This window comes from Variovorax sp. HJSM1_2 (assembly GCF_049316285.1).
Lineage (GTDB): Bacteria > Pseudomonadota > Gammaproteobacteria > Burkholderiales > Burkholderiaceae_C > Rhodoferax_B.
Genome location: NZ_JBMOXA010000027.1, coordinates 1 through 57,671, shown reverse-complemented (window position 1 = coordinate 57,671; position 57,671 = coordinate 1). Strand labels below are relative to the sequence as shown.

Sequence of the window (57,671 nt, the reverse complement as noted above, 5' to 3'; positions counted from 1 at the left end):
GAGGTCGTGCGCATAGGCGAAAACGAAGACGGCATCGCCGCCATCAGCGCAGCGCTGCAAGGGCGCAGCGAGGTTTCGGCCGTGCATCTGATTGCCCACGGCGGCGAAGGCAGTGTGCAACTCGGCAACACAACATTGGATCAGGATGCGCTGCTGCAGCGCGCCGAGGAAATCTCAGGCTGGGGCCGCCAGCTCGAAGCCGATGCCGATCTGCTGATCTACGGTTGCGACGTGGCGGCCGGGGCGGACGGCCGTGCGCTGGTGCAAAACCTGGCGCAACTGACCGGCGCCGATGTGGCCGCATCCGAAGACCTCACCGGCTTCAGCGGCCTGGGCGGCAACTGGACGCTGGAAATGCAGACCGGCCACATCGAGGCCCAGCTGGCCTTGGGCCTGCAGACCCAGGCGCAGTGGCAGGGCCTGCTGGCCACCTACACCGTGACCAGCACCGCCGACAGCGGCGCCGGCACGCTGCGCCAGGCCATCAGCGACGCCAATGCCAATGCCGGCGCCGACACCATCGTCTTCAACATCGCGGGCGCGGGCCTGCAGACCATCAACCTGAGCACGGCGCTGCCGACCATCACGGGCGCCCTGACCATCAACGGCTACACCCAGTCCGATGCCACGGCCAACAGCGCTGGCAGCGGCAGCAACGCCATCATCCGCATCGCCTTGAACGGCTCTGGTGCCGGCGCCGGTGCCAACGGCCTGAACTTCGGCAGCGGCAGCAGCGGCAGTGTGGTCAGTGGCCTGGCCATAGGTGGCTTCACCGGCGCCGGCATCCTGACCAGTGTGGGTGGGCTCACGGTCACCGGCAACTTCATCGGCACCGATGCGGCCGGCAGCACGGCGGCGGCCAACGCCATCGGCGTCTCGGTGGCCGGCACGGGCGCTACCACCATTGGCGGCAGCACGGCGGCGGCGCGCAACCTGATCGCTGGCAACACCAACAACGTGGTCTCCAGCGCCACCGGCACGCTGCTGGTGCAGGGCAACCTGATCGGCACCACGGCCGCCGGCACTGCTGCGCTGACCGCCAGCACCAGCAACGGCATCAGCGTCTCGGCCGGCACCGCCAACCAGATCGGTGGCGTCAACGCTGGCGAGGGCAACGTCATCATGGGCGGTGCCAAGGGTGTGGTCGTCACCACCGCCGGCACGGTGGCCAGCATCCTGGGCAATACGATTGCCGGCGTGTCCTCCATTGGCATCGACCTGGGCGACAACGGCAGCACGGCCAACGATGCCGGCGATCCCGACACCGGCGCCAACGCGCTGCAGAACTTCCCTGTGCTGACGGCGGCGCAGAGCAGCTCCAGCGGCACCGGCTACGTGGCCGTCCAGGGCACGCTGAACAGCACGGCCAACACCAGCTTCCGCATCGAGTTCTACGCCACGCCCTCTGGCACCGGCACGGCCGAGGGCCGCATCTACCTGGGCTATGTCCTGGTCACCACCAACGCCTCGGGCAACGCCACCATCGCGGCCACGCTGTCGGGCAACGCGGTGGCCACGGGTGCGCTGATCAGCGCCACGGCCACGCGCACCGGCACGGCCGCCACCGTCTTCTATGAAACCTCGGAGTTCTCGGCCTACCGCGCCACCACGGCGATGAACGAGCAGGTCGTGACCACCACGGCCGATTCCGGCGCCGGCTCGCTGCGCGCGGCCATCACCGCGGCCAACGCGGCCTCGGGCCCCACGCTGATCACGTTCAACATCAGCGGCAACGTGGTGCACACCATCACGCTGTCGACGCTGTTGCCCACCATCACCAAGCAGGTGGTCATAGACGGCACGACCGACACCGGCAGCGTGACGGCCAACGGCGGCCGGCCGGCCATCGTCATCAACGTGGGCGGCATCGCCGGCGACGGCTTGCGGCTGGACACGGGTTCGGGCGGATCCACCATACGCGGGCTGGTGATCCAGAACTACGCCTCGAACAACAGCGCCTCGGCCATCCGCATCATGGCGGGCTCCAGCGGCAACACCATCGTGGGCAACTACCTGGGCGCCATCGGCGCCGACGGCGAACAGGCGGCCGTGGCCTCGGGCGACGATGTGATCTGGATCCAGAGCAGCAACAACATCGTCGGCGGCAGCACGGCGGCCGACCGCAACGTGCTTGGCCTGGACGGCACGGCGGCGGGCTTCTACGCCATCCTGATCGAGTCCGGCAACGGCAACCAGATCCTGGGCAACTACGCGGGTGTGAACGCCAGCGGCACGACCGGCTTCACGGGCCTGCAGTCGGGCATCTGGGTCAACAGCGGCAGTTCCGCCAACACACGCATAGAGAACAACCTGATCTCCGGTGCCGGTGACGCCGGCATCGCCGTCAACACCGGTGGCGGCGGCACGCTGGTGCTGAACAACCGCATAGGCATCAACGCCGCGGGTACGGGCCTCATCAGCACCACCACGCCGGTCGGCATCATCGTCTACGCCACCGGCGCCGGCATGGTGATCAGCGGCAACTGGATCGGTAGCACCACCACGGCGGGCATCTCGCTGCAGACCGACGGCATCACGGTGCAGGGCAACCGCATAGGCACCGACCTGGCGGGAACGGCCAACTGGGGCGGCAAGCAGAGCGGTATCCGCGTGGCGGGCAGCAACAACCTGATCGGCGGCACGCTGGCGGGCCAAGGCAACATCATTGCCTTCTCGAACCAGCAGGGCACCACGGCCGATGCCATCAGTGTTTCCAGCGGCACCGGCAACGCCATCCTCGGCAACAGCATCTACAGCACGAACACCAACGCGGGATCGCTGGGCATCGACCTCGGAGCCAGCGGCGTCACGGCCAACGACGCGGGCGACGCCGACACCGGCGCCAACAACCTGCAGAACTTCCCTGTGCTGACCGTGGCACGTACCGACGGCGCGGGCAACTTCACGATCACGGGCACGATCAACAGCACGGCCAACACCTACATCCGCATCGAAGTTTTTTCCAATACCAGCAACACCGTCAGCGGCTATGGCGAGGGCCGCACGCTGCTGGGCTTCATCAACGTGCTGACCGATGCCTCGGGCAACGCAAGCTTCTCCACCACATTGAGCGCCACCGTGGCCGTCGGTGCCTACATCTCGGCCACGGCCACCAAGTCCGACAGCAGCTACGCCACGTTCAGTGATACCTCGGAATTCGCCAAGACCATCGTGGCCATCTCCACCACGCAGAACACGCTGGTGGTGGACACGGCCTCCGACACGGTGGATGGTGACACCACCAGCCTGTCCACGCTGCTGGCCAGCAAGGGCGCGGACGGCTTCATCTCGCTGCGCGAGGCGCTGCTGGCCATCAACGGCACGCCCGCCGGCAGCCTGCCCACGTTGGTGAACTTCAGCATTGCGGGCAGTGGCATCCACACCATTACGCTGGCATCGGCCCTGCCGGTCATCGACCGGCCCGTGGTCATAGACGGCACCACCGACACGGCCAGTGTGGCGGCCAACGGCGGCCGGCCGGCCATCGTGCTGAACGGCAACGGCGCTGCCATAGACGGCCTGGTGCTGGGCGCCAATGCCGACGGCAGCACCATCCGTGGCCTGGTGGTCACCAACCTGACGGGCAACGCCATCTGGGTCCAGGCGGGCTCGGACGGCAACACCATCGCCGGCAACTACATCGGCCGCGTAGGTGCCAACGGACTGAGCAACGCGCTCGCGGTCGGCAACGGCATCCGCGTCGAGGGGGCCAACAACACCATAGGCGGCAGCACGTCGGCCAATCGCAACATCCTGGCGGGCCTCAGTGGCAGCGCCATCCGCGTCAGCGGTGCCAGCGCCGCCAACAACGTGGTGCAGGGCAACTGGATCAACGTATTGCCCGACGGCGTGACCTCGGTGGCCAGCACGGGCGACGGCATCACCGCCTACAGCGGTGCGACCAATACGCGCATCGGTGGGCTGGGCGCCGGCGAGGGCAACTGGATCGTGCGCACGAGCTTGAGCGCCGCGGGTGGCGTGTCGTCCACCGGCACGCTGATCCAGGGCAACCGCATCGGCACCGACCTGGCCGGCACGAGCAACTGGGGCACGACGGCTGCGGGCGTGTATTTCTCCGGCACGTCCACCGGCTCCATGGTGCAAGGCAACACCATCGCCTTCAGTGGCGCCAACGGCGGCGTCCTGATCGACACCGGCGCCACGGGCGTGGCCCTGCTGCAGAACAGCATCTACAGCAGCGGGGGCCTGGGCATAGACCTGGGCTTCAACGGCGTGACGGCCAACGACACCGGCGACGCCGACAGCGGACCGAACAACCTGCAGAACTACCCGGTGCTGGCGGTGGCGAGCACGAACGGCGCGGGCAGCATCACGGTCATCGGTTCCATCAACAGCACGGCCAACAGCTTCTTTCGCATCGAGCTGTTCGCCAACACCAGCAACGACGCCAGCGGCTACGGCGAAGGCCAGACCTACCTGGGCTTCATCAATGTGAGCACCGACGCGAGCGGCAATGCCACGTTCTCGACCACGCTCAGCGCCACCGTGGCCGTCGGTGCCTACATTTCGGCCACGGCCACGCGCACCACCGACAACACCTACAGCAGCTTCACCGACACCTCGGAATTCGCCAAGAGCGTGGTCGCCATCTCCACCGTGCAGAACACGCTGGTGGTGGACACCGCCTCCGACACGGTGGACGGCGACACCACCAGCCTCTCCACCTTGCTGGCCAGCAAAGGGGCGGACGGCTTCATCTCGCTGCGCGAGGCGCTGCTGGCCATCAACGGCACGCCGGCCGGCAGTCTACCCACGTTGGTGAACTTCGCCATCGCCGGCACGGGCGTGCACACCATCACGTTGACCTCGGCACTGCCCACCATCGACCGACCGGTGGTGCTGAATGCCACCACGGACGACAGCTTCGCCGCCAACGGCAACCGCCCGGCCATCGTGCTCGACGGCAACAACGGCAGTTTCGACCTGCTGACCCTGGGCACCAATGCCGATGGCAGCACCATCCGCGGCTTCGTGTTCACCAACTCCCAGGCATCGGGTATCAATATCCAGGCCGGCTCCGATGGCAACACCGTCGCAGGCAACTACTTCGGCAAGGTCGGCGCCAGTGGCCTGGCCATCGCGACGACCTTGGGCTACGACGGCATCCTGGTTTCCGGTGCCAACAACACCATCGGCGGCACCACCGCAGCCGACCGCAACCTGCTGGCCGGCAGCGGCTCGGCCGCGATCGACCTCCAGGGCAGCAGCGCCCTCAACAACACGGTGCTGGGCAACTGGGTCGGCCTGTTGCCCGATGGCGCGACGACGGTGGACTCCTCCGGCGTCGGTATCCGCGTCGGGGCCAGCGCCCAGAACAACCGCATCGGCGGACTGGGTGCCGGCGAAGGCAACGTCGTCGTGCGGACCGCTCACTCCGGCATCGTGATCTCGGACGCAACCGGCACCGTGGTCCAGGGCAACCGCACCGGCACGAACCTGGCGGGCACGGCCACCTGGGGCATGGCAGAGTCCGGCATCTACATCACCGCGGGAGCTGCCAACAGCCTGGTGCAGGGCAATGTGGTGGCCTATAGCCAGAGCGAGGGCGGCATCGTGCTCTCCTCCTCGGCGGGCACCGGCAACAGCCTGCTGGGCAACAGCATCTACGGCAACACCGGCCTGGGCATCGACCTCAACGTCGATGGCGTAACGGCCAACGACACGGGCGACGCCGACAGCGGGCCGAACAACCTGCAGAACTTCCCGGTGCTGACGGTGGCGCGCACGAACGGGGCCGGCAACTTCGAGATCACGGGCACGATCAACAGCACGGCCAACAGCTACATCCGCATCGAGATCTTCGCCAACACGGCCAACGACAGCACGGGTTATGGCGAGGGCCAGACCTACCTGGGTTTCGTCAACGTGCTGACCGATGGCTCGGGCAACGCCACGTTCTCCACCACCTTGACCGCCACCGTGGCGGCCGGGGCTTTCATCTCGGCCACGGCTACCAAGTCCGTGGCCGGCTACGGCAGCTTCAGCGACACCTCGGAGTTCGCCAAGAGCCTCGTGGCGATCTCCAGCACGCAGGCCGTGCTGGTGGTGGACACGGCAGCCGACACGCTGGACGGCGACACCACCAGCATTTCCACGCTGCTGGCCAGCAAGGGTGCGGACGGCTTCATCTCGCTGCGCGAAGCCATCATCGCGATCAACAACACACCGGCCGGCAGCCTGCCCACGCTGGTGAACTTCAGCATCGCGGGCAACGCCGTGCACACCATCACGCTGGGCTCGGAGCTGCCCGCCATCACCAAGCCGGTGGTCATCGACGGCACGACCGACACGGCCAGCTACACGGCGAACGGCAACCGTCCGGCCATCGTGCTGCAGGGCAACGGCAGCGGCAGCAACTGGGTCGGCCTGAACTTCGCCAGCGGCAGTGGCGGCAGCACGGTACGTGGCCTCGTCATCCGGGGCTTCGACTACGCCATCCGACTGCAGTCCGGCTCCAGCGGCAACACCATCGTCGGCAACTACATCGGCCCCTTGCAGGCCGATGGCAGCTACACCAGCGCCGCCAGTGCCCAGACCACCTGGGGCATTTCGGTGGAAAGTGCGAACAACACCATTGGCGGCACGACGACGGCAGACCGCAACGTGATCACGGGCATGCTGGGCTCGGGCGCTGGTGTGGTGCTGCAGGGAGCAGGGGCCACCGGCAACCGCGTCATAGGCAACTACCTGGGCACCAATGCCAGCGGCACGCCGCAGGGCGTGGGCTCCGAAGGGGTGTACATCCGCAGCGGCGCGCAGAACAACCAGATCGGTGGCACGGCGGCGGGTGAAGGCAACCTCATTGCCGGATCATCCGCGGCGGGCGTCGCCATCGTCACTGGCGCGGGTGCCGGCAATGCCATCCTGGGCAACAGCATCTACTCGAACGGTGGCCTGGGCATAGACCTGGCGGGCGGTGGTGTCACGGCCAACGATACCGGTGATGCCGACACCGGCCCCAACAACCGGCAGAACTTTCCGGTGGTCGCGTCCGTCAGCCTGGCCAGCAACCAGTTCACGGTCACCGGCAGCCTGAACAGCGAGGCCAACAAGACCTACCGCATCGAATTCTTTGGCATCCCCTACGGCAGCACCGACGGTTCGGGCAACGGCGAAGGTAATGTCTATCTGGGCTTCGTCGAGGTCACGACCGACGCCAGCGGCAATGCCAGCATCAGCACCACGCTGGCGGCCTCGGGGCTGACGTATGGCGCCTGGATCTCTGCCACGGCCACAGAGAAGATCGGTGCCAGCAACTACGGCTCGACCTCGGAGTTCTCGGCCAATGTGCAGGCCGCCAACACGGCGCCGGTGCTGACGGTGGCGGCCAGTGCGGCCACCACCGAAAACGCTGCGGCCGTGGCGCTGGCGCCTGGCGCCACGGCGGTGGACAGCGAACTGGCCGCCAGCGGCAATTACGCCGGTGCCACGCTCACGCTGCTGCGCAACGGCGGCGCCAACGCGCAGGACCTGTTCGCGGCCACGGGGGGCTCGCTTGCGGCGCTGACGCAGGGTGGCAACCTGGTCTACGGCGGCACGACGGTCGGCACCGTCACCACCAACAGCGGCGGCACCCTGGTGCTGAGCTTCAACAGCAATGCCACACAGACGCTGGTCAACAACGTGCTGCGTGCCATAGGCTACGCCAACAGCAGCGACGACCCGCCGGCCTCGGTGCTGCTGTCCTGGTCGTTCAGCGACGGCAACACCGGCGCCCAGGGCGGCGGCGGTGCGCTCGCCAGCTCGGGCAGCACCACCGTCAACATCAGCGCCGTGAACGATGCGCCGGTGCTCACGACCTCGGGCACGACGCTGGCCTACACCGAGAACGCGGCGGCCACGGCCATAGACATGGGCCTGGCCGTCAGCGACGTGGACAACACCAGCCTGGCCGGCGCCACGGTGACGATCAGCGCCAACTATGCCAACGGCCAGGATGTGCTGGCCTTCGTGGATCAGAACGGCATCACCGGCAACTGGAACGCCACCACCGGTGTGCTGACGCTTTCGGGCGCGGCCTCGGTAGCCAACTACCAGGCGGCGCTGCGCAGCGTCAGCTACGTCAACACCAGTGACAACCCGAGCACGGCCACGCGCACTGTGTCGTTCACGGTCAACGACGGTGTTGCCAACAGCACGGCCGCCACGCGCAATATCGCTGTCACGGCGGTGAACGATGCGCCCGTGGTGACCACCACCGGCAGCACCCTGGGCTACACCGAGAATGCCGCCGCCACGGCCATTGATGCCGGTGTCAGCGTCAGCGATGTGGACAACACCAACCTGAGCGGCGCCACGGTGAGCATCAGCGTCAACTACGTCAACGGTGAGGACGTGCTGGCCTTCACCAATGCCAACGGCATCACGGGCAGCTGGAATGCCACCACCGGCGTGCTGACGCTCAGCGGAAGCGCCACGGTCGCCAACTACCAGGCCGCGCTGCGCAGCGTCAGCTACGTCAATACCAGCGAAAACCCGAGCACGGCCACGCGCACCGTGTCGTTCTCGGCAAGCGACGGTTCGGCCACCAGCGCTGTGGCGACGCGCGACATCTCCGTGACCGCAGTGAACGACGTGCCGGTGGTGAGCACGACAGTAAGCGCGCTTGCGATCACCGAGAACGACGCCGCCACAGCCATCGATGCCGCTGTCAGCGTCAGCGATGTGGACAACACCAATCTGAGTGGCGCCACGGTGAGCATCAGCGCAAACTACGTCAACGGCCAGGATGTGCTGGCCTTTACCAACGCCAACGGCATTACCGGCAGTTGGGACGCCGCCACCGGTGTGCTCACACTTTCGGGCAGCGCCTCGGTAGCCAACTACCAGGCGGCGCTGCGCAGCATCAGCTACGTCAACACCAGTGACAACCCGAGCACGGCCACGCGCACTGTGTCCTTCACGGTCAACGACGGTGTTGCCAACAGCCTGGCCGCCACGCGCAATATCGCTGTCACGGCGGTGAACGATGCGCCCGTTGTGGCGACGACGGGGAGCACCCTGGCCACCACCGAGAATGCCGCCGCCACGGCCATTGATGCCGGTGTCAGCGTCAGCGATGTGGACAACACCAACCTGAGCGGCGCCACGGTGAGCATCAGTGCCAACTACGTCAACGGTGAGGACGTGTTGGCCTTCACCAATGCCAACGGCATCACGGGCAGCTGGAACGCCACCACCGGCGTGCTGACGCTCAGCGGCAGCGCCACGGTCGCCAACTACCAGGCCGCGCTGCGCAGCGTCAGCTACGTCAATACCAGCGAAAACCCGAGTACGGCCACGCGCACCGTGTCGTTCTCGGCAAGTGACGGTTCGGCCACCAGCGCGGTGGCGACGCGCGACATCGCGGTGACAGCGGTGAACGACGCGCCCGTGGTGACGGCCACGGGCAGTGCACTGGCCTATACCGAAAACACTGCGGCCACGGCCGTGGATGCGGGCGTGGCGGTCCACGACGCCGACAGCACCAACCTGACGGGAGCCTCGGTCAGCATCAGCGCCAACTACGTCAACGGCGAGGATGTGCTGGCCTTTACCAATGCCAACGGCATCAGCGGCAGTTGGGATGCGGCCACCGGCGTGTTGACGCTCACGGGCAGCGCCAGCGTGGCCAACTACCAACTGGCGCTGCGCAGCATCACTTACGTCAACACCAGCGACAACCCGAGCACGGCCACGCGCACTGTGTCCTTCGTGGTCAACGACGGTGTTGCCAACAGCACGGCCGCCACGCGCAGCATCGCCGTCACGGCCGTCAACGACGCGCCCGTTGTGGCGACGACGGGGAGCACCCTGGCCACCACCGAGAATGCGGCCGCCACAGCCATCGATGCTGGCCTCGTGGTCAGCGATGCGGATCACACCAGCCTGGCCAGTGCGACCATCATGATCAGCGGCAACTACGTGAACGGCCAGGACGTGCTGGCCTTCGTGGACCAGAACGGTATCACCGGCAACTGGGATGCCGCCACCGGCGTGCTGACGCTTTCGGGTAGCGCCAGTGTGGCCAACTACCAGGCGGCGCTGCGCAGCGTGAGTTATGTCAACACCAGCGACAACCCGAGCACGGCCACGCGCACTGTGTCCTTCACGGTCAACGATGGCACGCTCAACAGCGCTGTCGTCACGCGCAACATCGCCGTGACTGCATTGAACGACGCGCCGGTGCTCACGACCACGGGCAGCACGCTCGCCATTACCGAGAACGCCGCAGCCACGGTCGTGGACGGCGGCTTGACGGTCAGCGACGCCGACAACACCAACCTGACGGGCGCCACGGTGGCCATCAGCGCGAACTACGTCAACGGCGAGGACCAACTGGCCTTCACCAATGCCAACGGCATCACCGGCAGTTGGAACGCCACCACCGGCGTGCTTACGCTCACGGGCAGCGCCACGCTGGCTGATTATCAGGCCGCGCTGCGCAGCATCACGTACGTCAACACCAGCGACAACCCCAGCACGGCCACGCGCAGCGTGTCCTTCACGGTCAACGATGGCACGGTCAACAGCGCTGCCGCCACACGCAACATCGCCATCACCGCCGTGAACGATGCACCGGTGGTGAGCGCGACCGGCAGCACGCTCAGCTACACCGAAAACGCGGCGGCGACGCCCATAGATGCCGGGCTGACGCTAGGCGACGTGGACAACGCCCTGCTTGTCGGTGCCACGGTGAGCCTCAGCGCCAACTACGTCAACGGCGAAGACCAATTGGCCTTCACCAACGCCAACGGCATCACCGGCAACTGGGATGCCGCCACCGGCGTGCTCACGCTCACGGGCAGCGCCAGTGTGGCCGACTACCAGACGGCGCTGCGTAGCGTGAGTTATGTCAACACCAGCGACAACCCCAGCACGGCCACGCGCAGCGTGTCCTTCACGGTCAACGATGGCACGCTCAACAGCGCTGTTGCCACACGCAACATCGCCATCACCGCCGTGAACGATGCACCAGTGCTCACCCCGACCGGCAGCACGCTCAACTACACCGAAAACGCGGCGGCGACGCCCGTAGATGCCGGCCTGACGCTGGGCGACGTGGACAACAGCCTGCTTGTCGGCGCCACGGTGAGCCTCAGCGCCAACTACGCCAACGGTCAGGACGTGCTGGCCTTCATCAACGCCAATGGCATCACCGGCAGTTGGGATGCGGCCACCGGCATACTGAGCTTGAGCGGAACGGCCACGCTGGCCGATTACCAGGCCGCGCTGCGCAGCGTGACCTACAGCAACACCAGCGACAACCCGAGCACGGCCACGCGCACCGTGTCCTTCGTGGTCAGCGATGGCACGGCCAACAGCCTGGCCGCCATACGCAGCCTGGCCGTGGCGGCGGTCAACGATGCACCGGTGCTCACGACCACGGGCAGTGCACTGGCCTATACCGAGAGCACGCCGGCCACGCCCATGGACCCGGGACTCACAATTGCGGACGTGGACAACAGCACCCTGACAGGCGCAACCATCAGCATCAGCGGCAACTACGTGAACGGCGAGGACGTGTTGGCCTTCACCAATGCCAACGGCATCAGCGGCAGTTGGGATGTGGCCACCGGTGTGTTAACGCTCACGGGCAGCGCCAGCGTGACCAACTACCAGGCCGCGCTGCGCAGCGTGACCTACATCAACACCAGCGATAACCCGAGCACGGCCACGCGCAGCGTGTCCTTCGTGGTCAACGACGGTGTTGCCAACAGCACGGCTGCCACGCGCAATATTGCGCTCACGGCGGTCAACGACGCACCGGTGGTCACAACCACCGGCACCCTGCTGGCCTACACCGAGAACGATCCCGCCACCGCCGTCGATCCAGGCCTGGTCGTCAGCGATGTAGACAGCCCCGTGCTGGCCGGTGCCAGCATTGCCATCACCGCCAACTACGACAGCGCCCACGACATGCTGGGCTTCACCGATGGCAACGGCATCACCGGCAGTTGGGACGGCACCACCGGCGTGATGACCCTGTCCGGCACGGCCACGGTAGCGGACTACCAGGCCGCACTGCGCAGCGTGGTCTACCTGTACACCGACACCAGCGGCAATTCCGGCACGGTCACGCGCACGGTCACGTTCACGGTGAGCGATGGCACGGCCACCAGCCTGCCGGCCGCGCGCAACCTGGGCGTCACATCGGTGAACAACGCGCCGGACCTGGTCAGCACGGGCACAGCGCTCGGCTACACGGAGAACGCGGCCGCCATGCCCATAGACACCGGCCTGACGGTGAGCGACGTGGACAACACCACGCTGACCGGGGCCAGTGTGGCGATCAGCGTCAATTACGCCAACGGCCAGGACCTGCTGGCCTTCACCGATAGCCTGGGCATCACGGGCAGTTGGAACGCCGCCACCGGGGTGTTGACGCTTTCGGGCAATGCCTCGCTCGCCGCCTACCAGGCCGCGCTGCGCAGCGTGAGCTACATCAACACCAGCGACAACCCCAGCACGGCCACACGCACCGTGTCCTTCACTGCCAGCGATGGCACGGATACCAGCCTGGCCGCCACGCGCGACATCGTGCTCAGCGCCGTCAATGACGCAGCACAGCTCACGGCGACCGGCACGGCGCTGGGTTATGCCGAGAACGCTGGGGCAGCGGCCATAGACCCGGGCCTGGTCGTCAGCGACGTGGACAACACCACGCTGACCGGGGCCAGGGTTGCGATCAGCGTCAATTACGCCAACGGCCAGGATGTGCTGGCCTTTGTGGACCAGAACGGCATCACGGGCAGCTGGGACGCGGCGACCGGCGTGCTGACGCTTTCGGGCACGGCCTCGGTGGCCGACTACCAGGCGGCGCTGCGCAGCATCAGCTACGTCAACAGCAGCGACAACCCGAGCACGGCCACGCGCACCGTCGCGTTCACGGTCAACGACGGTTCCCTCGACAGCCTGGCCGTCACACGCGACATCGCGATCACGACCGTGAACGATGCGCCGGTGGTGGCCACGACCGGCAGCGCGCTCGCCATCACCGAGAATGACGCAGCCACGGCCATCGATCCGGGCGTGGCGGTCAGCGACGCCGACAACACCACGCTCAGCGGCGCCACCGTTCACATCAGTACCAACTACGTGAACGGCGAAGACCTGCTGGCCTTCAGCAACGCCAACGGCATCACTGGCAGCTGGGATGCGGCCAGCGGAACGCTGACTTTGAGCGGCACGGCCACGGTGGCCGACTACCAGGCCGCGCTGCGCAGCCTGAGCTATATCAACACCAGCGACAACCCCAGCACCGCCACGCGCACCGTGGTCTTCACGGTCAGCGACGGGGTGCTGAGCAGCCTGGCGGCCACGCGCGACATCACCATCACGGCCATCAACGATGCACCTGTGGTCACGACCAGCGGCACAGCGCAGGCTTACACCGAGAACGCCGCCGCCGTGCTCATCGATACGGGTGTCACGGTGGGCGATGTGGACAACAGCATACTCAGTGGCGCCACGATCACCATCACCGGCAACTACGCCAACGGTGAGGACGTGCTGGCCTTCGTGAACGCCAACGGCATCACGGGCAGCTGGGACGCGGCCACCGGCGTGCTGACGCTCACGGGCAACGCCAGCGTGGCCAACTACCAGGCCGCGCTGCGCAGCGTGACCTACACCAACACCAGCGACAAGCCCAGCACGGCGACGCGCAGCGTGTCCTTTGTGGTCAGCGACGGTGCCGCCAACAGCACGGTTGCCACACGCAGCATTGCGGTCACGGCGGTGAACGACCCACCCGTCGTCAGCACCGGCGGCGCTGCACTGGCCTACACCGAGAACGACGCCACCACGCCTGTCGCCCCCGGGCTGGGCCTCAGCGATGCCGACGACACGCTGTTGACAGGTGCCACGGTCAGCATCAGCGCGAACTACGCGATCGGCCAGGACGTGCTGGCCTTCACCAATGCCAACGGCATCAGCGGCAACTGGAATGCCGCCACCGGTGTGCTCACCCTCACGGGCAGTGCCAGCGTGGCCGACTACCAGGCCGCACTGCGCAGCGTGAGTTATGTCAACACCAGTGATGACCCCGGTACAGCCACACGCACGCTCAGCTTCGTGGTCAACGATGGCCAGGCGGACAGCATCGCCGCCACGCGCGACATCGCCATCACCGGCGTCAACGATGCGCCCGTGGTCAGCACCAGCGGCACGGTGCTGGCTTATGCCGAGAACGCCAACCCCACACCTATAGACCCCGGCCTGACCGTCGCCGACGCGGACAACAACAATCTCAGCGGCGCCACGGTCACCATCAGTGTGAATTACGCCAACGGCCAGGATGTGCTGGCCTTCACCAATGCCAATGGCATCACCGGTAGCTGGGATGCCGCCAGCGGCGTGTTGACCCTCTCCGGCAACGCCACGGTGGCGGCTTATCAGGCGGCGCTGCGCAGCGTCACCTATGCCAACACCAGCGACAACCCGAGCACGGCCATACGCACGCTGTCTTTCAGCGTTAGCGACGGCAGCGCAAGCAGCGCTGCCGCTACACGCAACCTGAGCGTCACCTCGGTCAGCGATGCACCCATGGGCGCAGACAACACGGTGACCACGCTGGAAGACACACCCTACACCTTCACGCTGGCGGACTTCGGCTTCAGCGACCTGGACGGCGGTGTACTGCAAGCCGTGCGCCTTAGCGCGCTGCCCGGCGTGGGCAGCCTGAGCCTGAACGGTGTGGCCGTCAGCGCGGGCCAGATGGTGGCCGTGGCCGACATCGTGGCCGGCAAGCTGGTCTTCACGCCGGCAGCCAACGCCAATGGTCCGGGCTACACAAGTTTCAGCTTCCAGGTGCAGGACGACGGCGGCACGGCCAACGGCGGCGCTGACACCGATCCCACACCACGCACCATGACCATTGCCGTCACGCCCGTGAACGACGGCCCGGTGATCACCAGCAACGGCGGCGGCGCCACGGCGGCGGTCGCTATGGACGAGAACCACACGGCCGTGACCACGGTGCTGGCCAGCGACATCGACGGCCCCGCGCTCAGCTACAGCATCAGCGGCGGCGCCGATGCCGCGCTGTTCAGCATAGACAGCACAACGGGCGCGCTGCGCTTTATCGCGGCGCCCAACTACGAGGCAGCGGCCAGCGCCGGCGGCAACAACATCTACCAGGTGGTGGTGCAGGCCAGCGACGGCCTGGCCAGCGCCACGCAGACCATCACGGTCACGGTGCTGGATGTGAACGAGTTCGCCGTTGGCGCACCGGCCGACACTGACGCCGCAGCCAATACGGTGGCGGAAAACGCGGCCACCGGCACCCTGGTCGGCATCACGGCCCATGCGGCGGACCTGGACGGCACGGCCACGGTCAGCTACAGCCTGAGCAATGACGCCGGCGGGCGCTTCACCATCGACGCCGTGACCGGCGTGGTCACGGTGGCCAACGGCAGCTTATTGGACTACGAGGGCGCGGCCAACCACACCATCACGGTGCGGGCCACCTCTTCGGACGGTTCCAGCGCCAGCACCAGCTTCACGGTGCACCTGGGCGATGTGAACGAGGCACCGCTTGGCGCGATCGCCGACGTGAACCCTGCCGCCAACCAGGTACCCGAGAACGCCGCCACCGGCACGCCGGTCGGCATCACGGCGCAGGCGGTGGATACGGACGGCACGGCCACGGTCAGCTATACGCTGAGCAACGACGCTGGTGGGCGCTTCAGCATAGACCCGGCCACAGGTGTGGTCACGGTGGCCGACGGCAGCCTGCTCGACTACGAGGGTCAGGCCCAGTACCAGATTACGGTGCTGGCAACCTCTTCGGACGGCAGCAGCTCCACGCTCAGCTTCACCGTCCAGCTGGCGGATGTGAACGAGGCCCCTGTGGGCGCCGTGAGCGACGTGGACCCGGCCGCCGACAGCTTGCCCGAGAACGCCACGACCGGCACGCTGGTCGGCATCACGGCGCACGCCAGCGACCCGGACGGCACGGCCACGGTCAGCTACAGCCTGAGCAACGATGCTGGCGGGCGCTTCAGCATCGATGCCGTCACTGGCGTGGTCACGGTGGCCAACGGCAGCCTGCTGGACTTTGAAGCCGCCACCAGCCACCAGATCACGGTGCTGGCCACCTCGTCCGACGGTTCTGTCTCCAGTGCCAGCTTCATCATCGCGCTGACCAACGTGAATGAGGCCGTGATCTCGCCCGTGGTCGACACCGATGCGGCGCCCAACCGCCTGCCCGAGAACGCTGCCACCGGCACGGCCGTGGGCATTACCGCCTTCGCGCGCGACCCCGATGCCGGCGCCACCGTCAGCTACACGCTGCTCGAAAACGCCGGCGGCCGCTTCACCATCGACGCCACCACGGGTGTGGTCACGGTGGCCGACGGCAGCCTGTTGAACTACGAAGCCGCCATCACACACGGCATCGTGGTGCGCGCCACGAGTTCGGACGGTTCCACCACCGATACGGCCTTTGTGGTGCAACTGAGCGACGTGAACGAAGCCCCGGTGGGCGCCGTGAGCGACGTCGACCCGGCCGCCGACAGCTTGCCCGAGAACGCCACGACCGGCACGCTGGTCGGCATCACGGCCCAGGCTATCGACCCGGACGGCACGGCCACGGTCAGCTACAGCCTGAGCGACAACGCCGGCGGACGCTTTACCATCGACGCCGTCACCGGTGTGGTCAGCGTGGCCGACGGCAGCCTGCTGGACAACCAGGCCGCCGCCACCTACGGCATCGTGGTGCGCGCCACGAGTTCGGATGGCTCCACCAGCGATACGGCCTTTGTGGTGCAACTAAGCCAACTGAACCAGGCACCGCTGGGCGCTGTCGGCGATGCGGACCCCGCCGCCAACCTGGTGCCCGCAGGCGCGGGCAGCGGCAGCACGATCGGCATCACTGCGCATGCCGTGAGCCCGGACGGCACGGTCGGCGTGCGCTACAGCCTGAGCGACAACGCCGGCGGCCGCTTTGCCATTGATGCGCTCACCGGTGTGGTGACGGTGGCCAACAGCGCACTGATGGCCAGCGACCCGCCCGGCACGTTCTACAACATCATGGTGCAGGCTGCAAGCAGCGATGGCGCTACACGCAGCGCCGTCTTTTCGGTCCAGTTGCCCGCACGCGAGCTGACGACGCCGGGGCCGGTGCTCACCGAGCCTGGCGACCTACCCATCGTGTTCGGCGTGCCGGCTCCTGTTGTGCTGACCGGGGCCACTGCTAGCTTCGCCACTGCGGTTCCCAACCTCGCGATGGACCTGTCCGATGGTGCAATAGCTGCACGGCCTAGCCTGGATGTCGGCAGCCAGTCCGACCCGACGGCGCCTGCACTGGACATGGGGTCACACGGTCCTTTGCTGCCTTACGAAGTCAGCCCTCAGCGCCTGTTGCCGTCTGCCTTCGTTTCCGGTCTGTCGGAGCGTCGTGGCCTGGTGTTGTCGCAGTTCGACGACCTGACGGAAGAGTTCGAGCGCCTGCGGTTTGCACAAGGCGCTGTGCGTCGCATGGACGACCTGCCGGTGCAGCTGGACAGCGTCAGAAGCGGCGTGGAGTTGCCGGTCGGCGAGTCCATGGACGTGGTCTGGATAGGCAGCATGGCGCTGTCACTCGGTATTGCGATCTGGGCCGCGCGTGGCAGCTCCTTGCTGACCAGCATGCTGGCCACCACACCCGCCTGGCAGAACTTCGATCCGGTGCCGGTATTGCGCAACCCAAAAGCCGACCGGGGCCCCGCCGGCCGGCAACGCCACGACGACCCGCGCCGCCGGACGGCCGAAGACAGCATGGCGGCGGTGGAAACAGCAGGAGCGGAGATGGCGCAGGCAGAGCATGACGGCATGGCATCGGGCACGAACCAGGAGTCCAAATGAAACGCTGGTTGCAAAGCCTGCTGAGCCCCTCGGTGCGTGTTGCGTTGGGCCTGGTGTCGTTGATGATCACGCTGGTGCTGATCGCCGAAGTGTTCACGGCTTATCCGCCGGATCGCACGGACTCGGCGCGCCATTACCGCTCGCAGGTGGCGCGCATCGTCGGCGGCGAAGTGGTGCTGGCGCTGCGCGCCGGCGTCGATGCGCTGCCTTCGCCGGATTCTGCGTTGCAGCAGGTGCTGAAAGATGCGCAGCGGCGCGAGCCCCAACTGCTGTCCGCGCGTGTCATTGGTGCCGACAAGCAGATCCTGGCGCAGCTCGGTGAGCACACCCGGGGCTGGCGGTTGGCGCCCGGAGATTTGTCGACCACAGACAATATCCGCGTGCCGCTGATCTCCAACGGCAATGCCTGGGGCGAGGTGCAACTGGTTTTCAAACCGGCCTTGCCCGGCACGATGGGCGAATGGCTGCGGGATCCGCTGGCGCGGTGGATGCTGTTCGTCGCGGGTGTCGGCTTTGTGGCGTTTTCGCTGTACCTGCGGCGCGTCTTGCGGCACCTCGATCCAAACGCTGCCGTGCCGGAGCGTGTGCGCAACGCTTTCGACACACTGACCGAAGGTGTGCTGGTGCTCGATCTGTCGGGGCGCATCATGCTCGCCAACCGTGCCTTCTGCGAATTGCACAACGAACAACCCGAAGCACTCACCGGTGTCGACGTGGCCAAACTCTCCTGGCTGCTGGCCACTTTGCCAGCCGACACCAAGGCGCTGCCGTGGCGGCAGGCCGTGCAGGACAACCGCGCCGTCCTGGGGGTGCCCTTAAAGCTGGAAGCGCCCGGTGTGCCGCGCCGTGAACTGGTGATGAACTGCGCGCCCATCACCGAAGGGGGCAAACAGGTGCGCGGCTGCCTGGCCACGTTCTCCGACGTGACCGAACTGCAGGAACGCACCGAGCGGCTGCAGGTTGCTTTGGGTGCGCTGAGTGCCTCGCAGCGCGAGATCGAACGCCAGAATGAAGAACTGACACTGCTGGCCACCCGCGACGCATTGACCGGTATCTTCAACCGCCGTTCGCTGATGCAGCAGGCGGAACAACGTTTTGCCGAAGCCAAGGCGGCGGGCCTGCCGATCAGCTGCATCATGTGTGACATCGACCACTTCAAGCAGGTGAATGACAAATACGGCCACGCTGGCGGCGACCAGGTGATACAGGGGGCGGCGAAGGCGCTGTCGCGCGGCTTGCGGCTAGGCGATTTTGTCGGGCGTTACGGCGGCGAGGAGTTCTGCATCATGCTGCCGGGCGGCACGGCTGCGCAGGCCAGCGAGATTGCCGAACGGCTGCGCGAGGACGTGGAAAGCAATCTGGGCGCGTCACTGCGCGACCACGTTGGTGTGCGCGTCACGATGAGTTTTGGTGTGGCCGAGATCGGGCCACACGTAGCCGATCCGGCCACACTGATTGACCTGGCGGACCAGGCGCTCTACCACGCCAAGAAGAATGGCCGTAACCGCGTCACGACCTGGTCGCCTTCTGAAGCGACGCCAGCATAGGCCAGCGCTTACTGCGACCCAAGGGATTGCGAAAGTCATTGCTTGACTATCCCGGTGACGCGTGTTTGTTGAGCCTTGTCAGCGGGCGGCGCTTGTACCGTGTTGACGCGCCGCGGTCAGGCAGTCCTGCAGCGCGGCGATGAGCCGCTCGGACACCACCTTCACGATGGTCCCAGGTGGCTTGGTGGCGTCAATCGCCACGCTGATCTCCTGAGGTTCGGCTCCCCGGTCTCGGATGGGGATGAAGACCAGTTGTTGGGCCGCCAGCTCTGCCGCTACGTCCAACTCGGACGTGAACACGACGTGGTTGCCGCCCAGCGCCAATTGCTTCACCAATTGCAAGGAGTTGCTTTCGGTGTAGCGGCGCGGCTCCTTGAACAGCCAGTTGTACTGCGCCTCCAGATAACGTCGTATCGTCAGCGCCTTGCTCTGCAGCGCGACTGGATGGGCCACGGCCTCTTGAAAACTCACGGTTTCGCGCTGGGCTAGCGCGTGGCCGGGCGCCACCACGCAGCCCAGGGGCAGCGCGCTTTTCCAGAGCACCAGCAGTTCGCGGCGGGGCTTGAGGTTGAAGATGGCGGCCAGGTCGGCCTGGCCGGTGAGCAGTGCGGCTTCGGCATCGTCGGGTGTGGCCAGTGAGATGGACAGGCTGACCAGTGGATGTTGTGCCCCCAGATCGCGTACCAGTGCGGGCATCACGCTGGTGGCATGGCTGTCCATGGCCACCAGTGACACATGGCCCTGGTGCACGCCCTGTATGCGCCGGATTTCGGCGAGCACGCTGCGTTCGTCCTGGCGCCAGTGGCGCGTCAGTGTGACAAGTGCGTCGCCCGAGGGCGTCAAGCGCATGCCGCGCGGCAGCCGCTCGAACAAGGGCACACCGAGTTCTTCTTCCAGTTGCAGGATCTGGCGGTTGATGGCTGACGCCGCCACGTGCAGTTCACGTGCGGCTTTTTGGATGGAGCCCGAGCGCGCAACCTGGTCGACGTAACGCAGTCCGGCGGGAACAAGCGAATGGCGCATGGATTCTTTGGCAGGAACGAGGTGGATTGAGTGTACTAATTTTGCGTATGCAGAACTGCAAAAATGGTGATGGACGGCAATGAATCGCGTGCCTACGATCCGGTCCATGAGCACACGATTCAACCTGGAACAACTCAATACCAGCGCGCCCGAAGTCTTTTGCGCCGCTCTGGCGGACATCTGGGAGCACGCGCCCTGGGTGGCGCGCGGCGTCGTCCAGCAGCGGCCATTTGCCAGCGTCGAGGCCTTGCACTCGGCCATGGTGGCGCTGGTGGCGGCACAAGACGAGGCCACACGTGTGGCCTTTTATGCCGGGCACCCTGAACTGGCCGGTGAAGACAGCCGCCGGGGCACGATGACCGATGCGTCCGTCGCCGAGCAGGGCACGCTTTCGTTGGCCCGGCTGGAGGCCCACGAGGCCGAGCGCTGGAACGCGCTCAACCGCGCCTACCGCACACGTTTCGGCTTCCCGTTCATTCTTTGCATTCGCCGCCACACCCGGGCGTCGGCCTTGCAAGCCTTCGAGCAGCGCCTGCAGCGTGACCGCGCCAGCGAACTGCACACCGCGCTCGATGAGATTGCCGCCATTACCCGTCTGCGGCTGGAGCGTCTTGTGTCAGACGAGTCCATCACCCGCGAATCCATCCCTTCTTGATTTACCACCGGAGTTAGCCATGAACACTCAACGCAGAATTTCTCTCCTGGCGTGCGCGCTGGGCCTGTTGGTCGCAGCCGTGCCTGCTGGTGCACAGGGCACTTATCCCGACCATCCTGTCAAGCTCATCGTGGCCTTGCCGGCGGGTGGTGGTGTGGACATCATTGCGCGCATGGTGGGCCAGAAGCTGGCCGCCGTCACCGGCCAACCCTTTGTGGTGGACAACCGGGCCGGCGCGTCCGGCCGCATCGGTCTGCCCACGGTGGCCAAGGCCGCACCGGATGGTTATACGTTGATGGCTTCGCCAGCGTCTTTCTTGACCACCAATAAGAGCATCTTCAAAGAGCTGCCTTACGACCCGCAAGCGGACTTCGCTCCCATCACCAAGCTCGCCAACCAATCGATGGTGCTGGTGGTCAAGGACAAAGAGAAGTTCGCAAGCGCCGGGGCGCTGCTGGCTGCCGCCAAGGCCAAGCCCGGTAGCTTGAACTACGCCACCTCGGGTGACGGCAGCCCACAACACCTGGCCGCACTGATGTTCGAGACACGCGCACAGGTGCGCATGACCCACGTGCCGTACAAGGGTGGCGCGTTGGCCATCAACGACTTGCTGGGTGGCAATGTTGATTTGCTGTTTGCGCCACTGCCAGAGGCTTTGCCTTACCTCAAGTCGGGCAAACTCACGGCGCTGGCATTGATGAGCGACAAACGCTCGGCGCTGATCGCAGACACACCCACGATGCGCGAAGCCGGCATCCCTAACATGGTGATGCAGACCTGGATTGGCCTGCTGGCGCCGGCCAACACGCCACGTCCCCTGGTGAACCAGCTGAACCGCCAGGTGCACGCCATTTTGCAGAGCGAGGATGTGAAGAAGCAATTGCAAGACATAGGCATGGAGGTGGCGCCCACCACGCCCGAGCAGTTCCAGCAAACCATTGCACAGGAGATCACGCTGCATGCGGAGCTGGTGAAGGCTTCGGGGCTTGAGCCACAGTAGGCGACACACACGCGGCACTGGCCCGCATGCACTTTCACTTTCGCGATCACGCCGCCCAAATGGGCTGGCGGCGTATTGCAAGGGCCTGCAGAGCAGCGGAATGCCTACGCTGCCAATCGTGCGCCTGGCACCGTCATCCCCAAGACTGCTCGCAGGCCCTTATCCCCCAGGTCGCAGGATGTGTTGCCGTCGCGCGAGCTTTTTTCAAAACTCTTCACCAATTGCCTGAGACCGATCGTGGCCCGCAACGGGCCGATCTGGGTGTATCCCGGTAAACCATTACCCACGAGCAGCAAGCCAGCAAAGCAGTGTTGCCCGGCGCTGAGCGGTGAGGGCGCGTGCGCAGCGCCGCCAGCGCCAAAAGTCCTGCGTGCAGCCCTGCGGAGCTTTATTCCGGCAGACATAGGCACCTGCAAACGCTGTCAGCCGACGAAGGGGTATTGAGGCTATTGCGGCTTCATCGAACACTGAGCGCAGCAAGGCTTGTCGCCATGCGGCTCGAATGCCTGGTTGTGCCGTGCCTGGATGTACCGCAGCTCCTCAAACCGGCCGACCGACCTAGCGTACGAGCTTACCCTCGCTAGGGTTAAACCCAGTCTGCTTGATATCATGTCGTCATACCATCACGCCATTACTTAACTTAGGAGATGGTCCGATGAAGACCGTGATTGCGCTGCTGGGCGCCGGTGGAAAAATGGGTGTTCGGTTGGCCAAGAACCTGCGTGGCTCGCGTTTTGAAGTGCGTCATGTGGAAGTGGGTGAGGTGGGACGCCAGCGCTTGCGCGATGAGCTGGGTGTGGAATGTGTCGACCAGGCCCGTGCGCTGGAAAACGCACAAGTGGTCATCTTGGCAATTCCAGACACGGCCATTGGCAAGGTGGCCACACAGATCGTGCCGCAGCTCGCGCCCGGCACCATGGTCATGACGCTGGATGCGGCAGCGCCGTTTGCCGGCCATCTGCCCGAGCGCGAAGATTTGGCCTACTTTGTGGCGCACCCCTGTCACCCGCCCATCTTCAGCGACGCCCTGCGCAAGGACGGCCAGGTGGATTTCTTCGGTGGTGGCCATGCGCCGCAATCGGTTGTGAGTGCGCTGATGCAAGGCACAGCCGCCGATTTTGATCTTGGCGAAGAGATTGCCAAAACCATCTACGCGCCCATCCTGCGCACCTACCGCGTCACCGTTGAACAGATGGCGCTGCTGGAGCCGGGTTTGTCGGAGACGGTCTGTGCCACGCTGCTGGACGTGATGCGCGAGGCCATGGATGAGGTGGTGGCGCGCGGGGTGCCCGCCGACTGCGCGCGCGATTTTTTGCTGGGCCACATGACCATCCTGAGCGCGGTGATCTTCAAGGAGATCCCGGGGGCGTTTTCAGATGCCTGCAACAAGGCCATCACATTTGGCAAACCGCGCCTGATGCGCGAGGACTGGCTCAAGGTGTTTGACCGCGAAGAAATCGCGCAGAGCATCCAGCGCATCACCTGAGAACGCTTTTATTTCCCAACCGATGTGTCGGTACAGGCGCACGGCCATTTTCCTTCCTAGCCCCCCCCTCACAGGAGACAATTGTGAAGCTTCGCTCTAACTTTCGCCCTACGCTTGGCGCCTCCGTGGCCGCTGTGTTGATGACGGTTGCCGCCGGCGGCGTGCAAGCCCAAACCGTTCTGAAGATTGGCTACACGCCGGCGCAGGGGTCGCACTACTGGGTTGGTTCCACGACGTTCTGTGCCGAGATCGAGAAAGGAACACAAGGCCGCTACAAATGCCAGCAGTTCCCCAGCTCGGCGCTGGGGGGTGAACGTGAGCAGATCGAGGCGGTGCAGCTGGGCACACAGGACGCCGTGATCACTTCCACCGGGCCGGTGGGCAACTTCGTGCCCGAAATCCGCGTGGTCGACATTCCATTCCTGTTTCGCGACTACGAGCACGCGCGCAAGGTTTTCGACGGCCCGATTGGCCAAGACCTGCTGACCAAGTTCCCATCCAAGGGGCTGATCGCCTTGGGCTGGACGGAGAACGGCTTTCGCCACATCACCAACAGCAAACGGCCCATCGTCAAACCCGAGGACACCAAGGGCTTGAAAGTGCGCACCATGGAGAACAAGGTGCACATGGACGGCTACCGCACCTTTGGCATGCAGCCCACGCCCATGTCCTTCCCTGAAGTGTTCGGTGCGCTGCAGCAGGGCACGGTGGACGGCCAGGAGAACCCGATTCCCATCATCACCACGGCCAAGTTTTCACAGGTGCAGAAGTACCTGTCATTGACGGGCCACGTGTATTCACCAGCGTTGTTGCTGCTCACGCCAAAAGTCTGGAACAAGCTGAACGACGCCGACAAGAAGGTGTTCCTGGACGCAGCCCAGGTGAGCGTGGTGGCGCAACGCAAGAAGGTGGACGAAGACGACGCCACTGGTGTGGCCCTGCTCGAAAAAGAAGGCATGCAGGTGGTGCGTAACGTCGACAAGAAGGCGTTCCAGGACGCCCTGAAACCGGCCTATGCCGCGTACGCCAAGGAATTCGGCGCCGAAAACATCAAGCGCATTCAAGACGTCCATTAAACAAGCTCGCAGTGGCTGGCGCTGGTGGCCCTCACGGCCGCCGGGGCTGGCTTCGTTCGCAGAAAAATCATGCAAACATTCGAACGTTATCTGCTGGGCATCAACCGCTGGGCGTTGATCCTGCTGCTGGCGGCAATGTCGGTGATCATTTTCACCAACGTCGCCCTACGCTACCTTACCGACTCATCGCTGGAATGGGCTGAGGAGGTGGCGCGCTACCTGATGATCTGGCTCACCTTTCTGGGCGCAGGCCCGGTGCTGCGTTACGGTGGCCACATCGCCGTAGAAAACCTCCAGGACGCCCTGCCACGCAAAGGCGGCATTGCGCTGCGCATCCTGGTGGCGGGCTTGCTGCTCAGCTTCTTTGGTTTCATGGTCTGGTACGGCTGGCTTTACATGCAGCGCACGATGTTTCAGATGACGCCGGTGACGCAGATCCCGTTTGCCTATGTGTACAGCGCCATGGTGCTTGGCGGCGTGCTGCTCATCGCGCACTTTTTGCTGATCCTCCGCGACTACGCTGTGCACCGCAGTTTTGCGGCGGACGACCATTTCGACGCCAACGCGAGTGCTTCCTTATGAGTGCCGCCTTGGTTCTGGTGTGTTCGGCATGTTTCTTCCTGGCCATTGGTGTGCCCGTGGCGTTTGCGCTGGGACTGTCGACGGCGGCCACCCTGGTGTTGGCTGAAAACTATCCCTTGATGGTGCTGCTCAAGGAAACGTTTACCGGCATGGACAGCTTTCCCTTGATGGCCGTGCCGTTCTTCATCCTCGCCGCCGAATTGATGAGCGGCGGCTCGCTCACCGAGGTGCTGCTGCGCTTCGCTGGCCAGTTTGTTGGCCACAAGCGTGGTGGCCTGGGCTACACCAATGTGGTGTCTCTGACCTTTTTCTCGGGCATCTCCGGCTCTGCACTGGCCGATGCCGCGGGGCCGGGTTCCATGCTGATCAAGATGATGGACAAGGCGGGCTACGACCGGGCGTACGCGGCAGCGCTGACGGCTTCGACCGCGATTGTGGGGCCTATCATTCCGCCGTCCATCATCATGATCATCTATGCGTTGCAAGATGAAACGGTCTCCGTCGGTGCGTTGTTCGCCGCCGGCATCCTGCCCGGCATCTTGATTGCCGTGGCCATGTGTATCGTGAACTTTAGGGTTTCGCGCCAACGCAACTACCGTGGCGAGGGCAGCCTGCCGCCGCTGGCCGAGATCCTGGCGACGACCTGGCGCGCTGTGCCGGCGATCCTGCTGCCCGTGGTGATTCTGGGGGGCATGCGTGCGGGTTGGTTCACGCCGACCGAAGCCTCGGTGGTCGCGGTGTTTTATGCATTGGTCTGCGGCAAGTTTGTCTATCGCACGCTGGAGTGGAAAGCACTGCCGGACATCCTGGCGCGTGCGGCGCTGTTGTCGGCTTCGGTGCTCATCATCATTGGCTTGTCGGCCTCGTTTGCCTGGGTGCTGACCATAGAGGGCATTCCGCAAATGCTCGCCGAGCTTTTGGTCAGCATGAACCTGGCGCCCTGGATGTTCCTGGTCATCGTGAACATTTTTCTGCTGCTGTTTGGCATCTTCATCGAACCACTGCCGGGTGTGATGGTGCTTGTGCCTATCCTCGCGCCGGTGGCGATGAAGTTGGGCATAGACCCGGTGCACTTCGCGATGATCGTGATCGTCAACCTGACTCTGGGCATGATCACGCCGCCAGTGGGCGGCCTGTTGTTCGTGACTTGCAATGTCTCGCGTGTGCCCATGACACAACTGGTGCGTGAGCTGGTGCCATTTCTCTGGGCCCACGGCATCGTGCTGGTGCTGCTGACGTTTGTGCCCGCCTTGTCCACCTGGCTGCCGCGCACGCTGGGGTTCAAGTAGCCAAGACCTTGTTTGTACATTGAAGAGAGACCCCGCCATGGATGAACCCCAGGCCTTATCGACCTCAGACGGACGTGTACGTGCACGCTACTGGCTGGAAACCGGGGACGACCCGCGGCGCGTGGCCGAAGTGATTGCCGGGGAGCAGTCCAGTGGCACCTTTACGGCCGTGCCGGGCGAAACCGCTGCTCTCAAGGAGCGTTCAGGTGCGAGGGTGGAACGGGTCGACGTCATCGGCCATACCCAGTCACCCAGCCTGCCCAGCCGTCTGGTGGCGCAACGCTACACGCAATGTGTGCTGGAGCTGTCCTGGCCGGTGGCCAATTTTGGGCATTCTCTGCCCAACTTGATGGCCACGCTGGCCGGTAACCTGTTTGAGCTGCGCCAGGTCTCGGGCCTGCGCGTGCTCGATCTTGCGGTGCCGCAGGCGTTTGCAGAGTCCTGTCCCGGCCCGGCTTTCGGGATTGACGGCACACGTGCCTTGGCGGGTGTGGCAACAGGCCCGTTGATAGGCACCATCATCAAGCCCAGCGTAGGCCTGTCGCCGCAGGAAACCGCCGAGACCGTGCGCCAGCTCATCGCGGGTGGCATTGACTTCATCAAGGACGATGAGCTGCAGGCCGATGGCCCGCACTGCCCGTTTGATGAACGTGTGCGCGCCGTGATGGCGGTGGTGCATGACGCCGCTGAGCGCACGGGCCGGAAACCAATGGTGGCCTTCAACCTGACTGGCGAGGTGGACGAGATGCGCCGGCGCCATGACCTGGTGTTGTCTCTGGGTGGCAGCTGCGTGATGGTGAGCCTGAACTCGGTGGGGCTCACGGGCCTGCTCGCGTTGCGCCGCCATGCGCAGTTGCCGATCCACGCCCACCGCAACGGCTGGGGTTACCTGAGCCGTTGTCCGGCACTCGGCTGGGACTACGCGCCTTGGCAGGCCTTGTGGCGACTGGCCGGGGCCGACCATCTGCATGTGAACGGCTTGGCCAACAAGTTCAGTGAATCGGATGACAGTGTGCTGGCGGCAGCGCGCGCCGTGCTGCGGCCCCTTTTGCCGGGCGCGCCCATGTATGCGATGCCGGTTTTCAGCTCGGGCCAGACCGGTTTGCAAGCCGCACCCACCTACGCCGCGCTGGGCACCACCGACCTGATCCACGCCGCTGGTGGCGGCATCCTCGGCCATCCTGGCGGCATCGCCGCCGGTGTGGCGGCCATGCGCCAAGCCTGGCAAGCCGCCGTGAGCGGCGTGCCGCTGGGCCAGCATGCGCGTGTACACCCGGAGCTGGCGCAGGCGCTGGAGGTTTGGTGATGTCGCCAGATTTGCTGCTGAGCTACTACGGTGACGACTTCACGGGCTCTACCGATGCCCTGGAGGCGCTGACCAGTGCAGGCGTGCCGACCGTGCTGTTTCTGGAGCCGCCGGATGCGCCAGCCCTGGCGCGTTTTCCTGGCGTGCGTGCCGTGGGGCTGGCAGGACAAGCCCGAGGCAAAAGCCCGGCCTGGATGCGTGACCACTTGACACCCGCCCTGGCATCGTTGGCGCGTCTCGGCGCGCCTCTTTTGCAGTACAAGATTTGCTCTACCTTCGACTCATCCCCATTGATAGGCTCGATTGGCTGTGCCATTGATTTAGGCGTGCCGCTGATGCCGGGCCGCTGGACACCCATGGTGGTGGGGGCGCCACGGTTGCGGCGTTACCAGGCGTTCGGCCATTTGTTTGCTGTCGCCGATGGTGAGGGTTATAGGTTGGACCGCCATCCAACCATGGCGCACCATCCGGTGACGCCCATGCATGAATCAGATCTGCGCCGGCATCTGGCCGCGCAGACGTCTCGCCCCTGCGAGCTGATCGACTTTACACGTCTCAAGCGCGCTGATGGCGCCGAGGCGCTGCAGCTGATTCTGCAAAAACATGGCCATGGCGTGCCGGTTGTGTTGCTGGATGTGCTGGATGAGGAAACCCTGCGTGAGGCCGGGCGGCTGGTGTGGGAGCAGCGCGGCCAAGGTGTGTTCAGTGCCTCGTCTTCAGGACTTGAATATGCGTTGGCCGCACATTGGCAGGCCAGCGGTTTGTTGGCCGAACCGGCGCCACTTTTGTCGGCCGGTCCTGCAGAGGCCATTGCCGTGGTCAGTGGCAGTTGCTCGCCGGTCACGGCCGCGCAAATCACCTGCGCGGCGGCAAACGGCTTTGCGACTCAGCGCCTGGACGTGGGGCAACTGCTGACCGGCGACCAGGGGGAGATCTCTCGGGCCGTGGAGGCGGCGGTGCAGGCCCTGTCGCGCGGTTTAAGCCCGTTGGTGTTCACTGCGCTCGGGCCCGATGACCCCGCCGTGCAGGCCTTCGATGGCGCCGCGCGTGCCGCAGGCTTGGGGCGTGACGAAGCCGCGCAACGCACGGGCCAGGCGTTGGCGCAGGTGATGCGTGGCTTGTTGGACCGCTGCCCCCAATTGCGCCGGGTGGTGGTGGCCGGTGGCGACAGCTCGGGCGCAGTCGCCTCGGTTTTGGGGATACAGGCGCTGAGCATTGCCGCGCGCTTGGCCCCCGGGGCGCCACTGTGCCGGGCCACTTCGCGGGATGCTCGACGCGATGGCCTGGAACTGGTGCTGAAGGGCGGGCAGATGGGGGCGGTGAATTTCTTCGTCCAGGCGCGTGACGGCGCAAGCAAGTGATAATTCAGCCGATCCGGCCTGTTGGCCTTCACCGCATCTCACCACGGCTACTCCATGACGGCGCACAACCCGATCCAGAAACGCAAACTCTACGAGGAAGTTGTCGATCGGCTGATGCAGCGAATCCGCACTGGCGAGATCCGTCCTGGCGACCAGTTACCCCCGGAGCGGGAACTGATGGACGTGTATGGTGTTGGCCGCCCCGCCATCCGCGAGGCGCTGCAGGCCATGGAGCGCTCGGGCATTGTCGAAATCTCGCATGGCGAACGTGCGCGGGTGGTCATTCCCACGGCGCGCGACCTGATAGCGCAGATCGCCAGCGGCACACGGCACATGTTGCAGGCGCAGCCCGACATGCTCGAACACCTGAAACAAGCGCGGTTGTTTCTGGAGGAGGGTATTGCCCGAATGGCGGCGCAGACAGCCACTCCCGAGGACGTGGCGCTGCTGCGCTTGCGTATAGAAGAGCAACGCGCCTCGCTGGTGAACATGGATACCTTTCTGGCGCACGACATGGCATTCCACCGCGAAATCGCACGTATCAGTGGCAACCCCATTTTTCCGGCCGTGGTCGAGGCAGTTTTCCAGTGGGCTGGCGACTACTACCAGCCCTTGGTGCGGGCACCTGGCGCCGAACAACTGACGCTGCAGGAACATACGCGCCTGGTCGACGCCATAGAGGCGCACGACCCACAGGCGGCGGTTGCCGCAGTGCGGGCCCATGTGACGCGCTCGAACGAGCTGTACCACCGCATCTAGGGCCGCCTGACGCCATGCCAGAGAGACCAGGCGTGCTGCTGCGGGAACTATGGTTATGGATTCATTTGCCTGTATCTGCAACGGTGCAGGTACGCGCAGCTTTTTACGCCCATCATCAGAGCACGCCATGAACATCTATGACATCGCCACCATTGACGGAGACGGTATAGGCCCCGAGGTCTGCCAGTCGGCTCAGACCGTGTTGCGCGAGGCCTGTGCAAGCCGCCTGCGTTTTACGCCCTGGCCCGGTGGCGCTGCACATTACGCCAAGACCGGCTCGGTTCTGCCCGACGAAACCTTTGCCGCCTGCCGCGCTGCGCACGCCATCCTGCACGGTGCAGCGGGCCTGCCCGGGATCACTTACCCGGATGGCACGGAGGTCGGCAACGACCTGCACCTGCAACTGCGTTTTAAGCTGGACCTGTTTGCCAATGTGCGCCCGATACGGCTCTACCAAGGTGTGCAGTCACCGCTGTCCGGCTGGAGTGCCGGGCAGATCGACTACGTCATCGTGCGGGAGAACACCGAAGGCCTTTACGCCAGCCGCGGCGCTGGGGTGAACTTGCGCGGTGAAGTGGTCACCGACACGCTGGTGGTTACACGCAAGGGTGTGGAGCGGGTGGCGCGTTTTGCATTCGAGTTGGCGCGCCGCCGCAATGGTGCACCGCGTGATGGCCAACGCCGCGTGACGGTTTGCGACAAGGCCAATATCCTGCGCAGTTACGCCTTCTTCCGTGCCGTGTGCGACGAGGTGGCGCAGGAGTATGCCGATGTGGCGATGGACTATGCCTACGCAGATGCCATCACCGTGCACATGCTCAAGAAGCCCGACTTTTACGATGTGATCGTGGCCGAGAACATGTTCGGCGACATCATCTCTGACCTGGGGGCTGGCACTGTTGGTGGCTTGGGCATAGCCGCCTCGGCGGAGCTCGGCGAGGCGCACGGACTGTTCCAGGGGGCGCATGGTTCGGCCCCCGATATTGCAGGGCAAGACATCGCCAGCCCACTGGCCACGATTCTGTCCGGTGCCCTGATGTTGCGTTGGCTGGGTGAACGCCATGCCGATGCCGCTTTGACACAAGCTGCGGCGCGTGTTGAACGCGCGGTAGAGTCGGTGCTTGCAGCCGCTCAGCACGTGCCGCACGACCTTGGCGGGCACGCACGCTGCAGCGAGATCACGCGGGCCGTGTGCCAAGAGCTGCGCTGAACAATTTAAATAGGAGAACAGTATGAAGAAGAACATTGGCATGGTGGGCATTGGCATGATGGGCCACGGCATTGCCAGCAACATCCTCAAGCACGGCTACCCACTGACGGTGCTGGAGCATGCGGGCAATCAACCGCTGGAGACCCTCAAGGCCGCCGGTCTGCGCACCAGCACGCGCGCCGCTGATGTGGCCGCCCAATCGGACATCGTGATCCTGGTGCTGACCGGCTCACCGCAGGTTGAAGCGGTGTTGACGGGTGAGGGCGGAGTGCTGGAAGGCCTGCGCCCCGGCAGCATCGTGATCGACTGTTCAACCGCCTTGCCCGCATCGACTGTGCGTATGGCGCAAGCGGTGGAGGCCGCGGGCAGTCGCTTCCTCGACATGCCGATGACGCGTACCCCAAAGGAGGCTGCCGAGGGGCGGCTCAACCTGCTGGTTGGCGGCGATGCCACGCTGCTAGAAGAATGCCGCCCGCTGTTGTCGTGTTTTGCCGAAAACATCGTCCACGCGGGGCCCGTTGGCGCTGGCCATGGTATGAAGTTGCTGCACAACTTCGTCTCACTTGGGACGGTGGCCTTGATCGCGGAAGCGGCAGCCTGCGCCACCCATCACGGCATTGCGCCCGAGGCCTTTGTGGACATTCTTGCGAAGGGCGGTGGCGGGGGTGTTGCGCTGGAACGCCTGCGTCCCTACTTGCTGGCACAGGACACATCCAGCCTGCGTTTCTCCGTAGCCAATGCCTGCAAGGACCTGGGCTACTACAACACCATGGCCGGTGATGCCGGCTCGCACCAAGCGATTGCGGCATCGGTGCTCGCGACCTTGGAGTCGGCCCAGCGGAGCAAACCGGAAGCGCTGATGCCGGAGCTGGTCAGCCTGCTACAAAGCCGCTGAGCCACTTTTCGCGTTGGACGGCACAAGCCGTCCAACAGGCGCTCACTTTCGATGGCCATGAAAAAAGCCCTAAGCTTTTGAAACTTAGGGCTTTTTAATGTTCTCGAACAAGCGAGGAACTGTATTTGGTGGCCTGGGGCGGAATCGAACCACCGACACAAGGATTTTCAATCTCTCAGAAAACCTTTCAAGAACAATGGCCTGTGCATAGAGCTTTCTACAAAGGCCTGCATTTTCCGTTGTCATCTTTACTCTAGAGTTCTGAACAAAAAGCGTCTTTGTAGAAGGACGGACTCAAGGAGTTCCGATACGCCGTTGACGTACAACATGAAGTTTCAGATGCCGTAGGGCCATTTCTTCATGGGGGCTAAACTCCTTGCATCGGCCATCCACAAAAGTACCTTGAGTGTCAGACCCTCGTCTTCCCCCTCTTCCTGAAAATATCTCATTTGGCTCTGAGCTGATCAAGGCGCGGAGCCAGCTTGGCCTAACACAGGCGCAGCTCGCAGAAAAAAGCAATGTGTCTTTGTCGGCCATAAAAGGCTATGAAACAGGCCGGACCATGCCAGGAGCGCGTGAACTTCGTGAACTTTGCCAGGCTTTGCAAATTACACCGAACGTACTTTTGTGGGGAACCGAGACACCGTTCGCGCCAAACAATGAGCAACTATTCGCTGGTCTTGAGCATGAAGATAAGCGGGTGGATCGGTTTCGGCTAGCCACCTTGGTGGCATTGCTAACATTTGAAGAGCGTCAATCTATTCAGACCTTGGTTCAAGGATTGGTGATTGCTCGTCATGGTGAAAAACGTGTTCGAGAGCTTCTGGTCGAGAACGAAGATTTCTTGGCCAAGATGACAAATGAACTCGTCAAAACATTGGCTGTCGTTCAAGCAGAGATTGAGGAACTCAGCGAATCGGCGCCAAGTGCAGACAAAAAGTTGAGAAAAAAATAGTTTTTCCTTTTTAGAAACCTTTTGATATAGTTGACTTAACGGAGATTTTTCCGTTTCGTCAACTATTGAGGTTTCTATGTCTATCGACTTTTCTGAATTGGCGTTGTCCCCTAACGAGTCCCGCGCCGCTCGTAACTTTCTGGGACTCAGCCAGTCCCAAGCCGCCGACAAAACCGGCCTCCCTGCTCACAAGCTCAAGCGATTCGAAACCGGCAACTACGTTCCAGACGGCCAGTTTCTTGATGCCCTTCGTGAATTCTTCGAAGGGGAGGGCTATAAGTTTCATGATCAAGACGTACCCGGCGCTAAAGCCAAAGCCCGAGGCGATGTATTTCCGGCTGGCGTGGTTGGTGAAACTGGCGGTTCCACTGGGGAAACTGATGGTTTCCCCTCTGAAAAGCCAGGAAAACTGACGCGTCCACAATCTGCCAATTTGCAGTTCATGCGCATTACCCCGGCGCTGGACGCTGACCAAATCGACCGCATTTTTGATTGCATCGAGGGCAACGAAACGGCGATTTCCACCGGCATGGATAAACCCAGCAGCAGGGGATTCTTGAGCGACGGCCCGTCCGCAAGCTCTCAAGCGCAAGCCATTGCCGTGCTACGCCGCCTTGCAGAAAACGGCTTGCTTTACGCGCAACTCATGGGACGCCAGTTGGTTGACGTGCCGCAAGAAACTCGTACTGCTGGGAATGCCGAGACCGTGGGTGATCTGCTGGGAATGGCGATGGCAGACCTGCAACGCGCAGTTCTCAATGGTGACAAAGAGGCTCAGGCTCGCCGCAAAGGTCGAGCCGAACCAGTCGAGGTGCTGCAAGCAATCGTCGGCTGAAAAGGCGCTGTCATGCCTTCTTTTGAAAAGCAGCAGACAGCCGCCGAGCTGCGCGGGTGCGTCCTGACAGAGCGCCGCTGGGCGCCGACCAGGGGACCCGCTTGCACGCTAGTGCAAGTGGGGTGGGGAGAGAACTCTGTCCCCCACTCCTTCGCAGTCGACCCTTCATCGCATCTTTGATCTCGCACAGAACTCAATGCCAACCCTCGATTTTTACGTCGTAGAAAACTGCGGCACCAACCTGTTTTCCTTTTCTGTCGGCACAGAAGGCGTTTTTCTATTCATCGCGCCGCTCCAATTTGCCATCCTGTGGCCATGGGTGAAGCTGTGAGCCGACACTCCCAACGCGATTTCACCTGGCAGGCCCAGAGGGCGCGGCAGGGCGCTGCATCAGTGCCAGTCGCGCAGCCGCAGCGCCGCCCGTTTTCAAAGCCTGCGCCGAGTACAGAGCCGGTTTTGAAAACGGCTGAGATTTTGCAGTTTCCAGCTCCGAATCGCAGGGCTGTGGCGGAAGACCTTCCGCCTTGCACCCGGTTGCTTTCGCGGCCAGAACCTCGCATGAGCGAAGGCGCTCAGAGGCTCTTGAATCTACGGGCCTATTTCGCGCGCTGTTGCAGTGAGCGCCATTTGGACGGCCAGGCCTACACCGCTGAATGCATGCTGCGTGAGCAGGCCGCATTCATCATTGGGTGGGAGGCAGTATGACGGCTTCATCAGTTGCCGAGCTGTCTGACATGGCCTCGGCGTTTGACCTTAGTGATGATGCACTCAGCGAGGCTGCACAAGCAGCAGCCGACAGCGTACAACGCATGGTGGCCAGGTGGAAAACCTTCGGCACGCCTGATGGGCGTATAGCCAGTATCCTGCGCGGCATTGCGAAGCGGCACAGCATCGCCACGCCTGACAAAGCGAGCTTGCAAGAAACCATCAATCGCATGTGTGCTGCGCCATGGTGGCGGCGCGCATTGCGCAAACGGTTTCGCAGCGTCGAGCATGCCGCGATCCTGTCAGGGCGTGTCCATCGCCATGCCGGTGCCTATGTGTCAGACCACGCCATGAAACGCGCCGTGCGCGACAAACGCCGGGTGGCCGAGTTGCTGGCTTCGCTGGTCGCAATCAATCAAACCACGGGCGAGGTGTTGCCGTTAGAAGACCTCGCAGAGCAGAGCCTGTCCAACCCCGCAAACCGTCGTAGCGCTCTCATGGTGCGCATTCGGGGTATCGAGGACTATGCAAAGAACAAGGGCTTTGAAGCGCTGTTTCTGACGATCACCTGCCCGAGTCGTTTTCACGCTCGCCACATCACGGGCCGAAGCAATGACCGATATGACCAGGCCGACCCACGCGAAGCCCATGCCTACCTGAACAACGTGTGGCGGCGCACCACTCGTAAGCTGGGCCACGATGGCATTGAATTTTGTGGCTTGCGGGTGGTGGAGCCGCACCACGATGGGTGTCCACATTGGCACGTCTTGGTATTCACACCCCTGGGGCAAAGCGAGCGGTTGATTGCCACGGCCCAAGCCTATGCGCTTTGCGATTCGCCCAACGAGCCAGGGGCGGCGGAACGCCGGTTTCTGGTCGAGCACATCGACCCCGCAAGAGGTAGCGCAGTGGGCTACGTGGCGAAGTACATCTCGAAGAGCATTGACGGTGAAGGCGTAGACCTTGATGACGAAACCGGAGCCAAAGGCGCTGACGCAGCATCACGCATCGTGGCCTGGGCGCGCCTTTGGGGCATTCGCCAATTCCAGTTTTTCGGTGTGCCGTCGATCACGCCGACACGCGAGCTGTACCGGCTGGCAAACATCGACGTAGACAGCGCCGGTCTGGCTGCTGCGCACGAAGCCACCAAAGCGAACGATTACGGCGCCTGGCTGACCGCGTGCGAGGTCTACGGTCTTGGCTTTCAGGTTGACTACATCGAACGACCCAGCACGCGATATCGCGATGAGTTCACACGTTGCATCAAAGGCCTTACCGCCAGCGCATGCGATCTGCAAGGCCCTGCCGTTTTTGTCACCCGCACGGACGAATGGCGCATTGAATCGAAGCCTCGCGAGGCTGAATTGGTTGTTGCGGCGCCCGCCGCTGCATTACCTTGGACTCGATTCAATAACTGCGCACGCATTGATTTTGAAGAGATTTTTCCATCTACGAAAAGTGCAGGGCCCATAGAAGTACCGATGCGGCGAGGTGCTGTCGCTCTCGAAGACCTCGAACACCAAAATCAGAAATCTGATGAAGCCTTCAACCTCTGGGTTTGCAGCTTAAGAGAAAGCAAGAACCCGACTTTCAATAGGACTCAAACAAGATGATCTCCGCTCCTAGGGATATTTTTGGCCCGAACGTTTTCCGTATTTTTGTGAAGGAGTTCGGGGGAGCTAAGAAGGTCGCCAAATTTCTTGATGTGGGGGAGCGCACTGTGCATCGTTGGCTCTCTGAGGAGCGCGTGCCTCGCATGGCCGTGTTAGCGTTGTACTGGGAAACGCAGTATGGGCGCTCGATGGTTCATTCAGATCAGGTAAATGAAATCCGTCTGATGTATCGCCAAATCTGCATTCTCCAAGAGCAATACGCGAAAGCTCGTGAAATCGTTGCCAGCGTGCGGAAGCTTCACACCGGTTCGGCTAACGAGCCCTTTGTCGACGAACTTGGGGCAGGCTACTCGGTGCAACCTCACAGCTATCAGATGCCCGCATGGGCAGCGCAATTTTGAAGGCCGCGGCGATGGAATTCACTCTGTTTTTAACGGCCCAGGAAATCAACATCCTGACGGGCTTCAAGACGCCCGCGCGCCAGGTCGATTGGCTGCGTGCGAAGGGGTGGCGGTTTGAGTTGAACGGCAACCGCAGGCCCATCGTGGCCCGCAAGTACGTTGAAAACATGTTGGGATGTGGCGTGCCTGAGCAAGCGGTTTACCGTCCTAACTTTGCAGCGCTGGGGGCATAGTGGGCCGACGCAGAGAATCCAATTTTGATGACCCGCCGCGCTTCCACCGGAAGGGCAATGTTTGGTATCACGTCAGCGGCACATCGCCGCGCATCTGGAGCAAGCTTTCGAGCGACAGAGCCGAGGCCTTGCGCTTGTGGGCGCAGCGCGAAGGCGTGAAAGAAGACGAGTCCACGCGGCTGTTTTCGGTGGTGGCAAAGCGCTACGTGCGTGAGGTGTTTCCCACCAAGGCGGTGGGAACCCGACGCGACAACGACAAAGAGTTGGCGAACCTCCTAAAGGTGTTTGCGCATATGCCAATCGATGCCATTCAGCCGATGCATATTCGAGGGTACATGGACATACGCGGCCAGGTGGCGAAGGTGCGCGCCAACCGTGAAAAGGCATTGTTCTCACACGTCTACAACAAGGCTAGGGAATGGGGCTTCACGGCTCTGCAGAACCCTTGCCAAGGGGTGAAGGGCTTCAAGGAAACAGGACGCTCGCGATACGTGACGGATGCCGAATTTGCTAAGGTGAAAGCGCATGCTCATTTCACGGTGGTCGATGCGATGGACTTGGCGCTTTTGACAGGGCAAAGACCGGCAGACGTACTAAAGTTAAAACGAGCGGACATTCGAGATGGAGCTTTGTGGGTCGTTCAGAACAAGACTGCGGCACGTCTTGCCATTGAAATCACTGGGGAACTAGCCTTGGTGATTGCTCGCATTCTTGAGCGCCCAAAAAAAATCACTGGCCTTTATCTCATTCAAGATGAGCTGGGGGGCCCTTTGCGGAAGGACGCGTTGCGCTCCCGCTTTGACAAGGCACGCACTTCCGCAGGAGTGAGTTTTCAGTTTCGAGACATTAGGGCTAAGGCGGCTACTGACACGGGCGATTTGGCCCACTCACAAAGTCTGCTGGGGCACAAAACCCGCGACATGACGGAGCACTACATAAAAGCGCGGATGGGAGCCCGCGTCAGGCCGTTACGCTAGATTTCTACCCAAATAAATTTATTCGTTCTAGTTTTGGTTGTATTTTTAAACCGAAATGGTATATATTTCGTTCATGGCGCTCAAGCAGGGGTGCCAATGAGTCGACAAAATCGTCATTCATAAATGAAGGAGTTACTGCTATGTCTCTTACAAATTTTGGAAAGGCCGTAAGAAGCGCGCGTATACAAACTGATTCGACCTTGCAGCAAATGGCAGACCAGCTGGGCACAACCCCAGCGTTCCTAAGTGCCATTGAAACCGGAAGAAAGAAGATACCGGTTGCATGGGTTGAAAAAGTTGAAGCGTTCTTTGCGGGTAAAGGAATACATGTACCAAATCTGCATGACCTCGCCACTGTGGCAAATGGTCAAGTTTCAATTGCCGGTCTATCTCCTGCCCAGCAGATGATGGTCGCCGGTTTTGCTCGAACCAATTTGGACGCGGATCAACTCAAAAATTTTGAGGTACTCCTGCGTAAAGCTATGAAAGGTTGATCCGTCATGAGTGGCCTACAAGAAGGTTTTCGCGTCGCACCTCAGTCGACTTTGAAGATTCGCCAGATAGCCTGGAACACACGCCAAGCCCTTGGACTTCCCGAGGGACGCATAGACGTCCCTAAGTTGCTGGAGGGCCTCCACCGGTACGGTATCGTGGTGGACGTGTTTGACCAGGCTAGTGCCCCTGTAGGCCAAGGTATTGAGGCATGCTGGGTTCCAGAAACCAGTACGCTTTACATTCATGAGGCGGTTTACGCTGACGCGGTGCGTGGCGGTCCCCGCGCTACGTTCACGATTACTCATGAACTTGGGCACATTCTCTTGGCTCATCGAAGAACCATTAATCGAGAGGTGCCAGGAGGGAGCTACCCCAAATATGAGAATTCAGAATGGCAAGCGAACACCTATGCCGCTGAGTTTTCTATGCCGCTCGTCATCATTCAACGACTAAATCTCTGGAGTGCTCGGGCATTGGCTCATCACTTCGGTGTATCGGTGCAAGCCGCTGAAATTCGACTAGAAAAATTAAAGGCAACTTCAGCAAAAAAATAAGGGCGGTTCAGGAGGTGAGATTCCTGACCGCCCGGATGCCGAATACGGGTGACGCATCCAGCTAGCTTGGTAAGAGCATCGAAGTAGTTTACTCCTTCGTGCCTTTGGCTGCTACAGGTAACCCCATACAACGACTTTAGAAAGGTACTACAAATGAGTACTTCGTCTCAAGGCGGTCGCTGGGTATACGCCCGGTCAATCCGCAAAAATGGGCGCGTTATCTACCCGAAGCGCACCACCTTCTTTAAGTTCTGGGTTCCAGACGGTAAGTGAGGCATCGGCGGTAGTTGGCGCCCGTCACTTGACGGCAGTACCCACATTCTTGATTGCCAAGGGTGACAGGGGTACAAACTGAGAAATGGCGTAGAAAACTCTACGCCATTTTTTTTGTAGAAATTTGACCCGAAATGTAGAAACGCCCCAGAACCCGAAAGGGCGCTGGGGCGCATAAACACTGGTGGCCTGGGGCGGAATCGAACCACCGACACAAGGATTTTCAATCCTCTGCTCTACCGACTGAGCTACCGGGCCTGAGCCTATGATTATATATCAAATTAAGCCGCGTTTTCCACGTCCGAGCTCAACTCCCAATTGTTTTAGTTTTCGGTAGAGGTGAGTGCGCTCCAAACCGGTCTGTTCGGCCACGCGGGTCATGGAGCCACCTTCTTGTGCAAGGTGGAATTCGAAGTAGGCTTTTTCAAAGCCGTCACGCGCTTCGCGCAGCGGTTTGTTCAGATCAAATGCCTGACGGGCCTGGGGGCCGAGATCCATCAGGGTGGAGATGGTGCTGACGCTGGTGCTGGATTGGGTCTCGCCCGAGTGAACAATGGGTTCGACCGTAAAGCTGCTGTGGTGGTTGACCGGTTGTGGTGCAGGCTTGCGGTTGGCGCTGCCGGCCAGAGCCATTTCCACGGCTTTCAGCAGTTTTTGCAGCGTGATGGGTTTTTCCAGGAAGGAGTGTGCACCGATCTTCGTGGCCTCCACCGCTGTGTCTATGGTGGCGTGGCCGCTCATCATGATGACTGGCATCGTCAAGGCGCCCGACGAGGCCCACTCTTTGAGCAGGGAAACCCCGTCGGTGTCGGGCATCCAGATGTCCAGCAGCACCAGATCAGGGCGGCTGCGGCTGCGGGCGGCGCGTGCTTCTGCTGCGTTTTCTGCGAGTTCAATCGTGTGGCCTTCGTCATTCAGGATTTCCGAAAGCAGGTCTCTGATGCCAAGCTCGTCGTCGACCACCAATATGTTTGCCATGTTCTCTTGCGTGTTCCGAAAGAAGTGAAGTCGTGAGCTCAGGTTGGTTTGTAGCAAGATGTTGCTAAATTGCGACGCCCGAGCTGATTCCGAATGATAACGACACTTGAGCGCCCTTTACGACTTCGTCGACGATTCGATTGCTCAGCGTGATACGGGCGCCATGGTCGTCGACTATTTTCTTGACCACCGCCAAGCCCAGTCCTGTGCCCTTGGTTTTGGTGGTGACATAGGGTTCGAATGCACGCTTGAGAATGTTCTCGGGAAAGCCCGTACCGTTGTCCACTACGGTGAGCCGTACGGTTTGCGAGGCCGGAATCCACTGCGTGCTGACGATTGCGCCCGGGCCTTTTTCGGCTTTGCCAGCGCTTTCGGTGGCATCTTGTGCGTTTTGCACCAGGTTGTGGATGACTTGGCGCAGTTGCTCGGCGTCGCCGCGAATCGGCGGGCAGTCCGGGTCCAGCCTGGTTTGCACGCTCACTTTGGCCGTGTCGTTTTCATACAAATGGAAGATATCCTGCAGCAAAGCATTGAGGTCCATGGGCTTGAGTTCTGCGGCCGGCAGACGGGCGTAGTCACGGAATTCATTGACCAGGCGCTTCATCGAATCGACTTGGTCGACGATGGTTTTCACCGACTTCTTCAACAGCACCTGTTCGGGCTCGCCAAGCTTGTTCAGCAGCTTCATTTCCATGCGTTCTGCCGACAGCTGAATGGGGGTGAGCGGATTCTTGATTTCGTGTGCCAAGCGCCGTGCAACCTCGCCCCAGGCCTGCGAGCGTTGCGCTGAAACTATTTCAGAAATGTCGTCAAAAACCAACAATCTAGTGGCGTCCGGCAACTCGGCGCCACGTGCCACCAGGGTGACGGCGTCTTGTGCGAACGGGTTGTGCGCGTTGTGTGAGGGATGCAACTCGAAGGATTGCTGCCAATGGTCGAGCCCGTGTTGGCTGCGGGCGCTTTCATGGGCATCAAATTGAGCGAGCACTTTTTCGGCGAAAACCTCCAGGCCGGAGACGCTGTTCAGTGGCTCACCTTCGTGGGCTGCGAGAGGCAGGCGCAGGATGCGTGTGGCACCGGGGTTGGACGACAGAATGTGGCCATCCAGGCTGAGCACAATCACGCCGGCGGTGAGGTTGTCCAGTATGGTTTGCAGGTTGGCGCGGGCCGCAATCACCTGCGTCATGCTGCGCTCAGCACTATTGCGCGCGTCAGACAGCTGTTGTGTCATGACGGCAAACGAGCGCGTCAGGCCGCCGAGTTCGTCCTTGCCCTGCAGCACCGATTTGGGTGTGAGGTCGCCTGCGGCCACCTGGCGCACACCGTCGGCCAACAGCAGCAGCGGGCGGGCAAGCTGATTGCCCAGCAGCACGGCCAGCACCACGGCGCCAAACACCGCCAGAAACAGACTCAAGGTGAGTGTGCCGATGTACATGCGCTTGAGCCCGGAACGCGCCAAGGCCCGTTCCTGATACTCGCGGTTGGCAAGTTGGACTGCGACCGCATCTTTCACCAGCTGCTGCGGCAAGCTTTGTGTGACTTGCAAGAAACGCGGTTCCACCAAGAGCCCTAGGCTGGAAGTAGGCACTAACACCAAGGCTTTGATATGGGCGTTGGTAGGCACGGTGTCCCAGGTGTCGTCCAGGCCTTCGACCACGGCCATGCTGCGCTGGCTGCGCACCATGCGCAACTGTTGCTGCGTGGGGCGCTCCGGCCGCAGGTCGAAACGTGACTGCCCGGTGCTGGCAATGACCTGGCCCGAGGCACTCCACAGCACCACGTCGTTCACGGCGAGCTGGTCGCGGATGCGTTCCAGCGGCACACCCACAGACGAGTTGGGCACCTCCGCCAACAAGCTGCTGGCGCCGCGGGTCTTGGTGGCCAGATCGCTGGAAAGGGCTTCCAGCGTGGTGCGGCCTAGATTGACGCCCGCATCCAGCGCGCCCTCCACTTGCACATCGAACCAGCTTTCAATCGAGCGCGTGACGAATTGGTACGACACCACGTAAATCAAGCCGCCCGGCACCAGGCCGACCAAGGCAAAGATGGCCGCAAGCTTGAGCAGCAGGCGGCTGCCAAACTTGCCCTTGCGCAGGCGCAGCAGCAGGCGAATGCCGAACCACAGGATGACGCTCAGCAGTATGCCGGCCACCACCATGTTGATGACAAACAGCCGTGCGTAATTGCGCTCGTAAAGCTCGCGGTTGTTGGTGGAGAGTGTCAGCAGGAAGAACAGCACCAGGCCCACGGCAACCACCACGGCGGTGCCGACGCCAAAGGCCCACCGGCGTGCCCGCGCCGTCAACAAACCATGCTGGCGTATGGTGTAGCGGGCTGACGAGCGCAGATCATCGGGTTTCACTTGGCATTGCTTTCGCGGCCCAGTTGGATGGTCTGGCTCAGTCCAAGGTTCCAGTCCGATTGGCCAACCGCCCCAATCTGGAACGGGCGCGGCAGTTGTGACACATCCAGGCGGAACGAAAACTCGACGTAGTACTGGGCATCACGCGCGCCGTCGGGCAGGTCGGCGATTTTCCATTGCGAGAAGCGCTGGACCACGGCCAATGCATCGGCCAAGGACTCGAAGTTTTGGTTCAACGTGACCCCGAGCCCACTGTTGCCCATGGCCGTGGGTGATACATTCAGGCGCCAGCGGCGCGTGAGTGGCTGGTAGGACAGGCGCATATGTCGCGCATCCGAGCCGACCTTGGCATCCGCCCAATACCAGCGGTTGCGAAAAACCTCGGCCTCTGCGACGAAGTGCATGGGAATGCCTTTGAACAGCGCGTCTTCCACCGGGCCGCTGAGGTCGAACTTGACGTTGCCTGACAACAAAACCCCGCCATCGGCAACCTGCAGATGCAACTGTTGCACTTCTGCGTGAAAAGACTGGGCCTGGCTGGAGGGCAGGGCTGTCAGAAGCAACAGGGCTCCCACCAGCCAGGCTGCGAGCCTAGACCATGGCCTTTTCCAGCAGTGCGTAAAAGAAACCGTCGTGTTCACCCAATGGATTGTCTGGGACAGCCGGGTTTCCCCCCCCGTTTTGGGGCATTAAATGACCCGGAGAGGGGCGAATTGCGGCGTTGGTGTGGCGTGCAAGAAACGTTTCCATCTGTTCCTGGCCTTCGGCATGGAATACCGAGCAGGTGCAGTAAAGCATTCGGCCGCCGGGTTTCAGCAGTGGCCAAAGCTGGTCGAGCAGGGTGGCCTGGATCTGGGCGAGCTGGGCAACGTCGCTTTCGCGGCGCAGCCAGCGCACGTCGGGGTGGCGACGCACGATGCCGGAGGCGGTGCACGGCGCATCGAGCAGGATGGCGTCAAAGGGCGTGCCATCCCACCAGACCTCGGGTTTGCCCGCATCGGCGGCCAGCACCTCGGCATGCAAGTCCAGGCGCTGCAGGTTTTGGTGAATGCGCTCACAACGCGTGGCGTCCACGTCTAGCGCCAGAACCTGGGCGTTGGGGGCAATTTCAAGCAGATGAGCGGTTTTGCCGCCGGGGGCCGCGCAAGCGTCCAGAATGCGCAGCGGCTGCCGGACGTCCAGCCCGGCCAGCAGTAGCGGCGCGGCCAATTGCGCGGCCGCGTCTTGCACCGACGCCTGGCCCTGGGCAAAGCCGGGAAGCATTTGCACGGGCTGCGCCTGGGCCAGTTGCAAACCCGTGGCGGCGACTTGTTTTGCTTCTATATTGATAGCTTTTAGCGCTTGTTGATATTGCGCTAGAGGCAGTTTTTGTTCATTGACCCGTAACGTCATAGGGCCCTGGCTATTGTTGGCGGCCAGCACCTCTTGCCAGCGGTTGGGCTGTTCTTCCCGCATACGCTTGATCCACCAGCGCGGGTGGTTCCACAGCGCCACGGGGTCGCGGTCGCTGGCGGCAATCAAGGTCTCGCGTTCACGCAAGAAGCGGCGCAGGCAGGCGTTGATGAAATTCGCCTGCGCCTTGGCCGGGCCTCGGCTGGCGGCCTCTACGGTTTGGTTGACCAGGGTATGGGCGTCGTAAGGCGCGTCGGTTTCAGTCCAGCCGAGGGCGAGTGCCAGGCACAACAAGGCGTCGACCTTGGGCGGGGGCGTGCGTGTGGCCAGCAGATTGCGCAGCACCTCAGCGCGCCCAAGATGGCGCAGCGCGTGAAACACCAAGGCCTGTACCCCAGGGCGCAGGGCGGGGCTTACGGCATTCAGTGCGGGCGTGGCCGAGCCGCCTTGGCGAACCGCCTGCAAGACGCTGGCTGCACCTTGCAGTTGCTGCCACAGCGGGATGGATTTGGAGGAGGGTTGAGCGGTCTTGGTCAAACGATTACAAAAGCAAAATTGAAAAGAGGTCGAGTCGCGCGTATGGCCCCATACGGGACCGCGTGGGATGGCGCGGGGCGGGCGCTAAGGGAGCGACATGTCCAGCACCCTAGCCTGCCTGAAGCCCACCAGCCCTGCCAGCAGCATGGCTGGAAACTGCCCTATGGCGGCGTTGTAGTCTTGCACGGCCTGGGTGAAAAGCAGAGTGGCATCGTCGGTATGGCGAGTGAGGTCGTCCCACACGGCGGCTTGCGGAAGAGGCGCGCCGGTCAGCGTGGCACATTCTGCGGCCATGCGCTGCCAGGCCATGCGCAGCACCACACCGGCCGCGCTCAGTGCGGCCATGGCATCGGCGTCCAGCGGTTTGGTGCGCGCCACGGCCAGCGAGGCCATGAATTGTGTGGCCGCACCCTGCACACCCGTCCAGGGCGAGGCCGGGCGCAGCAGATGTACAGCTGCTGCGGGCGCTCCTTCCGCCGACGTTGTGGCCGAGGCGTCGGGGGCGGCGGCGGGCGCCGACACTGGCGCCACGATGACCGTGGCCAAGACCAGGTCGGCGCTACGCTGCAGCATTGGCGATAAAACGCCGAAACTGCGCAGCGCCTCCGAGCGCAGGCGCACCAGTCGGTTGTAGGCGCCCACGCCCCAGAACAGCAGCAGAGCGGCGGCACCCCAAATGTAGAGATGGTCGAGTGTTTCTAGTCCCATGGGCGCGGAGGGTTGGTGGGTTTCAGCTTGCCATAAAAAAACCCCAAGCTCAGGGGGGTGAGCTTGGGGTTCTGACCGATATACCGCAAGCGGTCGTAACGGTTTGCGCGGATTAATCCGCGGCAGGGTGCTCGCTGTGATCGGCCACGGTGGCTTCTTCCGAAACACCGGCCAGTTCAGCGGCTTCGGCTTCGGCAATGGCGCGGCGCTCGGCGTCGTCCATCAGTTCCTTGGCCTTGCGTGCCTGGTGGTAAGCCATGCCGGTACCGGCTGGGATCAGACGGCCGACGATGACGTTTTCCTTCAGACCGCGCAGTTCGTCGCGCTTGCCCATGATGGCGGCTTCGGTCAGCACACGCGTGGTTTCCTGGAAGGAAGCGGCGGAGATGAACGAGTCGGTCGACAACGAAGCCTTGGTGATACCCAGCAACATATTGGTATAGGTTGCGGGAATCTTGTCTTCGTTGCGCAGGGCATCGTTGGTGTCGAGCATTTCGCTGCGTTCCACGTGTTCGCCAGCAATGTAGCCAGAGTCACCAGTGCTTTCCACCACGACACGACGCAACATCTGACGCACGATCACTTCGATGTGCTTGTCGTTGATCTTCACGCCTTGCAAGCGGTAAACGTCCTGCACTTCGTCGACGATGTAGCGCGCCAGCTCTTCCATGCCCAACAGGCGCAGAATGTCTTGTGGGTCGGCTGGGCCGTCCACAATCGATTCGCCCTTGTTGACCACTTGGCCTTCGTGCACCAGGATGTTCTTTTCCTTGGGGATCAGTTCATCCCAGACCTTGCCTTCAGGGTCGGTGATTTGCAGGCGGACCTTGCCCTTGGTTTCCTTACCGAACGACACGGTACCGGTCATTTCGGCCAGCATGCCCTTGTCCTTAGGCGTACGCGCTTCGAACAGTTCGGCCACACGTGGCAGACCACCGGTAATGTCGCGGGTCTTTTGACCTTCGACCGGGATACGCGCCAGCACTTCGCCTGGGCCCACGTCCTGGCCGTCGCGCACCTGGATCAGCGCACCGACGGGGAAGCCGATGGTCACCGAGTGATCGGTGCCAGGAATCTTCACTTCGTTGCTCGAAGCATCGATCAGCTTCACCTGTGGACGCACCACCTTGGCAGCACCACGGCGTTTCGGGTCGATCACCACCATGGTCGACAGGCCGGTGACTTCGTCCACCTGCTTGGCAACCGTGAGGCCTTCTTCCACGTTTTCGAACTTGGTCGTACCGGCGAATTCCGTAATGATAGGACGCGTCAGTGGATCCCAGGTCGCCAGCACGGTGCCAGCCTTGATGGCTTGGTCAGCCTTGACCGCCAATACTGCGCCGTAAGGCACCTTGTGGCGTTCACGCTCACGGCCGTGTTCGGAGATGATGATCTCACCCGAACGGGCAATCACCACCAGCTCGTTTTTGCTGTTGGTCACGTAGCGCATCGTGGCGTTGAAGCCGATGCTACCGTTCGACTTGGCTTCCACGCTGGAGGCCACGGCGGCACGCGAAGCGGCACCACCGATGTGGAAGGTACGCATGGTCAGCTGCGTGCCGGGTTCACCGATGGACTGGGCGGCGATCACACCAACGGCTTCACCGATGTTGATCAGGCCACCACGGCCCAAGTCGCGACCGTAGCACTTGGCGCAGATACCGAAGCGGGTGGCACAGGTCAGGGCGGTACGCACCTTCACTTCGTCCACGCCTTGGGCTTCGAGTTCTTCGATGTTGTCTTCGTCGAACATCTCGCCGGCCTTCAGGATCACCGAGCGGTTTTCAGGGTGCAGCACGTCGTCTGCAGCGGTACGGCCCAAGACCCGTTCACGCAGCGATTCGATGACTTCACCACCTTCGACGATGGCGCGCATCAGCGAGCCGTCGTGTGTGCCGCAGTCTTCTTCGGTGACGACCAAGTCTTGCGTCACGTCGACCAGACGACGGGTCAGGTAACCCGAGTTAGCCGTCTTCAACGCCGTGTCGGCCAGACCCTTACGCGCACCGTGGGTGGAGATGAAGTACTCCAACACGTTCAGACCTTCGCGGAAGTTCGCGGTGATCGGCGTCTCAATGATGGAGCCGTCAGGCTTGGCCATCAGACCCCGCATACCGGCGACCTGGCGAATCTGCGCTGCGGAACCGCGGGCGCCCGAGTCGGCCATCATGTAGATGGAGTTGAACGACTCTTGCGTGACCTGGTTGCCATTACGGTCGATGGTTTGTTCCTTCGACAGCTGGGCCATCATCACCTTGGACACTTCGTCACCCGACTTGCCCCAGATGTCCACCACCTTGTTGTAGCGTTCGCCAGAAGTCACCAGACCGGACACGTATTGCTGTTCGATCTCTTTGACTTCCTTCTGCGCGCGCTCGATGATGCCGTGCTTCTCTTTCGGCACCAACATGTCGTCGATACAGATAGAGATACCAGCCTTGGTGGCCAGACGGAAACCGTACTGCAGCAGCTTGTCGGCAAACACCACCGTTTCCTTCAAACCGCACTTGCGGAAAGAAACGTTGATCAGCTTGGAGATTTCTTTCTTCTTCAACGCCTTGTTGATGTTGGAGAAAGGCAGGCCCTTGGGCAGGATTTCCGACAGCAGCGCACGGCCCACCGTGGTTTCCCACAGCTTGGTCGATGGCACGAACTCGCCGGTCGCCTTGTCCTTGGTGTACTCGGTCAGGCGCACGTTGATACGCGCGCTGAGTTCGGCTTCACCCGCGTCGAAAGCGCGTTGCACTTCGCCAGTGTTGGAGAAGATCAGACCTTCACCCTTGCCGTTCACACGGTCGCGGGTGGTGTAGTACAGACCCAACACAACGTCTTGCGAAGGAACAATCGAAGGCTCGCCGCTGGCTGGGAACAAGATGTTGTTCGATGCCAGCATCAATGTACGCGCTTCCATCTGTGCTTCCACAGACAGCGGCACGTGCACGGCCATCTGGTCACCGTCGAAGTCGGCGTTGAAAGCCGAGCAAACCAGCGGGTGCAGTTGAATGGCCTTGCCTTCGATCAAGATAGGCTCGAAAGCCTGAATGCCCAAACGGTGCAGCGTAGGCGCACGGTTCAGCATGATCGGGTGTTCCTTGATCACTTCTTCCAGAATGTCCCACACCACTGGGGTGCCGGATTCCACTTCCTTCTTTGCCGCCTTGATGGTGGTGGCAATGCCCATGGCTTCCAGGCGCGAGAAGATGAAAGGCTTGAACAGTTCAAGCGCCATCAGCTTAGGCAAGCCGCACTGGTGCAGCTTGAGCGTTGGGCCCACGGTAATCACGGAACGACCGGAGTAGTCGACGCGCTTACCCAGCAAGTTCTGACGGAAACGACCGCTCTTGCCCTTGATCATGTCGGCCAAGGACTTCAGCGCGCGCTTGTTGGCGCCCGTCATGGCCTTGCCACGGCGGCCGTTGTCCAGCAACGAGTCGACGGCTTCTTGCAGCATGCGCTTTTCATTGCGCGCAATGATTTCCGGTGCCTTCAGTTCCAGCAGACGGCGCAGACGGCTGTTGCGGTTGATCACACGGCGGTAGAGGTCGTTCAAGTCAGAGGTCGCGAAGCGGCCGCCGTCCAGCGGCACCAGCGGACGCAGGTCCGGTGGCAACACGGGCAGCACTTCCAGCACCATCCACTCGGGCTTGATGCCAGACTTCTTGAACGCTTCCAAGAGCTTCAGGCGCTTGGCGTTCTTCTTGATCTTGACTTCGGAGCCGGTCAGGTCGTTGCGCAGCTTCTCGATCGACGCGTCGATCTCGATGCCTTCGAGCAGGTCCTTGATACCTTCAGCGCCCATCTTGGCCACGAACTCGTCGCCGTACTCTTTGGTCTTGGCGTCGAAGTCGTCTTCCGACATGATGGAGTACTTCTTCAGCGGGGTCATGCCGGGGTCGGTCACGACGTATGCCTCGAAGTACAACACACGTTCGATGTCGCGCAGCGTCATGTCCAGCACCAGGCCCAGACGTGATGGCAGCGACTTCAGGAACCAGATGTGGGCGCAGGGCGCGGCCAGGTCGATGTGACCCATGCGTTCACGACGCACCTTGGTCTGCGTGACTTCCACACCGCACTTTTCGCAGATCACGCCGCGGTGCTTCAGGCGCTTGTACTTGCCGCACAAGCATTCGTAGTCCTTGATCGGGCCAAAGATCTTGGCGCAGAACAGACCATCACGCTCTGGTTTGAAGGTGCGGTAGTTGATGGTTTCTGGCTTCTTCACTTCACCAAAAGACCACGAACGAACCTTCTCCGGCGACGCCATGCCAATCTTGATGGCGTCGAAGTGTTGGTCCGGCGTAAATTGCTTGAACAGGTCGAGTAATGATTTCATGAGTTAAATCCTTTTTCTTTCCTGCAATTAGCTGCGTTCGAGTTCGATGTCGATACCCAACGAGCGGATTTCCTTGACCAGCACGTTGAACGATTCCGGCATGCCGGCTTCGATCGCGTGTTCGCCCTTGACGATGCTCTCGTAGACCTTGGTCCGGCCGACCACGTCGTCGGACTTGACGGTCAGCATTTCCTGCAGGGTGTAGGAGGCGCCGTAAGCTTCCAGCGCCCACACTTCCATTTCCCCGAAGCGCTGGCCACCGAACTGCGCCTTACCACCCAGCGGCTGCTGCGTGACGAGCGAGTAAGGACCGGTCGAACGGGCGTGCATCTTGTCGTCCACCAAATGGTGCAGCTTCAAGAAGTGCATGTAGCCGACGGTGGTCGAGCGGTCGAACGGTTCACCCGTGCGGCCATCGAACAGGTTGGCTTGTGTGCGCGTGGCGGTCAGGCCCTTGCGCGTGGCTTCCGCATCGGGGTAAGCCAGTTTCAGCATTTCGCGGATGTTTTCTTCCGCTGCGCCGTCGAACACCGGCGTGGCAAACGGCAGGCCTTGCGACAGGTTTTCAGCCATTTCCAGCACTTCGGTATCGCTCAGCTGCGACAGGTCTTCCTTGCGGCCGGTGTCGTTGTACAGACCGTCGAAGAAGCTGCGCAGTTCGGCGACCTTGGCTTCGGCTTGCAGCATGTCACCAATGCGTTGGCCAATACCCTTGGCGGCCCAGCCCAAGTGCACTTCCAGCACCTGGCCGACGTTCATCCGCGAAGGCACGCCCAGCGGGTTCAAGACGATGTCGCACGGCGTACCGTCGGCCATGTAAGGCATGTCTTCGACCGGAACGATCTTAGACACCACACCCTTGTTACCGTGACGGCCGGCCATCTTGTCGCCGGGTTGCAGGCGGCGCTTGACGGCCAGGTAGACCTTGACCATTTTCAGCACGCCGGCTGGCAACTCGTCGCCTTGCGTCAGCTTCTTGCGCTTTTCTTCGAACGACAGGTCAAAGCTGTGGCGCGTTTGCTCCAGCGAGTTCTTGATCGATTCGAGCTGCGTGGCAACTTCGTCGTCGGCAGGGCGAATGTCGAACCAGTGGAACTTCTCCACCGACGACAGATAAGCCTTGTCCAGCTTGGTGCCCTTGGCCAGCTTTTGCGGGCCACCGTTGGCAACCTTGCCGATCAGCAGCTTTTCGATACGGTCGAACGCGTCGGCCTCGACGATGCGCAACTGGTCGTTCAGGTCCAGGCGGAAGCGCTTGAGTTCATCGTCGATGATCTGCTGGGCGCGCTTGTCGCGTTGGATGCCTTCACGGGTGAACACTTGCACGTCGATCACGGTGCCTTGTGAACCTTGGTCCACACGCAGCGACGTATCTTTCACGTCAGAGGCTTTTTCACCGAAGATGGCGCGCAGCAGTTTTTCTTCTGGCGTCAGCGTGGTTTCACCCTTAGGCGTGACCTTGCCCACCAGCGTGTCGCCGGGTTGCACTTCAGCGCCAACGTAGATGATGCCGGACTCGTCCAGGCGGTTCAGCTGTTGTTCGCTCAGGTTAGGGATGTCGCGCGTGATGTCTTCAGCACCCAGCTTGGTGTCGCGAGCCATGACCACGAGTTCTTCGATGTGGATCGAGGTGTAGCGGTCGTCGGCGACGACACGTTCCGAGATCAGGATCGAGTCTTCGAAGTTGTAGCCGTTCCATGGCATGAAGGCGATCAGCATGTTCTGACCCAGGGCCAATTCGCCCATGTCGGTCGAAGCGCCGTCGGCAATCACATCACCCTTGGCCAGCTTGTCGCCCTTGCGGACGATGGGACGCTGGTGGATGTTGGTGTTCTGGTTGGAACGTTGGTACTTGATCAGGTTGTAGATGTCCACACCGACTTCACCAGCAGCCGCTTCCGCGTCGTTCACGCGAATCACGATACGGGTGGCGTCCACGTAGTCGACCACACCACCGCGGGTGGCGGTGACGACGGTGCCCGAGTCGACCGCAGCAACGCGTTCGATACCGGTGCCGACGAATGGCTTCTCGGGGCGCAACACGGGCACAGCTTGACGCTGCATGTTGGCGCCCATCAGTGCGCGGTTCGCATCATCGTGCTCAAGGAATGGCACCAGCGAGGCGGCCACCGAGACGATCTGCGCAGGCGACACGTCCATGTACTGGATGCGTTCAGCGCCGACCAGGATGGATTCGCCGCGCTCACGTGCGGAAACCAGGTCGCCGGTCAGCTTGCCTTCTTTGTCGAGCGCGGCGTTGGCCTGCGCAATGACGTACTTGCCTTCTTCAATGGCGGACAGGTAGTCGATTTCGTTGGTGACCTTGCTGTCGACCACACGACGATACGGCGTTTCGATGAAACCGTATTCGTTCAGGCGGGCGTACAGGGCCAGCGAGTTGATCAGACCAATGTTCGGACCTTCCGGCGTTTCGATCGGGCACACACGACCATAGTGGGTCACGTGCACGTCACGCACTTCGAAGCCAGCACGTTCGCGGGTCAAACCACCTGGGCCAAGGGCCGAAACACGACGCTTGTGCGTGATTTCGGACAGTGGGTTGGTTTGGTCCATGAACTGCGACAACTGGGACGCGCCGAAGAACTCTTTCAGGGCCGCGGAAATCGGCTTGGAGTTGATCAGGTCGTGTGGCATCAGCGGCTCTTGTTCCGCTTGGCCCAGACGTTCCTTCACGGCCTTTTCAATACGGGCCAGACCGGCGCGGTATTGGTTTTCGGCCAGTTCGCCCACGCAACGCACGCGGCGGTTACCCAAGTGGTCGATGTCATCAACTTCGCCGCGGCCATTGCGCAGGTCCACCAGGATCTTGACCACGGACAAGATGTCTTCGTTGGTCAGCACCATGGGGCCTGTAGGCTCGTCGCGGCCCATCTTGGCGTTGAACTTCATCCGGCCCACGCGCGACAGATCGTACGTGTCTGGGTTGTAGAACAGGCGTTGGAACAGGGCCTGAACCGCGTCTTCCGTTGGCGGCTCGCCAGGACGCATCATGCGGTAGATGGCCACACGTGCTGCAAACTCGTCCACGGTTTCGTCACCACGCAGGGTTTGCGAGATGTAGGCGCCTTGGTCGAGTTCGTTGGTGTAGATGCAAGGCAGGTCTTGCACACCGGCGCTGCGCAGCTTCTTCAGCAGCGCTTCGGTCAGTTCGTCGTTGGCCTTGGCGATGATTTCGCCGGTGTCGCCGTCAACAATGTTCTTCGCGACCACGCGGCCGATCAGGAAGTCTTCGGGCACGCTGATGTAGGTGGTGCCGGATTGTTCGAGTTCGCGCGTATGGCGGGCCGTGACACGCTTGTCCTTGGCGACCACTACCTTGCCGGACTTGTCGGTGATGTCAAAACGGGCGACTTCGCCACGCAGACGTTCGGACACAAATTCCATTTGTGCGCCGCTGTCCATCAGGCGGAAGTTGTCGTTCACGAAGAAGTTGGCCAGGATGGATTCAGGCATCAGGCCGATGGCCTTGAGCAGAATCGTTACAGGCATCTTGCGGCGACGGTCCACGCGGAAGTACAGGATGTCCTTAGGGTCGAATTCGAAGTCCAGCCACGAACCACGGTAAGGAATCACACGAGCCGAGAACAGCAATTTGCCGGAGCTATGGGTCTTGCCCTTGTCGTGTTCAAAAAACACGCCAGGCGAACGGTGCAACTGAGACACGATCACGCGCTCGGTACCGTTGATGATGAACGAGCCCTTTTCCGTCATCAGGGGCACTTCGCCCATGTAGACCTCTTGCTCTTTCACCTCTTTGACCACCTTGGACTGAGCCGTCGACGACTCACGGTCGTAAATGATCAGTTGTACTTTGGCGCGCACGGCGGAAGAGAACGTCAAACCACGCGTTTGGCATTCACGCACGTCGAACGCTGGACGCGCCAGGTTGTATTCGACGTACTTCATTTCCACGAAGCCGTTGTGGGAGACGATAGGGAAGGCGGCTTCAAACGCTGCCTGCAGCCCTTCGGCTGTGCGTTTCTGGGGCGCTACGTCAGCTTGCAGGAACGCGGTGTAAGCGTCCTTTTGCATCTGGAGAAGGTAGGGGACTTCGAGCACGCTGTCGCGGCTGCCGAAATTTTTACGAATGCGTTTGCGTTCGGTGTACGTATAAGCCATGAGATCTCCGGGCGAGGACTATGGAATCCTGGGGGCCAATCGACTGTGTTGTCGGGCGTCATGCCCCACGAACTTGGCGGTTGGCCACTACCAACCATGGCGGACGATTGCGCGTTGCACGCAATCCGAACCAAGGCATCTTCTGCAGTCGGGTCCAGAAGACACTGAAAAACGGTTAAGTCGAACCGCTTTTCAGTGTGCTCTTACAAGCACGAAAGGCTGGGGGCCCTAAAAGAGCACCCCAGCCCAGGCAGTCAGGTCGATTACTTGAGTTCGACCTTGGCGCCAGCTTCTTCAAGCTTCTTCTTGGCAGCTTCAGCGTCAGCCTTGGCAATGCCTTCCTTGACGTTCTTTGGAGCGCCGTCCACCAGGTCCTTGGCTTCTTTCAGGCCCAGACCGGTGATTTCACGCACAGCCTTAATGACCGAAACCTTGTTCGCGCCGGCTTCCACCAGCACAACGTTGAACTCGGTCTTTTCTTCTGCAGCAGCAGCGGCACCGCCACCAGCAGCAGCAGGAGCAGCCATAGCAGCTGCGCTCACGCCAAACTTCTCTTCGATGGCTTTCACCAGGTCGTTGAGTTCCATGACCGACATGCTGTCCAGTGCGGTCAAAAATGCGTCTTTATCGAATGCCATTTTGATTTCCTAATATCAGTTGGGGACGGCGAAAAACAAGATCTCTGATCCGTCCCAAAGTCACTAAATTGTTTGCCTGCGCAACAGCTATTAAGCTGCTGCGGCCTCTGCTGCAGGTTCTGCGGCAGGAGCGGCTTCGCCAGCTCCCTTTTTCTCGGCCAGCGCCGCGAGAACGCGGGCGGTACGAGAAACGGGGGATTGCATCAAGCCCAGCAACTGCGCCAACAACACTTCCTTGGAAGGGATGCTTGCGAGTTGTTTAACGCCGTTCACGTCCAAAGCTTTGCCGCCGTATGCGCCGCCACGAATCACCAACTTGTCGTTGGTCTTGGCGAACTCTGCAACCACCTTTGCGGCGGCTACTGCATCTTCGGAAAAGCCATAGATCAGAGGACCGGTCATTTGGTCGGCGACGACTTCAAATGCGCTACCGGCAACAGCACGGCGGGCCAGCGTGTTCTTCAACACGCTGAGGCTCACACCATTGCTGCGCGCGGTGCTGCGCAGTTTGGTCATGTCGGCGACCGTAATGCCACGGTATTCCGCGATCACGAGCGTTTGAGCTTTAGCGGCGAGGCTGGTCACATCACTGATGACCGCTTCTTTCTCACTGCGATTTAGACTCAAGGTCAACTCCTTAAAACGTGTGGTTCGGGGTTGCCGTTCCACACAACACTTTGCAGCGACCAACTGATCAGGATTCGGGTCCGTCAGCAGCGGGATCGCCATCTGCGTTGGTTTTCACTGATTAAGCGTAGTTAATCTACACACCAACGGTCTTGGATGACCTGCAAATGCTTTTCACATCGCATTTGCAGCCCACCACCACAGCCACCTGGCAAGCCAAGCGGCTGAATTTTTTGCAATTACGCTGCGACGGATTGTGTGTCGACGCGAACGCCCACACCCATGGTCGACGACACCGCAATCTTGCGCAGGTAAACGCCCTTGCTCGACGCTGGCTTGGCCTTGGTCAAGGCGTCCACCAATGCGACCAAGTTGCCTTGCAACTTGTCGGATTCGAACGAACGGCGACCGATCGTGCTGTGCACGATACCGGCCTTGTCCACGCGGAACTGCACTTGGCCAGCCTTGGCGTTCTTGACGGCGGTAGCGACGTCAGGGGTCACGGTGCCAACCTTGGGGTTAGGCATCAGACCACGTGGGCCCAGGATCTGACCCAGCGTACCAACGACGCGCATAGCGTCAGGAGCAGCGATCACCACGTCAAAAGGCATGTCGCCAGCCTTGACCATGGCGGCCAGGTCGTCCATGCCAACGATGTCGGCGCCAGCAGCCTTGGCTTCTTCAGCCTTGGCGCCTTGGGCGAACACGGCCACGCGAACGCTCTTGCCGGTGCCGTTAGGCAAAACCACGGCGCCACGCACCACTTGGTCCGACTTCTTGGCGTCCACGCCGAGTTGCACGGCCACGTCGATGGATTCATCGAACTTGGCGTTGGCGCACTCTTTCACCAGGGCCAGTGCGTCGGTCAGGGTGTACAGCTTGCCGCTGTCAACTTTGCCAACAAATGCTTTTTGTTTCTTGGTCAGCTTGGACATTTAAACGCCCTCCACATTCACGCCCATCGAGCGGGCCGTACCAGCGATCGTGCGGACTGCGGCGTCCAGATCAGCGGCGGTCATGTCCTTCATCTTGGTCTTGGCGATTTCTTCGAGCTGTGCGCGCGTGATCTTGCCAACCTTGTCGGTATGAGGGCGTGCAGAACCCTTGTCCAGCTTGATGGACTTCTTGATCAGGACGGTCGCAGGCGGCGTCTTGATGATGAAGGTGAAGCTCTTGTCCGCAAATGCGGTGATCACCACGGGCAATGGCAGACCTGGCTCAACACCTTGGGTCTGGGCGTTGAACGCCTTGCAGAATTCCATGATGTTCAAACCACGTTGACCCAGAGCGGGACCGATTGGTGGGGATGGGTTGGCCTTGCCAGCTGGCACTTGCAGCTTGATAAAGCCGACGATTTTCTTCGCCATTGTTTAACTCCTTACGGGTGGTAACGCATGCCTGCTGTCACTTGACTGCTGCATGCTCCCCGTTGGTTGCGACTCTCAAAAAACATCCATGTCGAGTCGTAAAACATGGAATCCAAAATCTTCAAACCCTAACTGATCAGGTCTTTTCGACCTGGCTGAACTCCAGCTCGACGGGGGTGGCCCGACCAAAAATCGTGACCGACACGCGAACCTTGTTCTTTTCGTAGTTGACTTCTTCGACCGAACCGTTGAAGTCTGTAAAAGGGCCTTCTTTGACTCGGACCAGTTCGCCTGGCAAAAATTCAATCTTGTGACGGGGCTTGTCGTTGCCTTCTTGCATCTGGCTCACGATCTTCTGAACTTCTGCTTCAGAAATGGGCGCAGGGCGGTTCTTGGCGCCGCCCACAAAACCTGTCACCTTGTTGGTGTGTTTGACCAAGTGCCAGGACTCGTCATCCATCACCATTTCAACAAAAACATAACCTGGGAAAAGGCGGCGTTCGGTCGTCTTGCGCTGACCGTTGCGTACTTCCACAACCTCTTCGGTTGGCACCAGGATGCGGGCAAACTTGCTTTGCATGCCCGACTGAACGATACGCTCAGCGATGTTGCGCTCTACAGCCTTCTCCATACCGGAGTAGGCGTGCACGATATACCAACGCAGATCAGGGTTGACGGGCGTTTCTGCAGCAGGTGTCTCTACGGAATCAGTCATTATTTTTTCCAACCCAAGATCAAGTCGTACAACACCCATTCCAGGGTTTTGTCGGTAAACCAAAGAAACAAGGCCATCACGACAACAAAACCAAACACATACAAAGTCATCTGCACCGCTTCTTTGCGGGTAGGCCAGACTACTTTTCTGACTTCGCGCCACGAATCGCGGCCAAAGCCGATCAACTGTTTGCCAGGTTCCGATGCAAAAAAGCTAGCCAAGGCAGCAGCCAAGCCCACAATCAGAGCACCCCACTGCGCCAACGGGCCTTGTTTGCCCAGAAGGTAAAACGCTGCCAGGGCACCAATCACCAAGACTGCTGCCAAAGCCAATTTGGCTTTGTCGGCGCCGGTACTGATGGTTTCAACTTGCGAAGTGGCCATTTTTGGCAATTTCCTGAATCAAATACATGGTGTCTCTTGAGACACAGAAGCCCGTCAGGTCATGACGGGCTTGTTTTTCCACCTTATCAGGTGGCAGGGGCAGTAAGAATCGAACTTACAACCTTCGGTTTTGGAGACCGACGCTCTGCCAATTGAGCTATACCCCTACAAACTTCAATTACGCGATGATCTTGGCCACAACGCCAGCGCCAACGGTCTTGCCGCCTTCGCGGATAGCGAAACGCAGGCCTTCTTCCATGGCGATAGGTGCAATCAGCTTGACCGTGATCGACACGTTGTCACCAGGCATGACCATTTCCTTGCCTTCTGGCAGTTCGATGGCGCCGGTCACGTCGGTCGTACGGAAGTAGAACTGAGGACGGTAGTTGTTGAAGAAAGGCGTGTGACGGC

At 61.9% G+C, this 57,671-nt stretch carries 36 protein-coding genes, 2 tRNA genes and 1 pseudogene (1 of these 39 running past the window's edge); 22 read left to right on the top strand and 17 right to left on the bottom strand.

From position 1 onward, the window contains the following. Together ACFQ95_RS21655 and ACFQ95_RS21650 are read left to right on the top strand one after the other, a co-directional pair. Positions 1-17,847, top strand: partial view of a cadherin domain-containing protein gene (locus ACFQ95_RS21655; RefSeq protein ID WP_422834362.1) — the 3' portion only. It extends 267 nt beyond the left edge of the window; 17,847 of the gene's 18,114 nt are visible here — the last part of the coding sequence; its start codon lies off the left edge, out of view; it ends in the stop codon at positions 17,845-17,847. After that, the gene (locus ACFQ95_RS21650) at positions 17,844-19,394 is read left to right on the top strand and encodes a diguanylate cyclase (RefSeq protein WP_422834360.1); all 1,551 of its coding nucleotides are present in this window, start codon (positions 17,844-17,846) and stop codon (positions 19,392-19,394) included. The genes ACFQ95_RS21655 and ACFQ95_RS21650 overlap by 4 nt, the downstream gene beginning before the upstream one ends. A 78-nt stretch (positions 19,395-19,472) precedes the next feature. Here ACFQ95_RS21650 and ACFQ95_RS21645 read toward each other — a convergent pair whose 3' ends face one another. After that, complete coding sequence (locus ACFQ95_RS21645) at positions 19,473-20,417, bottom strand: LysR family transcriptional regulator (RefSeq protein ID WP_422834358.1); 945 nt, start codon at positions 20,415-20,417, stop codon at positions 19,473-19,475. Between the two features lie 106 nt (positions 20,418-20,523). On the opposite strand from ACFQ95_RS21645, the gene uraD reads away from it, so the two are divergent. The 20 genes from uraD to ACFQ95_RS21545 all read left to right on the top strand — a co-directional run bounded on the left by uraD (position 20,524) and on the right by ACFQ95_RS21545 (position 38,804). Then, a complete protein-coding gene (gene uraD, locus ACFQ95_RS21640; protein WP_422834357.1) occupies positions 20,524-21,072 on the top strand; it encodes a 2-oxo-4-hydroxy-4-carboxy-5-ureidoimidazoline decarboxylase in 549 nt (182 codons plus the stop codon). A gap of 19 nt (positions 21,073-21,091) precedes the next feature. After that, on the top strand, positions 21,092-22,072 hold the full coding sequence (locus ACFQ95_RS21635; protein ID WP_422834355.1) for a Bug family tripartite tricarboxylate transporter substrate binding protein: 981 nt from the start codon (positions 21,092-21,094) through the stop codon (positions 22,070-22,072). Between the two features lie 655 nt (positions 22,073-22,727). After that, positions 22,728-23,558 (top strand): phosphogluconate dehydrogenase C-terminal domain-containing protein, encoded by an 831-nt coding sequence (locus ACFQ95_RS21630; RefSeq protein WP_422834354.1) that lies wholly within the window; start codon positions 22,728-22,730, stop codon positions 23,556-23,558. Positions 23,559-23,698: 140 nt separating this feature from the next. Further along, positions 23,699-24,634: a TRAP transporter substrate-binding protein gene (locus ACFQ95_RS21625; protein WP_422834376.1), complete on the top strand. Its 936-nt coding sequence runs from the start codon at positions 23,699-23,701 to the stop codon at positions 24,632-24,634. 69 nt (positions 24,635-24,703) lie between these two features. Then, complete coding sequence (locus ACFQ95_RS21620; RefSeq protein WP_422834352.1) at positions 24,704-25,216, top strand: TRAP transporter small permease; 513 nt, start codon at positions 24,704-24,706, stop codon at positions 25,214-25,216. After that, positions 25,213-26,505 (top strand): TRAP transporter large permease, encoded by a 1,293-nt coding sequence (locus ACFQ95_RS21615; RefSeq protein ID WP_422834351.1) that lies wholly within the window; start codon positions 25,213-25,215, stop codon positions 26,503-26,505. Before ACFQ95_RS21620 ends, ACFQ95_RS21615 begins: the two co-directional genes overlap by 4 nt. Before the next feature lie 37 nt (positions 26,506-26,542). Beyond that, complete coding sequence (locus tag ACFQ95_RS21610; RefSeq protein ID WP_422834349.1) at positions 26,543-27,811, top strand: ribulose-bisphosphate carboxylase large subunit family protein; 1,269 nt, start codon at positions 26,543-26,545, stop codon at positions 27,809-27,811. Further along, complete coding sequence (oiaK, locus tag ACFQ95_RS21605) at positions 27,811-29,172, top strand: 3-oxo-isoapionate kinase OiaK (RefSeq protein ID WP_422834347.1); 1,362 nt, start codon at positions 27,811-27,813, stop codon at positions 29,170-29,172. The genes ACFQ95_RS21610 and oiaK overlap by 1 nt, the downstream gene beginning before the upstream one ends. 54 nt (positions 29,173-29,226) lie before the next feature. Then, positions 29,227-29,931: a transcriptional regulator NanR gene (locus tag ACFQ95_RS21600; protein WP_422834345.1), complete on the top strand. Its 705-nt coding sequence runs from the start codon at positions 29,227-29,229 to the stop codon at positions 29,929-29,931. Positions 29,932-30,058: 127 nt separating this feature from the next. Further along, positions 30,059-31,141, top strand: coding sequence for an isocitrate/isopropylmalate dehydrogenase family protein (locus ACFQ95_RS21595; protein WP_422834343.1), 1,083 nt, complete (start codon positions 30,059-30,061; stop codon positions 31,139-31,141). Between the two features lie 22 nt (positions 31,142-31,163). Continuing rightward, complete coding sequence (locus ACFQ95_RS21590; protein WP_422834341.1) at positions 31,164-32,036, top strand: NAD(P)-dependent oxidoreductase; 873 nt, start codon at positions 31,164-31,166, stop codon at positions 32,034-32,036. 406 nt (positions 32,037-32,442) lie between these two features. Next, positions 32,443-32,991, top strand: coding sequence for a helix-turn-helix domain-containing protein (locus ACFQ95_RS21585; protein WP_422834339.1), 549 nt, complete (start codon positions 32,443-32,445; stop codon positions 32,989-32,991). A 76-nt stretch (positions 32,992-33,067) separates the two neighbouring features. Further along, a complete protein-coding gene (locus ACFQ95_RS21580; RefSeq protein ID WP_422834338.1) occupies positions 33,068-33,826 on the top strand; it encodes a helix-turn-helix domain-containing protein in 759 nt (252 codons plus the stop codon). Positions 33,827-34,022: 196 nt separating this feature from the next. Next, positions 34,023-34,157 carry a hypothetical protein gene (locus tag ACFQ95_RS21575; RefSeq protein WP_422834336.1) on the top strand — a complete coding sequence of 45 codons (135 nt, stop codon included), beginning with the start codon at positions 34,023-34,025 and terminating at the stop codon, positions 34,155-34,157. 370 nt (positions 34,158-34,527) lie between these two features. Further along, the gene (locus ACFQ95_RS21570) at positions 34,528-36,144 is read left to right on the top strand and encodes a replication endonuclease (RefSeq protein WP_422834335.1); all 1,617 of its coding nucleotides are present in this window, start codon (positions 34,528-34,530) and stop codon (positions 36,142-36,144) included. Next, positions 36,141-36,545 carry a hypothetical protein gene (locus ACFQ95_RS21565; protein ID WP_422834333.1) on the top strand — a complete coding sequence of 135 codons (405 nt, stop codon included), beginning with the start codon at positions 36,141-36,143 and terminating at the stop codon, positions 36,543-36,545. The genes ACFQ95_RS21570 and ACFQ95_RS21565 overlap by 4 nt, the downstream gene beginning before the upstream one ends. Next, on the top strand, positions 36,527-36,778 hold the full coding sequence (locus tag ACFQ95_RS21560) for a DUF4224 domain-containing protein (RefSeq protein ID WP_422834331.1): 252 nt from the start codon (positions 36,527-36,529) through the stop codon (positions 36,776-36,778). The genes ACFQ95_RS21565 and ACFQ95_RS21560 overlap by 19 nt, the downstream gene beginning before the upstream one ends. Next, positions 36,778-37,755 (top strand): tyrosine-type recombinase/integrase, encoded by a 978-nt coding sequence (locus ACFQ95_RS21555; RefSeq protein ID WP_422834329.1) that lies wholly within the window; start codon positions 36,778-36,780, stop codon positions 37,753-37,755. The genes ACFQ95_RS21560 and ACFQ95_RS21555 overlap by 1 nt, the downstream gene beginning before the upstream one ends. A 140-nt stretch (positions 37,756-37,895) precedes the next feature. Beyond that, on the top strand, positions 37,896-38,249 hold the full coding sequence (locus tag ACFQ95_RS21550) for a helix-turn-helix domain-containing protein (RefSeq protein ID WP_422834327.1): 354 nt from the start codon (positions 37,896-37,898) through the stop codon (positions 38,247-38,249). 6 nt (positions 38,250-38,255) lie between these two features. Beyond that, positions 38,256-38,804: an ImmA/IrrE family metallo-endopeptidase gene (locus ACFQ95_RS21545; RefSeq protein WP_422834325.1), complete on the top strand. Its 549-nt coding sequence runs from the start codon at positions 38,256-38,258 to the stop codon at positions 38,802-38,804. 455 nt (positions 38,805-39,259) lie between these two features. On the opposite strand, the gene ACFQ95_RS21540 is transcribed toward ACFQ95_RS21545, so the two are convergent. The 16 genes and pseudogenes from ACFQ95_RS21540 to tuf all read right to left on the bottom strand — a co-directional run. Then, a tRNA-Phe gene (locus ACFQ95_RS21540) sits at positions 39,260-39,335 on the bottom strand. 18 nt (positions 39,336-39,353) lie between these two features. After that, entirely contained in the window at positions 39,354-40,055 is a 702-nt protein-coding gene (locus tag ACFQ95_RS21535) for a response regulator (protein WP_422834374.1), read from the bottom strand. A 64-nt stretch (positions 40,056-40,119) separates the two neighbouring features. Continuing rightward, positions 40,120-42,402 carry a sensor histidine kinase gene (locus ACFQ95_RS21530; RefSeq protein ID WP_422834373.1) on the bottom strand — a complete coding sequence of 761 codons (2,283 nt, stop codon included), beginning with the start codon at positions 42,400-42,402 and terminating at the stop codon, positions 40,120-40,122. An 11-nt stretch (positions 42,403-42,413) separates the two neighbouring features. Then, on the bottom strand, positions 42,414-42,980 hold the full coding sequence (locus tag ACFQ95_RS21525; protein ID WP_422834324.1) for a DUF4390 domain-containing protein: 567 nt from the start codon (positions 42,978-42,980) through the stop codon (positions 42,414-42,416). Positions 42,981-43,008: 28 nt separating this feature from the next. After that, positions 43,009-44,346, bottom strand: coding sequence for a 16S rRNA (cytosine(967)-C(5))-methyltransferase RsmB (gene rsmB, locus ACFQ95_RS21520; protein WP_422834322.1), 1,338 nt, complete (start codon positions 44,344-44,346; stop codon positions 43,009-43,011). Between the two features lie 84 nt (positions 44,347-44,430). Next, positions 44,431-45,054, bottom strand: a complete 624-nt coding sequence (locus ACFQ95_RS21515) for a LemA family protein (protein ID WP_422834321.1) — start codon at positions 45,052-45,054, stop codon at positions 44,431-44,433. 112 nt (positions 45,055-45,166) lie between these two features. Further along, the gene (gene rpoC, locus ACFQ95_RS21510) at positions 45,167-49,390 is read right to left on the bottom strand and encodes a DNA-directed RNA polymerase subunit beta' (RefSeq protein ID WP_422834319.1); all 4,224 of its coding nucleotides are present in this window, start codon (positions 49,388-49,390) and stop codon (positions 45,167-45,169) included. Between the two features lie 27 nt (positions 49,391-49,417). Beyond that, on the bottom strand, positions 49,418-53,530 hold the full coding sequence (rpoB, locus tag ACFQ95_RS21505; protein WP_422834317.1) for a DNA-directed RNA polymerase subunit beta: 4,113 nt from the start codon (positions 53,528-53,530) through the stop codon (positions 49,418-49,420). Between the two features lie 263 nt (positions 53,531-53,793). Then, positions 53,794-54,168, bottom strand: coding sequence for a 50S ribosomal protein L7/L12 (gene rplL, locus ACFQ95_RS21500; protein ID WP_422834315.1), 375 nt, complete (start codon positions 54,166-54,168; stop codon positions 53,794-53,796). Between the two features lie 90 nt (positions 54,169-54,258). Beyond that, a complete protein-coding gene (gene rplJ, locus ACFQ95_RS21495) occupies positions 54,259-54,795 on the bottom strand; it encodes a 50S ribosomal protein L10 (protein ID WP_422834314.1) in 537 nt (178 codons plus the stop codon). A gap of 239 nt (positions 54,796-55,034) precedes the next feature. Then, the gene (gene rplA, locus ACFQ95_RS21490) at positions 55,035-55,730 is read right to left on the bottom strand and encodes a 50S ribosomal protein L1 (protein ID WP_422834312.1); all 696 of its coding nucleotides are present in this window, start codon (positions 55,728-55,730) and stop codon (positions 55,035-55,037) included. Beyond that, complete coding sequence (gene rplK, locus ACFQ95_RS21485) at positions 55,731-56,162, bottom strand: 50S ribosomal protein L11 (RefSeq protein ID WP_422834311.1); 432 nt, start codon at positions 56,160-56,162, stop codon at positions 55,731-55,733. It abuts the gene before it with no gap. Between the two features lie 136 nt (positions 56,163-56,298). Beyond that, positions 56,299-56,877: a transcription termination/antitermination protein NusG gene (gene nusG, locus ACFQ95_RS21480; protein ID WP_422834309.1), complete on the bottom strand. Its 579-nt coding sequence runs from the start codon at positions 56,875-56,877 to the stop codon at positions 56,299-56,301. Beyond that, a complete protein-coding gene (gene secE / locus ACFQ95_RS21475; RefSeq protein ID WP_422834307.1) occupies positions 56,877-57,260 on the bottom strand; it encodes a preprotein translocase subunit SecE in 384 nt (127 codons plus the stop codon). Before secE ends, nusG begins: the two co-directional genes overlap by 1 nt. A gap of 91 nt (positions 57,261-57,351) precedes the next feature. Continuing rightward, a tRNA-Trp gene (locus tag ACFQ95_RS21470) sits at positions 57,352-57,427 on the bottom strand. A gap of 11 nt (positions 57,428-57,438) precedes the next feature. Further along, positions 57,439-57,671 (bottom strand): annotated as a pseudogene (gene tuf / locus ACFQ95_RS21465) (elongation factor Tu); the annotation flags it as partial.

What these genes read in the sequence shown, in the direction of transcription:
- ACFQ95_RS21560 (WP_422834331.1), top strand. Translation starts at nt 36,527, where the DNA reads ATGGGCAGCGCAATTTTGAAGGCCGCGGCGATGGAATTCACTCTGTTT.
- ACFQ95_RS21575 (WP_422834336.1), top strand. Translation starts at nt 34,023, where the DNA reads ATGCCAACCCTCGATTTTTACGTCGTAGAAAACTGCGGCACCAACCTG.
- ACFQ95_RS21635 (WP_422834355.1), top strand. Translation starts at nt 21,092, where the DNA reads ATGAACACTCAACGCAGAATTTCTCTCCTGGCGTGCGCGCTGGGCCTG.
- ACFQ95_RS21590 (WP_422834341.1), top strand. Translation starts at nt 31,164, where the DNA reads ATGAAGAAGAACATTGGCATGGTGGGCATTGGCATGATGGGCCACGGC.
- ACFQ95_RS21595 (WP_422834343.1), top strand. Translation starts at nt 30,059, where the DNA reads ATGAACATCTATGACATCGCCACCATTGACGGAGACGGTATAGGCCCC.
- ACFQ95_RS21580 (WP_422834338.1), top strand. Translation starts at nt 33,068, where the DNA reads ATGTCTATCGACTTTTCTGAATTGGCGTTGTCCCCTAACGAGTCCCGC.
- rpoB (WP_422834317.1), bottom strand. Translation starts at nt 53,530, where the DNA reads ATGGCTTATACGTACACCGAACGCAAACGCATTCGTAAAAATTTCGGC.
- rplL (WP_422834315.1), bottom strand. Translation starts at nt 54,168, where the DNA reads ATGGCATTCGATAAAGACGCATTTTTGACCGCACTGGACAGCATGTCG.
- ACFQ95_RS21570 (WP_422834335.1), top strand. Translation starts at nt 34,528, where the DNA reads ATGACGGCTTCATCAGTTGCCGAGCTGTCTGACATGGCCTCGGCGTTT.
- ACFQ95_RS21650 (WP_422834360.1), top strand. Translation starts at nt 17,844, where the DNA reads ATGAAACGCTGGTTGCAAAGCCTGCTGAGCCCCTCGGTGCGTGTTGCG.
- ACFQ95_RS21550 (WP_422834327.1), top strand. Translation starts at nt 37,896, where the DNA reads ATGTCTCTTACAAATTTTGGAAAGGCCGTAAGAAGCGCGCGTATACAA.
- ACFQ95_RS21615 (WP_422834351.1), top strand. Translation starts at nt 25,213, where the DNA reads ATGAGTGCCGCCTTGGTTCTGGTGTGTTCGGCATGTTTCTTCCTGGCC.
- oiaK (WP_422834347.1), top strand. Translation starts at nt 27,811, where the DNA reads ATGTCGCCAGATTTGCTGCTGAGCTACTACGGTGACGACTTCACGGGC.
- ACFQ95_RS21620 (WP_422834352.1), top strand. Translation starts at nt 24,704, where the DNA reads ATGCAAACATTCGAACGTTATCTGCTGGGCATCAACCGCTGGGCGTTG.
- ACFQ95_RS21630 (WP_422834354.1), top strand. Translation starts at nt 22,728, where the DNA reads ATGAAGACCGTGATTGCGCTGCTGGGCGCCGGTGGAAAAATGGGTGTT.
- ACFQ95_RS21565 (WP_422834333.1), top strand. Translation starts at nt 36,141, where the DNA reads ATGATCTCCGCTCCTAGGGATATTTTTGGCCCGAACGTTTTCCGTATT.
- uraD (WP_422834357.1), top strand. Translation starts at nt 20,524, where the DNA reads ATGAGCACACGATTCAACCTGGAACAACTCAATACCAGCGCGCCCGAA.
- ACFQ95_RS21625 (WP_422834376.1), top strand. Translation starts at nt 23,699, where the DNA reads ATGACGGTTGCCGCCGGCGGCGTGCAAGCCCAAACCGTTCTGAAGATT.
- ACFQ95_RS21515 (WP_422834321.1), bottom strand. Translation starts at nt 45,054, where the DNA reads ATGGGACTAGAAACACTCGACCATCTCTACATTTGGGGTGCCGCCGCT.
- nusG (WP_422834309.1), bottom strand. Translation starts at nt 56,877, where the DNA reads ATGACTGATTCCGTAGAGACACCTGCTGCAGAAACGCCCGTCAACCCT.
- rplK (WP_422834311.1), bottom strand. Translation starts at nt 56,162, where the DNA reads ATGGCGAAGAAAATCGTCGGCTTTATCAAGCTGCAAGTGCCAGCTGGC.
- ACFQ95_RS21645 (WP_422834358.1), bottom strand. Translation starts at nt 20,417, where the DNA reads ATGCGCCATTCGCTTGTTCCCGCCGGACTGCGTTACGTCGACCAGGTT.
- ACFQ95_RS21545 (WP_422834325.1), top strand. Translation starts at nt 38,256, where the DNA reads ATGAGTGGCCTACAAGAAGGTTTTCGCGTCGCACCTCAGTCGACTTTG.
- secE (WP_422834307.1), bottom strand. Translation starts at nt 57,260, where the DNA reads ATGGCCACTTCGCAAGTTGAAACCATCAGTACCGGCGCCGACAAAGCC.
- rplA (WP_422834312.1), bottom strand. Translation starts at nt 55,730, where the DNA reads ATGTCCAAGCTGACCAAGAAACAAAAAGCATTTGTTGGCAAAGTTGAC.
- rpoC (WP_422834319.1), bottom strand. Translation starts at nt 49,390, where the DNA reads ATGAAATCATTACTCGACCTGTTCAAGCAATTTACGCCGGACCAACAC.
- ACFQ95_RS21600 (WP_422834345.1), top strand. Translation starts at nt 29,227, where the DNA reads ATGACGGCGCACAACCCGATCCAGAAACGCAAACTCTACGAGGAAGTT.
- ACFQ95_RS21535 (WP_422834374.1), bottom strand. Translation starts at nt 40,055, where the DNA reads ATGGCAAACATATTGGTGGTCGACGACGAGCTTGGCATCAGAGACCTG.
- ACFQ95_RS21610 (WP_422834349.1), top strand. Translation starts at nt 26,543, where the DNA reads ATGGATGAACCCCAGGCCTTATCGACCTCAGACGGACGTGTACGTGCA.